Below are 49,107 nucleotides of genomic sequence, written 5' to 3'. Positions count from 1 at the left end.
GACAACAAGAAGTATGTGGAGCAGGTAACAACTTACCCAGTGACAACTACTCACAAGTCCTATTTTACGGACAGCCAGGGATATCTGATCATGCCGAAGAATCTGAAGATCGGACATTACCGAATTGAGGAAGTCAACGCACCGGAAGGGTACACAATCAACAAGAATTATGTAGAGATTGCAGTGGATGCAAACACAGCATACCAGATGGATTCTGAAAGCGGAGATGCCATTATTACGGTAGATTACGAGAACCATCCGGTAAAAGGAAAGCTGACGATCTATAAAAAAGGTGAGATGCTGACCGGATTCAAGAAGGATTTTGTTTATGAAGAAAGATACCTGAAGGGTGCAGAATTTAATGTCTATGCAGCTGAAAATATTTATACACCGGATTACCAGAAAGATGAAAACAGAAACAGACAGCTGATCTATGCAAAAGATGCACTGGTAACAACGGTAACGACTGGGGAAGACGGAAAAGCAGTTGCTGATAACCTGCCGCTTGGTTCTTACTATGTGGTAGAAGAGACTGCACCGGAAGGATTTGTCCTGAACCATGACAGATCAGAAGTCGCATTTGTCTATGCCAATCAGGATACACCGGTGATTGAACAAGAAGTGACTGTTGGCGATGACCGACAGAAAGTTGCGATTCAGGTAGAAAAACAGGATGCAGAAAATGGTGCAACCGTAGCAGGAGCTGTCTTTGGTATCTATAACAAAGCGGATATCAAGGCAGATGGAAAAGTAATCGTGAAAGTAGACACACTCTTACAGGAAATGACCTCTGATAATAATGGTCTTGCAGTATGTACGCTGGATCTGCCACTTGGACAGTATTATGTGAAAGAGTTAAAAGCACCGGCTGGATTTGTGTCCTCTGATGAAGTTCTGAATCTGAATGCTTCTTACCAGGGACAGGATGTGAAGACAGTAAAACTGAAAACAGTGAAAAAGAACCAGCCAACAACAGTAGAAATTACGAAATCTGATGTAACAACAGGTGTGGAACTGGATGGGGCAAAACTCACCGTTCTTGATAAAGAAGGAAATGTTGTGGATCAGTGGACTTCTGTAAAAGATCAGCCACATGTGATCAAACGACTGACAGTTGGTGAGGAATACACTCTTCGTGAGGAAATGGCACCTTATGGTTATCTGAAAGCAATGGATGTGAAGTTCACGCTGGAAGATACCGAAGAGATTCAGAAAGTAGAGATGAAAGATGAAGTACCGACAGGACTTCTGATCATCAACAAAAATGGAGAGTTTTTGGATAAAGTGACACTTCTGGACAATGTAAAAGGTACTGTGGAGCATCTCTTTGAATATGTAACTGGAAGTCTTACAGATGTAACTTTCGATGTATTTGCTGCGGAAGATATCAAAGCGGCAGATGGTGTCAGCGAAGATTATTTTAAAGCAGATGAAAAAGTGGGAACCATTACCACAGATTCTAATGGTATTGCACAGATGGGAGATCTCCCGGCTGGCAAGTACTATGTGAAGGAAGTAAAAACAGCCCATGGTTATGTGCTGGACAAAGAGCCGAGATATGTTGACCTTTCCTATCGTGATCAGGATACACCAGTTATCACTTATGATGAGAAATGGCAGAATGCCCGTCAGAAAGTAAAGGTTACGGTTCTGAAGAAAGAAAAAGATACAGAACGTGTTCTTGCAGGTGGTGTCTTCGGTCTTTATACCAGTGAAGATATCAAAAATGCAAAGGGTGAGGTACTCCTTGAGAAGGAAAGTCTGATCGAGCAGCGAGTAACGGATGAAAAAGGACAGATTACTTTTACGGCAGATCTTCCGATAGACGGAAAATACTATGTGAAAGAGATCTTTGCACCGGACGGATTTGTTACAACAGATGAAGTACAGGAGTTTACCTTTGAATATGCCGGAGAAGACCAGGCAGAAGTAAGCTACGACTTTACTTTTGAAAATCAGCCAACCACAGTGGAGTTGTCCAAAACAGACCTGACAACAGGTAAAGAACTTCCAGGTGCACACCTGAAAGTAACGGATTCAGATGGCAATACAGTAGATGAATGGACTTCTACGGAAGAATCCCATGTGATCAAAGAACTGGTTGTTGGTAAGAAATACACCATGACAGAGACAAAACCGGCAGATGGATATGTTACTGCAGAAAGTATTACCTTTACAGTAGAGAATATAGCAGAGGTTCAGAAGCATGATATGAAAGATGATGTGACAAAAGTAGAGATCAGTAAGACGGATATCACAGGAGAAACTGAGATTCCGGGTGCGAAACTGACGATTCTCGATAAGGATGATCAGGTAGTAGAGAGCTGGACTTCCACAGAGGAAGCACACTATATCGAAAAACTGCCAATCGGTAAATATACCTTACGTGAAGAGCAGGCACCGAAAGGATATCTTCTGACAGCCGATGTGACGTTTGAGGTGAAAGACACCGGAGAAATCCAGAAAGTGGCTATGAAAGATGATACTGCCAAGGGAAAAGTGATTCTCAATAAGACAGATAAATCGTCAGGAGAACCACTGAAAGGGGTAGAATTTGAACTCCGTGACAGTAAGGGAAAAGTTCTGGAAACCTTAAAGACAGATGCTGCAGGTCATGCGGAAAGTAAGCTGTATGAGATTGCCACATTTAAGAACGGCAAATATGATGCGGCGATCAAGTATTATCTGGTGGAAACAAAGACACTGGACGGATACACACTGGATCAGAGCAAGCATGAAGTGACGTTTGCCTATGCAGATGACAGTACACCGGTCGTGGAAGTCACTTTCAATCTGACAAACGAGAAACCGGAAGTTCCAGAAACACCGAACACACCGGATACACCACAGTCCCATGAAGAGACAAAGATATCAAATGCACCGAAAACAGGTGACAGCACGAATATCTGGCTGCCGATCCTACTTCTTGTAACTTCCACAGGAGGTATGGCAGGACTTTATATCAGCAGAAAAAGGAAAAGCAAATAAGGAAACCAAAATCAATGGTTATGATTGGGAGCTTCTATGTGAGGCTCCCTTTTTCATACAAAAAAATCACAGAAAGGAATAGAAAACTATGATGAAAGCAATGGAAAAAAGACAGGAAGCACGAAAAAACCAGGAGAAAACTTTAAAGAGAATGATGGCTTATCAGAAGAAAGCCGAGCAGATGATCAGCAGAAAAAGAATGAACCATCACATGATCAGAAAGGGGTAAAAGCGTATGATGAACAGAAAAGAATTTTATGAATATGTCAAAGACAATGTAAAGGAGTATCTGCCAGAGTCTTACAAGGACGCAGAAATTAAACTGCAGGAAGTAGAAAAAAACAACGGGTTGAAGTTGACAGGTATTACGATTCCAAACGGAGATCAGAGAATCGTACCGACAGTCTATCTGGATTCCCTCTACCAGGAATATATCCATGGAAAAGATGTAGACTCTTGTGTTGGCGATGTGGCTGATATGCGTATTGAGGCACAGGGAAAAGCAGAATTTTTTGATATGGGAGTTACGGATATTCTGGATTATGAAAAGATGAAGGACAAATTACAGATGAGAATTTGTGATAAGGAATGGAATACCGATCTTCTTGCAGATAAAGTAGTCACAGAACACGGAGATTTTGCAGCTTATTATGCAGTAAATCTGGAGGAAAATGGAGAAGGGATCAGCAGTATTCCGGTAACTGTTTCTCTGATGAACGAGTGGGGAGTATCTGCCGAACAGATTCAAGCGAATGCGATGGTGGCAGACCGAAAACGTGGTGTCACACTTATGGATATGAATGAGATTATCAAATCTATGATTTTTGGTGAAGAACCAGAAAACCTGCTGAATGAAAAAATGGATATGGAAGCCATGGAAAACCCAATGTTCTGTCTGACAAACAAAGCTAAGATGAATGGAGCTTCCCTGTTACTGCAGGAAGATATTCGTAAACAGATTGGGGAATGCCTGGGAAGTGATTACTTTGTCATCCCATCTTCCATTCATGAAGTGCTGATTCTTCCTGATAACGGCATTTTTCAGGTTCCGGAATTAAATGCGATGGTACAGGAAGTCAATGAGACACAGGTGGAAAGACAGGAACAGCTTTCGGATAAGGTTCAGTTCTGTGATAAAAAGACCGCAGTAATGGAAAATGCTGAGCGTAGGGAAGCTCGTTTGGAGAAAGAAAAAGCAGCCGAAAAAGTGGAAGTAAAAGGTGGAATCCATGGAAGACTGGAAAAAGCCAAGGCAGAAATCAAGGCAAAAGAGGGAGACAAAGTGCCAAAGAATAAGTCAAAAGAGCTTGCCACAGCATTATAAAGAGTAACAACGATGATTTTAAGGGGACTGTGCTAAGCAGTCCCTGATTTTATGAAAAGGAGTAGCGCATGGCAAATAAATTATATGCAATGGAACAGCTGACGGAAGAGGTGGCAAAAGATGTAGCTGCCAGTCCGCAGGAATGGATGCGGTTCCTAAACACTGCATCCAGACTGTACAAATACACTTTTCCAGAACAGCTTTTAATTTATGCACAGCGACCGGAAGCAACTGCCGTAGCATCCATGGAAATTTGGAATCAGAAGATGTACCGCTGGATCAAAAAGGGATCCAAAGGGATTGCCTTGATTGACAATACTTCCGGACCGAAAACGAAACTTCGGTATGTATTTGATGTGCAGGACACTTATAAAGTGCGGAATCTTGGAAAGGATCCTCAGTTATGGAATCTTCCGGTGGAAGGAGAACAGCTGGTGGCAGATTATCTGCAGGAGCAGTTATCACTGGAAGATACAGAAGGAGGACTTGCTGAAAGTCTGCATCAGGCAGCGAAGGAGAGTATGCAAGAATGGCTTCCAGATGCATTGGAAGAACTGAGACTGGACGTAACAGGGACATTTCTGGAAGAACTGGACGAACAGAATCAGGAAGTCGAATTTCGGGAACTGATGACCAATAGTGTCTGGTATGTATTACTAAACCGGTGTGGACTGGATGCACAGGAATATCTGGATGCAGAGGATTTTCGGCATATTACGGACTTTAATCAGCTGATAGTATTAGGACATCTGGGAAGTGCAGTCAATGAGATCAGCAGACCAGTCCTGATGCAGATTGGACGATATGTGCTGAATAATCTGGAAAATGACCTGAAAACGGTTGCAAAAGAAAAAGAAGTAGTCTATAATGAATTTAACACGTTAATGCGTGAAAGTAATACAGATAACACAGAAGATAGAGAAGAAAAAAAGGAGGAAACAGACTATGAGAGAGATCAGTTACAGCCAGAACGGAGAGTATCAGATTCCAGATATCAGCCTGGAAGAGACGAGAGGAACCATCGGCAAGTACGGAATGATGCGGAAAGAGTATCTGAGAAATCACAAGGTAGCCAGGTTCAACATTCTGACACTGCAGAACCGTCTGGACAGTCATCTGATGGAGATCGACAGCCAGGCAAGACAGAGAGTAGACGACCTGATGAACGAACTTCTGGAGAAAGATCCGGCACCGGACAAAATGGCAGACGGGATGGCATGGACCAGACACATGAACCAGATCAAGGCACAGGCAGAGGAGCTGGTGATTCAGGAGATTATTTACAGTTAAGTCTGTTCCCAACAGAAGAGGAACAGTTAGGAGAAATAAGGAAAGCGGCAGCTGCATTGGAACAGCCAGCCGCTTTTCTTATTTCCGATGAAGTGGTAAATGATATTCTCCGCACGGGAAGCGGACAGAAAAATACACTGTTTCATATTACAGCAAGACTGATTGAAGGTCTGGATAATGAAGAAATGCGGAGTTTTCTGAAAGATGAATATGGAACTGGTGGCAAAGGATTTACCATAGATGGTCAGAAAATCAGTATCTGGTATGACAATGATGGTATCCGTATCCGGCGAGGGGACTCTGCCAGAAGAAACTTTGACCGCATGGTTACGTGGGAAGAAGCAGCGAACAGAATTCGGGATATGTATGAGGATGGAAATTACGTGGATAATTTGATTTCCAATAATGCCATTGAACAGGAGCAGGAAGAAATGACCAATCTTCTTGCACTTCATTTTCGGGATACTTGCAGAAACTGGGAAAAGAAACAATCATATTCAGACTGGCAGGATGTAGTGAGTGGAGCATGGACAGATCAAGAGGAAGCAGATGCGATTGTCTATCGTTTTGAATGGCTGCAGAAATATATGGATGAGAATCCGGGAGATTATCACCGCTGGGAGATTCAGCATAATCCGGAATATTTCCAACGCTTTCAGGATCTTCAGAGGGAGCGTTCCTGGGTAGACCAGAAATTTACGGTCGAACGTCCGGCACTATCCTTTATCACACAGGATGAAATTGACGCAGTGTTAAGAAGAGGCGGCATTACTGCAGGAGGACGTAACCGAATCTATGAGTATTTCATGGAACATCATGATATGAAAGATGCAGCTGAGTTCCTGAAAAATGAGTATGGAACAGGTGGTTCCTCACCCGGAATACCAGGAGCAGATGCTTCCGACGCATCCCATGATGCAAAAGGATTAAAACTTGCAAAAGGGAAAATTGGCAGTCCAGAGGTAGAAGTTTTATTAAAGTGGAACAAGGTTGCAGAACGTGTTCGCCAGTTAATCCGCACAGATGATTATTTGTCACCGGAAGAAATGGAAAAGTACGAAGAACGACAGGAAGCACAAAGACTGGCAGACCTGGAAGAAGCACAGCAGATGTTAGGAGAACAGCTGGAACAGGATTCTTTTACAGCGGAAGATATAACGGATCTGCGACTAGTTGATTCAGAATATATGTCCGGTACCAGAACAAAAATCTATGATTTTGCTTGCAAAGTTAAGGGAGAAGAGAATCGACTTCAATACACATTAGAATATCATGATGATGGAGAAGGTTTCACGATTCATACGGAAAAAGATGATATTTGGGAGCGAATGTCAACACAAGAATTGGAACGTCTGGATGTAAAACTTGGACAAGAAGTACTTTATTATCATTATCACAACAAAACAGTAAATGCGGATACCTTAGATAAATTACGGGAAATCAAGGAAGAAATCATGGAGGAAGAGTCTTCCTATTTTACTGCTATTTCTAAACGTGTGTGGACAGATTATGATAAAAAAGAAAAAGAACTGTCGGGAGAAGCTGAGGTATTGGAAGAAAAAGAATCATTGGAAGAGATTAACGGAATAGCAGAACTGATTCCAGCAACGAACTTCCATATCACAGATGATGAACTTGGACAGGGAACACCGAAGGAGAAATTCCGAGCCAATATTATGGCTATTCAGCTGTTAAAAAAATGTGAGGATGAGAACCGCAATGCGACACCAGAGGAACAGGAAATCTTATCCAGGTACGTCGGCTGGGGAGGTCTTGCAGATGCATTTGATGAGACAAAATCTGCATGGGAGACAGAATATTTGGAATTAAAGACCGTCCTTACACCGGAAGAATATGCTGCAGCCAGAGCTTCCACATTAAATGCTCATTATACACAGCCGATTGTGATTGAAAGTATGTATCAGGTGTTGGAGAATCTGGGATTTACAAAGGGAAATATCCTGGAGCCATCTATGGGAGTCGGGAACTTCTTTGGAAAGCTTCCAGAGAATCTAAACCAGTCCAAACTCTATGGAGTGGAACTGGACAGCATCAGTGGCAGAATTGCTAAACTTCTCTATCCAGATGCCAATATCCAGATCAAAGGCTTTGAGAAGACGGATTATCCCAATGATTTCTTTGACGTGGCAATCGGAAATGTGCCATTCGGTGCATATAAGGTCAATGACCGTCAATATGACCGCTACAATTTTATGATTCATGATTACTTTCTTGCCAAGACTATAGATCAGTTACGTCCAGGTGGTGTAGCTGCGTTGATCACAACAAAGGGAACTATGGACAAGGAATCACCGGAAGTCCGGAAATATTTGGCAGAGCGTGCAGACCTGCTGGGGGCTATCCGACTGCCGAACACAGCTTTTAAGGCAAATGCAGGAACAGAAGTCAGTGCTGATATTTTGTTTTTCCAGAAGCGTGAGAGTTTCACAAAAGAGATGCCAGACTGGGTGAATTTGGAGAGTGATGCAAATGGGATTACCATTAACAAGTATTTTGTTCAGCATCCGGGATTGATTCTTGGTGAGATGAAAGAAGTGTCCGGTCCGTATGGTATGGAAACAACCTGTGCTCCAATGGAAGGAGCTGATCTGGAATTACAGTTACAAGAAGCTGTAAAACACATCAGAGGAAGCATGGTAGCGGCAGTAGATATAGAGGCAGAACTGGATGAGATGCCAGAGAGTATTCCGGCAGATCCGAATGTCCGAAATTACAGCTATACGGTGGTAGATGATCAGGTATATTACCGTGTCAATTCTTTGATGAATCAGGTGAAAATGCCTGCAGTCACTGCAGAACGTGTAAAAGGCATGGTTGCAATCCGTGATACCGTTCGTGAACTGATCGCCATGCAGATGGAAGAATTTGTCACAGACGAAGAAATCCAGAAACAGCAGAAAAAACTGAATCAGGTGTATGATACCTACACAGCAAAGTATGGAGTTATTGGAAGTAATGCTAACAAACGTGCATTTTCTGATGACTCTTCTTATTGTCTGCTGTGTTCCCTGGAAGACTTGAATGAAGATGGAACATTGAAGCGGAAAGCGGACATGTTCACCAAACGAACCATTAAAAAGGCGGTCGCTGTGACAAGTGTGGAGACAGCCACAGAAGCACTTGCTCTGTCCCTAAATGAAAAGGCTAAAATAGATCTTCCATATATGGCACAGTTGACCGGAAAGACCGAAGAGAAAATCACAGAAGAGCTGGTTGGAGTTATCTTCAAAAATCCACTGACAGACCAGTGGGAAAGCGGAGATGAATATCTGTCTGGAAACGTCAGAGATAAATTAAATACAGCGAGAACTTTTGCAGAGAATCATCCGGAATTCACACCGAATGTGCGTGCATTGGAGGCAGTTCAGCCAAGAGATCTGGAAGCGTCGGAGATTGAAGTGCGTATTGGAGCCACCTGGATTGAACCTTCGGATTATCAGGATTTTATGGTGGAACTGCTTCATACGCCGAGGTATCTTGCACAGAAGGAAATACAGGTAAAATTCTCTGAGGTAAATGGTGAGTGGAGGATTACAGGAAAGAACGCCGACAGTCCAAGAAATGCGTTTGCTTATGCAACGTATGGAACGGAGAGAGCAAATGCCTACCGGATTCTGGAAGATACCTTGAATCTAAAAGATGTTAGAATCTATGATAAAGTCGTAAATGACAATGGGGATGAAGTGCGAGTTTTGAATAAAAAAGAAACTATGTTGGCATCACAAAAGCAGGATGCCTTGAAGGCTGCATTCCAAGATTGGATTTTTAAGGATCAGCAGAGGAGAGAAAGGCTGGTAAGCGTGTACAATGAGCGTTTCAATAGTATCCGTCCCCGTGAATATGATGGTAGTCACTTGAGTTTTCCAGGAATGAATCCGGAAATAGAGCTTCGTCCGCATCAGAAAAATGCAGTCGCACATCAGTTATACGGTGATAATGTGCTTCTGGCACATGTAGTAGGAGCTGGGAAGACTTACGAAATGGTAGCGGCGGCAATGGAGAGCAAACGTCTGGGATTATCACAAAAGAATCTCTTTGTTGTGCCAAACCATTTGACAGAGCAGTGGGGAGCGGAGTTCCTGCAGTTATATCCAGGAGCAAATATTTTGGTAGCAACCAAGAAAGACTTTGAACCGGCAAACCGAAAGAAGTTCTGTGCCAGAATCGCTATGGGAAATTACGATGCTGTTATTATTGGTCATTCCCAGTTTGAGCGTATTCCAATCTCTGATGAGAAACAGGAAGCCATGCTTCAGAGGCAGATTGATGATCTGGAAATGGCAATCCAGAGTGCAAGGTATGAACAGGATGGTGGACGTTATACCGTCAAACAGATTGAAAAGACAAGAAAAACATTGCAGACAAGGCTGGAGAAACTGAATCAGAAAGAGAAAAAAGATCAGGTAGTTACGTTTGAAGAACTGGGAGTGGATCATTTATATGTAGATGAAGCACACAGTTATAAAAACGCATTTCTTTATACAAAAATGAGAAATGTAGCCGGGATTGCACAGAATGAAGCACAGAAGTCGGCGGATATGTTTAATAAATGTCAGTATCTGGATGAGATTACCGGAGGAAAAGGCATTACCTTTGCTACGGGCACACCGATTAGCAACAGCATGACGGAATTATATGTTATGCAGAGGTATCTGCAGAACAGCAAATTACAAAATATGGGACTTGGACTGTTTGATTCCTGGGCCTCCACCTTTGGCGAGGTAGTCACGAGCATTGAGCTTGCACCAGAAGGAACAGGCTACCGTGCAAAGTCAAGATTTGCAAGATTTTATAATATTCCGGAACTGATGAATATGTTTAAGGAGATTGCAGATATCAAGACTTCCGATCAGTTAAAGCTTCCTGTGCCAGAGGCGGAATATGAAACAGTGGTGCTGAAACCAACGGAACAGCAGAAAGAAATCGTAGAAAGTCTGGGGGAACGTGCAGAAGTTGTCAGAAACGGAGGGGTAGATGCTTCGGTTGATAATATGCTGAAAATTACCAATGATGGAAGAAAATTGGCATTGGATCAGCGTTTGGTGAACGAATTATTGCCAGATAATCCAGAAAGCAAAATATCAGTCTGTGCAGAGAAAAGTTATGAGATCTGGAAAGACACGGCAGCACAGAAATCTGCACAATTGATTTTCTGTGACTTGAGCACACCGAAAGGTGATGGCAGTTTCAATGTTTATGATGACTTGAAGCAGAAACTGATAGCGAAAGGTGTACCGGAAAAAGAGATTGCTTTTATTCATGATGCAAATACAGAAGCAAAGAAGACGGAGCTGTTTGGAAAAGTGAAATCCGGGCAGGTTCGTTTTTTGATTGGCTCAACAGCAAAGATGGGTGCCGGGACCAACGTGCAGGACCGTCTGATTGCGTTGCACCATCTGGATATTGGCTGGAAACCATCTGATTTGGAACAGAGGGAAGGGCGTATTATCCGTCAGGGAAATCATAATAAAAAGGTTCATATCTTCCGGTATGTAACTGAATCCACATTTGACAGCTACATGTGGCAGTTGGTTGAGAACAAGCAGAAATTCATTTCTCAGATTATGACCAGCAAAGCACCTGTGCGAAGCTGTGAAGATGTGGACGAAGCGGCACTTTCCTATGCAGAGGTCAAAGCTCTTGCAACCGGAAATCCAGCAGTAAAAGAGAAGATGGCATTGGATGTTGATGTGGCAAAATTAAAACTTTTAAAAGCCAACCACATGAATAACCAGTACCGCCTGGAAGATGATATTGCAAGGAATTTTCCACAACAGATTGCAAAACTGACAGAAATCATTGACAGCTACAAGGCAGACATCGCTCATTACTCAGAGCATAAAATCACAGATCCAGAGCAGTTTACTATGGAGATTGGCGGCAAAGAGTTCACAGAAAAGAAAGAGGCAGGAGCAGCACTTCTGGCGGTATGTAAAGATATTAAAGCTGTAGATGCTGCGATGGATATCGGAAACTATCAGGGATTCAATATGAGGATTCAGTTTGATGGATGGAGTAAAGAATTTATTCTATCTGTCAAACATGAGGCTGTCTCGAAAGTTCATCTTGGAGCAGATGCACTTGGAAATATTACTCGTATCAACAATCTGTTGGACAGTTATCCAGAGAAGCTTTCAGAAGCACAACAAAGACTGGAAACAGTATATGAACAGCTTGCAAATGCAAAAGAAGAGGTTGGAAAGCCATTTCCAAAAGAAGAGGAGTTGAACCAGAAACTGGAGCGACTGTCAGAATTAAATGCATTGCTCAATATGGATGAACGGGAAGATGCAGAAACAGAGGTGTCTGAATCAGATGAGAAAGAAGAAAGACCGACACGTGGTTCTATCCATGAAAAACTGCAGATTTATAAAGAAAAGAGTCAGCGGGAAAGTGAAACTGGCAAGGAAAACAGAAAACGGGACTTCGGTCTGGAATAAATAAACAGGAAAGATGGCATAATTTGGTAGAAGAAGGTTCTGCCTGTTATGCCATTTTTTAGAACACAGGAGGAATTTGAATGGCGAGAAGTATGATAACAGGAAAAGAAACGCAGAAAATGCAGGAATATACGCAGGAACGGATTGCTCAGGCAGAGCGTAGAGATATAGAATTTTCAACAGATGTAAAAGAACAGATTTTTGAATATGCGAATCTGATCGGCGAGGAAGAGAAAGTTAGGAATTTGGTAAGAAATCTGGCAGATGCAGTGAGTCAGGCAGATCAAGAAGGTGTAGAGGATTTGCTGGATGACGCAAGAATGGATATTCAAGAACTGCTGGATCCAACCATAGGTAAGCTGGAATTACGTGACTATGGATATACAGCAGAAGATATGGTGCCACTTAGAAAAGAAGCAGCCTTGGATTATCACAGAATGGGTTCTAAGATTTATTGCCTTGGAAGTGATGGCAGTAAAGGTGAATATGCGAGTAAAGAAATGATACAGGCACACGACGGTTTGTTTGGAATGGAATTGCAGATGTGGGAACGGATAAAGGATAACAACCTAGATTATGCAGAAGAAAATTTAGGAGCATTTCAGGAGCCTATGAGTGTCATTGAGCAGGAAGAAGCACTGAAATTATACGATGCAGGAGCAGATATCTATCTGATCACTAATTTTTCATCACCGATGTATGTCACAGAACGTATGGAAATTGAACGAGGACCAGAGCATTATCAGATGTCTATGACAGAACTGGAGCGTTTCCGTAACCTGGAATGGGAAATGCAGAAATATCCACAGATTCAGTCATTGAAAGAAGCAAACCTGTTGTTAGGAACAAGAAGGGTATTTGGTATTTATCAGATCCGGGATGATTCACCGGGCGAAAACTATGCTTTTATGAATATGAGTTTTATTGAAAGTCATGGTATGAAGATAAAAAAAGAAGATTACAAGCTGGTCTATGTTGGTGAATTATCAGGAAATATGTCACTGGATGATATTTTTGAAAGATTCAACATTGATAGACCGGAAGATTTCCGTGGGCATTCCCTGTCTGTCAGTGATATCGTAGTTCTGAATGACGGGGAAAAAGTAACTGCTCATTTTGTAGACAGTATCAGTTTTGAACAGCTAGATTCTTTCCTGAATCTGGAAGAACAGGTCCTTAGTGAACTGGCATATGAGGTAGGAGAACGTTACTTTGCTATTCAGAGAACAGAAGAAGGATATGATTATTCCTTTTACGATGAAGATTTCCGCTTGATGGATGGTGGCGTTTATGAGAATGATGAAATTTCTATTGAAGAAGCGGCGGAGGAACTTTTGGAAGACGAAGGCTGGACTGGAGAACGCATCCGTGGAGATTATGATCGGTTGATGGAGAAAGTAGAAGAAATGGATGAAGTTGTAATGGCAGAGATTCAGAAAAGCCAGGGCGAATATAAGCCATTGGCAAAGGTGGAGGAACTGGAAGAGGCCAATTATAACATGATTGATAATGTACTCAATAATATGCCGCCTAAGAAAGAAGCTTATCTGGAATATTATGCTGCAGAATGTGATGAAATTCATGATATGGGAGCTTATGAGAAAAGCACAGATGTGAAAGAAATCGCAGCAATCTATGAGAAGTACAGAGAAGATCCGGAAAACGCTTATAAAGGCAGTGGAATGGGGATTATTTATCGTGATCCGGAGGATAGCTTGTTTGATGAAACAGAACTGTTAATTGTAATGGGAACAACGATACACGGCGACTTCTTGGATAATGTGCGGTTTTTAAAAGATCAGCCGGTGGTGCGTGAAGGTTTGGAGAAGATTCATAAAGCATTGCCTGATTATAAATATATCCCGATTCAGGATGTGCGTGAGGCAATGTATCCGAAAAAAATGACAACAGAAGAACTGGCAGCAGCATTGGATGAGATTGCGGAAGACTTCGATCCGTATGACTATCGGGACCATGTAGAGCCAGGGCAGGATACCATACAGGAAGTCATGCTGGATCTGCAAAGTGGAAATGTTGGTTCTTATATTTCCTTTCTGAAGGATGTGATTGAAGAAGACTGTGAGCAGTCCGTGTGGGCAGGTGTTTTGCTGGAACGGCTGAAATCCTACGAACCAGATATATCCAAAGAAACAGAGCCGATGGTGTATGTGAATTACTGTGAAAAGCGAGAGCTGATGGAACCACGCTGTCAGAAGCTCTCAGATCTGGATTCCCGTACTGCACAGAAGGATAAGGAATGGTACGCAGACCGTAATCCGAGGACGGATGAGCCGATGGTAACAGCCCAGATGTTTTTTACTATATATTATGCGGAAAAAGGCGATAAAATGATGCAACATTTCAAAGGGAAAATAGATATTGGAACAGGAAATGGCGGTATTTTAAGTCAGCTGAAACTCCAAAATGAACTGAAACTTACGGATGAAAGCTGGATTGGTTATCTGAAAAACAAGGGAAATGAAGAGTTTCAGAAGTGTATGGAAGATCTGACCGATATGCAGAACCATGTGCTGCCATATTTGCAGAGCTTTTGCAGTCTGGAAGAAAAAAGTGTGCAGGAAAAGCAGGAACGGCAGGTTGCAGAAAAGCAGGACAGCAGAGTAGAAGCGTCAAGAGCAGCGAATGTGACAAAAGGGGATAATGACAAAGCTGTGAAAAAGGTAGTTTCGAGTATGCAAACAGAAAAGAATAAAGCAACTACGAAGGCAAAGAAGCCATCTATTCATGAACGACTGGAAATCAATAAGAGAAAAATCCAAGAAAAGCAGGGAAAAGATGAGCTGGAGAGAGGAGCTGATCGGGATGTAAGAACGGTATAAATTTATAGAAAGGCACTTGGCTCCGTTTTGGACATAGCAAAAGTGCTGACAGTGACGAACGAAGATGTGCTGCCTGCTTATTTGCAGAGAGTATCTGATTTTGAAGACTGCCTACTTGCAACTTGTACGAAGGAGAATCAGTGTGATGCGATTGTGACAAGGAATAAAAAGGATTTTCTTTCCTTTTGGATTACACTGCTTTCTCCGGAAGAACTGCTGAATATTTATTCGTAAAAATATGTTTTTACAATCGGCAGCAGAAGGAAAGTTGAATGATAACCCCGATCCAGCATACTGCAAAATATAAAAATTTTATAACAAAGTGGAAAACCCTGCGTAGGATCAGAAATGTTCTCACAGGGTTTCATGTATCTAATAAAATATAGAAATTTAGCGGATTTCTGCTAGAATAAGAAAAACTGTTAAAAAAATATCGTGCATAGATCAAAAAGACTATATATGGGCGACCTTTTAAAGCCGATTTATATAAAATAGAAGAAAAAAAGGTGGTCGATACCGTGGATATAAAAACAGCGGTCATATATCGGTTAAACGATCTGATTAAGCAGAAAGATATCACAGTGAATGAAGCGGCGGTGCGCTCAGGCGTCCCGCCTTCAACACTGAAAAATATTTTGTATGGACAAAGCAGGAATGCTGGCGTAGTTACAATTAAAAAGATATGCGATGGATTGGATATTACAATACAGGAATTTTTTGAAGATCCCATCTTTGCAGATTTGGAACCGGAGTTATAGGAACAGGTAAATAATCTTAGGATTCAGATTCTGCAAGATGGTTTTTTTATGGGAAAGGGTTAGAAGAAACTAACACTGGAGGATGAATATGTGTAAAATAGCAATTTGCGACGATGATAAAGAATACAGGGAGAAAATAAAGACGGTCATAGAAACGGAAGGGATTCTGTCTTCGAATGAGATACGGTTTTATGAATATGAATCAGGAAAAGAATTATTGGAAGATGCGGATATTTTGCATGATCTGATTTTTATGGATATGCGTATGCCTGGATTGGATGGAAATAAAACAGTACTGAAGCTGAGGGAATATAATGAAGCAGCGATATTGGTGTTCTGCTCCGGATACTTTGAGCCGACTTCAGACAGCATCAATATTGGGCAGCCGTTCCGGTATATTATGAAAGACTTGCATGACAGAAGTCTGAAAAGGGAAATCCCTGCGATTTTATCAAAAGTAAAATTGCACTGTGGAGATTCTTCCGTGACGGTTACATCAGCGGGAAGAGTAATTCGTATCTATACGGAAGACATTTTATATATCTGTCTGGCGAAAAGGGGTTGCTCTATATACGTTGCTAGGCAGGGGGAGATAGATGAGATACATTGTAAGGAATCTTTAGGCGATTTATATGAACGTCTGGCCGGAAGGGGATTTGAGTATGCACATAACAGTTATATTGTAAATCTGGCGAAAGTGGAAGGATTGGAAAAGAATGTGGCGCTGCTACAGATGGGAATCCAATTGAATGTTTCAAGGTCGAGAAAAGGTCAGTTTGCTGACGCTCTGATCATGTTTCTTGGGGAAAGGAACGGCATGGTATGATAGTAAGAGATTTTTTGATCTGCCTTCTTCAGATGTATCTGTTGGAAGATCTGGAAAAGAACATGCTTCCATACAGAAGAGAAAACTTTTGGGGAAAATTTCTCGTATATTTTGTCGTAGCGCTGATAATGCTCGGAATCAACCACTTGGAATCCTCAATATTTAATATGGTAATGATTCCGGTAACGTATATGATTGTGTCAATGGTTGTGTTCCGGGGAAATATATGGAAGAAGCTGGTTATAGTATGCTGCTATTATGTGCTGGCAATTATTCCTGAATTTCTCTTTGCAACGCTTACGAATGCGTATGGCGTGACTGGTGCATCTGAGGGTTTTGGGACGGAAATAGAAAAAACATTAGCGCTACTACTGATGAGTACCATGACATTTCTGTTTATTAAATGCATTAATCAGGTAACGAGAAAAAGGGATTATCTGACGATTGAGAATAAAACTTTTACTGTGCTGCTCATGCTGCCAACCGCTACGATCATTATATTAGGATGTGTGTTTTATTCAAATATTTCTTTTGAAGGAATGAACAGGGTTATGGTTCCGGTAGGAGCTTCGCTGCTGCTATTGACGAATATCTTCATTTTCTCAGTGTTTGACCGGTTTGTAGAGAAATCAGAAGAAGTGAAGAAGATGGACCGGCTTTACCAGAAAAGCAGGGCGGAGATTGCTAATTTACAGTATATGAATAAGGTCAATGAGGATAACAGGGCATTCTTACACGATATAAATAAATTCATTTGTACAGTAGCCGGTTTGATGGAAGAAGGAGAAAATCAAGAGGTTAAGGAGATTATGGAACATTTAGGTGTCCGGATTCAGAGCCTTCAAAAAGGTGTGTATTGCGAACACCCGATCTTGAACAGCATCCTGTGCGAAAGGAAATTCCTTGCGGAATCTAAAAATATTTCCTATAAGATTACTCTGGGTAATGATCTCAGGCTGGACTTTCTGGAAGAACTGGATATGATCTCAATCGTAGGTAATCTTTTGGATAACGCACTGGAAGCGGCAGAAAAGACAAAAGATGGCCGATATGTGGAATGCAGGATGTATATGGGAAATGAGGAACATTTCCTTGTTATGGAATTTTGCAACGGGTATGTTGTTCCACTGTTAAAGGACAAGGACCGGTACATAAGCACCAAAAGAGATGCAGACAGTCACGGGATCGGACTGCATACGGTGGGAAAACTGGTTAAAAAGTATGCGGGAATTATGAGAGTGGAGGCCGGAGAACGGGAGTTCTCTGTTAAGCTTATCTTTACAATAAAATAAAGATGTGCAAAAATCGCCCAAAAAGTTACCGTTTTTGCCACGGTAATTGAAAAGAGGGCGATTTTTGTGTAAACTTTCGGAAAAAAGGAGGCTTTGTAACTATGAAAAAAATAATCAGAAAAAACCTGGGAATCAAACTGCTTGGAGCTGTAAACTGTCTTGCACTCTGCTTGACGGCGTATACGGCAAATCTGGCGTGCAACTGGCTGTACTATCAGGAAGATGAGCCGGAAGAAGTTAAGAAAATGAGGAAATTCTAGTGTGGAAAAAAATGGCTGGTCGGCTTTTTGAACTACAAAGCAGGAATGGGATTCTTGAAGAGAAAGACCGCAGGCTGTATGAATATGCTTACGGCGTACTGCTGGGCAGGGTGGTAATATACCTTATCATCGTCATACTTGGCATCATAACGGGGAATTGGATGGAGATGATAGTCTTTTTATTGCCCTTTACTGTTTTAAGGCAGTATGCCGGAGGGATTCATTTGGAAAAGGCAGGGGGCTGCATGGCTGTTTCCGGTATCCTTGTCCTTCTATGCAGTCTGTATCTGGCGTCTGCTCCGGCTGTAATATGGCAAATGCGGATCATATGGTTTGTCGCGGTTGGCGTTATATTTATCATGGCGCCGGTAGATGCCAGCAGCAAGAAGTTGGATGCGAAAGAGAAAAAAGTTTATGGGATGCGCGCGAGGGTAATTTTAGTTATTGAATGCGCGATAGCAGGTGTTTTTTCTGTGATTGGATATTCCCTGATCGTAAACGGGATTATGGTAGCGCATATTGTTTTGGCGTCTGGTTTAATATTAGGATGGACCAAAATTTTTTTTGATAAAGAGTTAGAGTGAACTAATCCATGATAGGAATAAGAAATACCTGGGAAAAGCGTATTGCAAAAGGATGATAAACAGAACAAAAAGAACATGATACAAGAGGAATATAAAAGTGAATTTGAAATTGATAAAAAATACAGAAAATATCAACAAAGAGAAAATAACCTTGTTCTGCCTGCCGTTTGCAGGAGGCGGTGCTTCTGCTTATAACCAGTGGGCGAAAAAGATGCAGGGGAAAGTAACGGTATGCCCAGTTCAGCTTCCGGGAAGGGAAGAACAGATCATGGAGAAACCGTATATAGATATGTCGGTTATGTTAGATGACCTGGAAGAGGCTGTAAGAAAGGTTGTGTACGGACCGTATGCCTTATGGGGACACAGTATGGGTGGGAAGATCGCCTATGAGCTGGAAAAACGGTTGGAGGCAGCGGGATATACTGCAAAATGCCTGTTTATTTCCGGCAGCCGGGTTCCTAGTATTCCGGAGCCAAATCCAATCTATCATCTTCCGGATGAAGAGTTTAAGAGGGAACTGGGGAGATTTGAAGGGACGCCCAAGGAGGTACTGGAGAACCAGGAATTGCTGGATTTCTTTCTGCCTATGCTGCGGGCAGATTTTACCATGGATGAAACGTATTATGACAAGGCGGGAATAGTGCTGCATACGCCTATCGCTGCATTTGGCGGAGAAAAGGACGGAGAAGCGGATGAGAGTGCGATCTTGGAATGGGGAAAGTATACGGACAATGATTTTAACTACCGGATATTTCCGGGAGGACATTTTTATCTGCGGGATTGTGAAGACGAAGTAATAAGTGAGGTCATGAGACTGCTTTAGAGAATGAAAAATGGAGATTAAACGATACGGAGAAAAGGAATTTCTGTCAGCAGACAAACTTTATATCCGTGAAAATGAGATACATATATGGTGTATCCGCTGGCCTGAAATGACAGATTTCTGGAAGAACCATGAATATATCCTGAGTGGGCAGGAATTGGAGCAAGCCGGAAGATTCCGTTTTCCTGAAGACAGGATGCGTTATATAGCCGGGAAGGTTGTCGTGCGGATCCTCTTAAAAAGATACTTAGATATGGAAACGATTGATTTTTCTGTCAATGAACTGGGTAAGCCTTATCATAAAGAAATCGCAGGAAAGCAGACAGTCAATTTTAATATTTCGCATTCGGGGGAATTCATACTGGAGGGATTCGCTGTCGGAATGGATATCGGAGTGGATGTGCAGGAAATGGCAGGATGCCCGGATTACAGGGAGATAGCCGGGAATTTCTATACGGCAGAAGAAGCGGAAGATGTAATAAATGAGGGACCGGAACTGTTTTTCCAGTATTGGGCGGCGAAAGAAGCGTATGTAAAAGCGATCGGTATTGGATTGGGAAGAGGAATGGATTTCTTCTCTGTCAGAAACGGGGAAATTACAGAAAAAGGCAGGAAAGGCCAGGGATGGCATTTGTATCCGGTAAAGATTGAGGGATATGCTGCGTATGTGGCGGCGCATAAGAAAGGAGACAAATCAAATGAGTTATAAGAAGGATATGAGCAAATACGAGCATCTGGAAGGATGGGAACGATGCGGCTTTGGAGAGCAGCTTGATAAGTGGGCGGAAAAATATGGAGAAAGAACTGCGGTCACGGACAGCGAAGACGAGATCAGTTATATGGAATTAAAGCAAAAAGCAGATTGTCTTGCGGCAGCTTTTCTGCGTAAAGGGATTTTAAAGGGAGACAAAGTGCTTGTGCAGCTTCCGAATAGGATTTCTTTTGTGATCGTGTTTTTTGCGCTTTCCAAGATTGGGGCGGTGCCAATCATGATGCTGCCGGCCCACAGGGAGGCGGAACTGGAAGGAATTATTGAACTGGCAAAGCCGGCCGCTTATATTGTGGTGGAGAAATATCTGGGATTTTCATATGTGCCGATGGCAAATGCGATGAAAGAGAAATATTCATGTATCCGGCATATATTTGTAGATAGCGAATCCGGGGATATCAGTGGAATGATTGCGGAAACGTGTGGAGAAAATGGAGCATTTCCGGCTGTGGATGGGTATGAAACGGCGGTGCTTTTGCTGTCCGGCGGGACGACAGGGGTTCCGAAACTGATTCCGCGCACCCATACGGATTATATGTATAATGCCCGCATGTCCGCGAAGAGATGCCGCTTGGATAGCAGTGACGTTTATCTGGCGTCTCTTCCGGTAGCTCATAATTTCCCATTATGCTGCCCGGGGCTTTTAGGCACGCTGGACGTGGGAGGAAAAGTTGTGCTTGCGTCTGCGACCAGCCCGGATGATATCCTTGACGCAATTACAGAGGAAGGTGTCACGATAACGGCATTGGTTCCTGCTATGGTTACTGTGTGCATGGAAATGCTGGAATGGGATGAAAATTATGATATATCCAGCCTGCGGATTTTGCAGGTGGGCGGCGCAATGCTGGAAGATTCCCTTGCGGATAAGATCATTGAAGAATGGCCGTGTAAACTGATGCAGGTATTTGGTACGGCGGAGGGGCTACTGTCCTTTACTAGCCCGGAGGATGAAGGTTCCCTGATCGCAAGATGTCAGGGAACTCCGGTGTCTCCTGCGGATGAAGTGAAGATTGTGGATGAAGAAGATAAGGCCGTACCGGAAGGAGTTTTTGGGGAATTATTATCCAGAGGCCCGTATACGATTGATGGTTATTATATGGCGGAGGAAGCGAATAAAAAGAGCTTTACGCCGGACGGATTTTACCGGACGGGCGATAAAGCTATGTGGACGAAAGACGGAAGGTTACGTTTGGGCGGGAGGATCAAAGAGCAGATTAACCGCGCCGGAGAAAAGATCATGCCTTCAGAGATTGAAGCTTACCTTTGCAGGCATTCGAAAATCAAAGAGGCAGCCGTTGTCGGCGTTCCGGATGAAACCCTTGGAAACCGGATATGTGCATTCCTTGTGACCGATGATGAAGCCGGGATTGATTTACAGGAAATCCACAGGTTCCTGCGGGAAATAGGCATTGCGGCGTATAAAATGCCGGATCAGATAGAACGGGTAGAGACATGGCCGCTGACCAGCGTAGGAAAAATAGATAAGAAAGCATTAGAACGGATGGCGCAGGAAAAATAGAAGGAGACAGAATCATGGAATATATAGAGATAAAGGAACAGATCAAACAAAAGCTGCCGGTAGCCAGAGATTTGGGGGATTCCGAAAATCTGCTGGAGCTTGGGCTTTCATCCCTGACGATCATGCGTCTGGTAAACCAGTGGAGAAAACAGGGGGTTAAGGTTTCATTCGGTTCATTGATGGAAAATCCTACCCTTGAAGGCTGGTGGGCGCTGATCCAGCGCAGCATGAAGAAAAAAGCGGGCAAAAAACGGGCGCAAGAATCTAAGATAACGCCGGAAAAGGATATGAAACAGCCGTTTCCTTTAACAGACGTACAGTATGCATATTGGGTTGGCAGGGATGAAGAACAGGCTCTTGGAGGAATAGACTGTCATGCGTATTTAGAGTTTGATGGGGGAAATATAGATCCGGAGCGTCTGGAAAAAGCATGGAATGTGCTGCAGTATCATCATCCCATGCTGCGTGCCTGCTTTTTGGAAGATGGGACACAGAAAATCCTGGATAAGCCGTATTGTGAAAAAATAAAGGTTCATGATTTTTCACGGATGTCATCTGAGGAAGCAGAGGTAATGGCAGTATCTGTCAGAGAACGTTTATCCCATCGGAAGCTAAAGATCGAGGAAGGCGAAGTGGCAGGAATAGAGCTTACGCTTTTTCCTGAAAATAGGGCACGCATGCACGTGGATATGGCACTTTTGGTTGCCGATGTACAGAGTTTGCAGATCTTATTGAGGGATTTGGCGGCTGCCTATCGCGGAGAAAGCCTTCCGGCAGAATCAAAAGGGTGGAATTTTGCTTCTTATCTGGAACGGCAAAAAGAGGAAGATAAGGAAGAGAGAAACAATGCAGAAGGATACTGGAAAAAACGCTTGGAACATTTGCCGAAAGGGCCAGGCCTGCCACTGGCAAAACGGCCGCAGGAAGTGACAAAGACTGTATTCAACCGCAGGATTGTAAGGATTGGCAAGGAAGAGTGGGCTCATCTGCAAGTACGGGCAAAGGAATACCAGACAACTCCGGCAATGGTTCTTCTTACTGCATATGCGACGGTTTTGGAACGGTGGAGCAGGAATCATCGTTTCCTTATTAATATTCCATTGTTTAACCGGAAAACAGAGCAGCAGGGATTGGAAGACGTGATAGCAGATTTCACTACACTGTTATTGCTGGAGATTGACTGCGAAGGGAATCCGACGTTTGCAGAATTGCTAGACAGGATCCAGAAGCAGCTCCATGAGGATATGAAGTATACGGCATATTCTGGCGTGCAAGTCCAGAGAGACCTTGCACAGATGTATGGAGACGCATCGGCAGTGGCGCCGGTTGTTTTTGCCTGCAATCTGGGAACGCCGTTGGTAAATGATACGTTCCGGAAAGAACTGGGGCAGTTTTCCTATATGATTTCCCAAACGCCGCAGGTGTGGAATGACTTCCAGAGTTATGAAGATGAAAATGGCGTACAGCTTACATGGGACAGCGTGGATAAGTTATTCCCGGAGAATATGATCCCGGATATGCTGGAGTGTTTTGAGAATCTTCTGCATGAATTGGGAAAGAAGGACTGGAATCAGCGATTTGATGTGCTTCCTGAAAAAAGAAAAAGAGAAATTGAAGATACAGCGCGTACAGGAGTGCCGGAGCGTGTGGAATGCCTGCATTGGGCTGTTATGAACCATGCGGAAGTTTGCCCGGAAGATATTGCGCTTATTGATGCGGGAAGCGGAAGATCGGTTTCCTATGGGGAATTAAAAGCACGGGCGACAGCAGTGGCGGCAGGGATTTCAGAAAAGGATATTAAGGGAGTCCCAGTTGCACTTACCCTGCCGCGCGGGATAGAACAGATCGAGGCGGCATTAGGAATTTTGCTTTCCGGAAATTCATACCTTTCGGTCAGCTTAAGCCAGCCTAAAGATCGGAGAGCGTTAATCCATGAGAAGACGGGAGTCCGCTATGTGGTCACGAATCGGGAATTATCCGAAAAACTGGACTGGCCGGAAGGTACGGAAATCCTTGTGATGGAAGGTATGGAAGAGGGACAGGAAAATGTGAGACTGCCAGAGGTGTCGCCGAAGGACAGCGCCTATATCATCATGACGTCAGGCTCTACAGGTGTTCCGAAGGGTGTAGAGATTGCGCATGAAAGCGCATGGAATACGGTTCAGGATATTAATGAAAAGTACCATGTGACAAGTGCAGATCGGGCGCTGGCTGTATCAGCTATGGATTTTGACCTGTCGGTATATGATGTTTTTGGAATTTTAGGCGCAGGAGGAACATTGGTATTGCTTCCAGAGCAGGAGAGAAGGAATGCGGATTACTGGCTGGAACAAGTGTTGAAATATCAGATTACCGTTTGGAATTCAGTGCCGGTGCTTCTGGATATGCTTTTGATACGGGCGGAATCCATGAAACAGAAACTGCCGATCAGGGCGGTTATGCTTTCCGGAGATTGGATTGGGATGGATCTCCCGCAGAGGGTTGCGGCATGGACAGAGGATTGCCAGTTTGTCGCTATGGGAGGAGCTACAGAGGCAAGTATCTGGTCCAATTATCAGAATGTTACCCTGCCGATGCCGAAAAACTGGAAATCTATTCCTTATGGAAAGCCACTCAGATATCAGGCATATCGTGTTGTGGATGAGTATGGAAGGGATTGCCCTTACTGGGCAGAAGGCGAACTCTGGATTGGCGGTTTTGGTGTAGCAAAAGGATATAGGGGAGATTCTGCGCTTACGGGGCAGAAATTTATCACAGATCAGTATGGAAGATGGTATCGGACCGGAGATCTCGGAAGAATCTGGGATGATGAGACAATTGAATTTTTGGGAAGAAAAGACCATCAGGTAAAGATCCGCGGACACAGGATTGAATTGGGAGAAATTGAACATGCGATTCAGGAGTTTCCGGGTGTGGCTCATGCAGTTGTTGATACAGTTAGTGATGGTCATGGCAATAAAACGCTGGCTGCTTATATCGGAGCGCCGATACAGGAAGATTCTAAAGTTACAACGTATTTGTACGGCACAGATATCTTTGGCGGAGGCTGGAAAGAACTGAAGGATGATGTCAGCAATTGGCAGATGCAGCAGGAACGGAAGACAGCATACAAAAATTTCCTTGCCTATGCAGACCAGAGATGTGTACAGCTTATGCTGGAGACACTCATAGAGTTAGGCATTTTTGTATCAGAGAAGGAAGTTCTTTCGCAAAAGGAAATTTTTGAAAAAGGGAGCATTACGGAAACACAGAAGAATACTGTGGCAAGATGGTTGGAAATTTTAAAGAAGGAAGGAATCCTGAGAGAAGAGGACGGCAGACTATCGCGTACCGGGAAGGAAGTGGCTGTACCGGAAAAAGCTGGAGATGCGGAAACGTATTTTAAGAAACTGAAGCCGTATCTGAAGCATATGGTTACTGGGAATGAAGTTCCGCTGGACGTATTCTACCAGAAAGAGCCGGCTTTGGCTCCGAATATGCTGCTTCGGAGGATTCCGGGCTGCGAGGAAACAGTGGAAAGACTGGTGCAGGGATTAAGGCTTCTGGCAGAAGAACGCAGAAAAGAGCCACTCCAGATTATAGAAATTGGTACAAGGGACACTGCAATTACAAGACAGTTTTTGAATGCACTGGAAGATGTAAGCGTGGCTTATACATATGCGGATTCTTCAAAATATTTTCTGCAGGAAGCAGAGAAAGAACTTGCGGGATATGAGAGAGTCGAGTTTGAGATGCTGAATCTGGAAGAAGGCATGGATAAGCAGCAGATGTCCTTGCATAGTTATGACGTTGTGATATCGGTAAATGCTTTACATAGAAATATTGATGCTGCGGATGCGGTAAAGAAAGTAGCGGAATTACTGAAGCCAAACGGAATATTGCTGATGACTGACCTTGTGGTAAGGACATACCTTCAGGAACTTACAGCGGCTTTTTTGGAAAAGGGTTTTGCGGATATTCGGGACAAGAGAAAAGAAGCAGGGCTGGTTACCCCGGACTGCCTGCTGTGGAGAGAATGTTTATCAGAGGCAGGATTGGGCGAAGACTGTGCTGTGACAGAGAGATATGGAAGATGTATATGCTGCAGCAGACAGCAGGCGTCTGTCCTGTCCTATCATAATGGAGCACTAAGGGAATATCTGTCAGAAAAACTGCCGGAGTATATGGTTCCACAGAACTATCATTTCATGGAGCAGCTCCCAACATTGTCCAATGGGAAGATTAACAGGAAGCAATTGCGGGAAGATTTTAAAGAAGAAACTGCGGTTATCCGATTTTCAAAGGCAACGACAGAAACAGAAGAAAAGCTTTTAGATATCTGGAAACAATTATTTGGATATGAAAATATCGGAATTGAAGATAATTATTTTAGCCTTGGGGGAGACTCGCTGATTGCCACAAGGTTGATCTCGGAAGTACAGACAACCTTCGGCTGCAAAATAACGATCAGTACGATTTTTGAAAATCTGACCGTAAAATCTCTGGCAAAAGCTATTGAACAGTCCGAACAGAAAGAAGATACACTGCAGATCAAACCGAATCTGGAGGAAGCATATCATCCGTTCCCATTAACCGATGTGCAGTATGCTTACTGGCTTGGCAGAAGCGGATTGTATGAATTGGGAAATGTTGCAACGCACTGTTATTTTGAACTGGATGCAGACGGCCTTGATACTGAGTGCGCAGAGGCGGCATGGAATCTGTTGATACAGAGGCATGGGATGATGCGTGTTATTATCCAGCCGGATGGTATGCAGCGCATACTGGAGAATACTCCACAGTATCATATTGACGTGACGGATATCCGACAATTGGAAGTGACAGAAAAAGAAAAGGCATTGGATGAAAAACGGGCAGAGATGTCTCATCAGGTAATTCAGACAGATGAATGGCCTCTGTTTGATGTGCGAATCACTAAAATAGAGAACCAGAAGCATAGAATCCATATCAGTTTTGATAATATTATCTTTGATGGCTGGAGTATGTTCCATCTCTTAAATGAGTGGGCAGAAGTATATCGAAATGGAAAAGCGGAAATGCCGATTACTTTGTCTTTCCGGGATTACGTGCTGGGACTGGAGCAGATAAAGTCTACCTCTGCTTATGAGAAAGATAAAAAATATTGGGAAGACCGGGTGGAGACTTTTGCGGACGCACCGGATCTGCTGCTTGCAAAGAACGAAAGCCAGATTACAGAGCAGCGTTTCTGTCGCCGGAGCGCAAAACTGTCACAGAAAGAATGGCTGTCTGTAAAAGACGCGGCGGGAAGACTGGAGGTAACGCCTTCTGTTCTTTTGATGAGTGCTTATGCGGAGACTCTCCGCTTGTGGAGCAGTAATAAGGATTTTACACTTAATCTGACGCAGTTTGACCGGAAACAATTGCATCCGGAAGTGAACAATCTGGTTGGAGATTTTACAACACTGACATTGCTGGAGATAAAGAATGCAGGGAATAATTTTGCGGAAAGGACAAAGGCAATTCAGAAGCAGCTTACAGAAGATCTGGAGCATACAGCTTATGGCGCGGTTGAACTGGAGCGCGAATTAAAGAAAAAGACTGGAAATATGCGGGGCGCTATTATGCCGGTAGTGTTTACCAGTGGTCTTGGCGTGGAGCAGTGGAATGAAGGCAAGTGGCTTGGAAAACTGAATTATAACATTTCACAGACACCGCAGGTGTGGCTGGATCATCAGGTGGTTGAAATGGATGGCAGCTTATGCCTGTTCTGGGATTCTGTAGATGAATTGTTTTATCCGGGAATGCTGGATGAGATGTTCCGGGCATATACCGGCCTGCTTCATACGCTGGCAGTTCATCCGGAGATCATGCAGGAAAAAACGGCAAGTTTGGTAACAGCGGAAATTTCAGATAAACGGCGTCAGGCGAATGAAACGGCGATTGAATTTGAAGAGAAAACATTGGATGGATTATTTTTGGAGGCGACAGACAGATTCCCGGATAAGGAGGCGCTGGTAACGTGCAGCAGGCGGATGACATATAGGGAGATAAAAGAAGAGGCGTTTTACATTTCCGGGCAGTTGAAGAGCATGGGAATAAAAAAAGAAGAGACGGTAGCTGTATTTATGGAAAAAGGGTGGGAGCAGGTAGTTGCTGTTTATGGAATCATGTTTGCCGGAGCCGCATATCTTCCGATAGATATCCATAATCCGAGAGAACGAGTTGAAAAGATTCTCCGTGACAGTGGAACAAGAATCATTCTTGTGCAGAATCAGGCGGATGAGCAGGATACCGAATGGATGCACGAGTGGGATTGTATTCCTGTGTCGGGATTAAAAGGTAATTCTGAATACAAAGCACAGGAGAATAAGGTGGGAGATCTTGCGTATGTGATCTATACGTCGGGAACAACCGGGACGCCGAAAGGAGTAATGATTACCCACCATAATGCAGTTAATACAATACTGGATATCAATGCACGCTATCAGATTACTGAGCAGGATACTGCGTTTGGAATTTCTAATCTTCATTTTGACCTGTCTGTTTATGATGTTTTTGGCATTTTAGGCGCAGGCGGAAAATTGGTCCTTCCAGATCCGGAATATGGAAAAGATCCGGCACATTGGATTCAGTGGATGAATCAGGAGAACATTACCGTATGGAACAGCGTGCCAGCTTTTGTAGAAATGCTGGCTGAATATGAGGAATATCAAAGACAGGTAACTTCACAATCACTGAGGTTGGTAATGATGAGTGGCGACTGGGTTCCGGTGTCACTTCCGGGGAGAATCCGTAATCTGTTCCAGAATGTTGAGATTGTTGCTCTTGGAGGTGCAACAGAAGGCAGTATCTGGTCCAATCATTTCGAGATCCCAGAGGTCGTGCCGGAAGATTGGAAGAGTATTCTGTATGGGAAACCGCTTGCAAACCAGAAGTATTATGTTCTGGATCAGAATATGGAAGATTGCCCTGACTGGATACCGGGAACGCTTTATATTGCCGGAGATGGCGTCGCGCAGGGATATTTAAACGATAAAGAAAAAACAGAGGAAAAATTTGTTGTCTTAGATAGAACTGGGGAACGGTTGTATTGTACAGGGGATATGGGACGGTACTGGAATGACGGTAATATTGAATTTCTTGGAAGACTGGATAATCAGGTGAAAATCAATGGGTATAGGGTAGAGTTGGGCGAAATTGAAGCTGCGATTAATAGATTTGTTGGCATAAGACAAAGTAAGGTTGTGTGTGTTGATAAGAAAAATTTAATAGCTTTCTATTGCGAAAACGAGCAGGTGGACAGAGATAGATTAAAAAAATATCTAAAAAAAGTATTACCGTTATACATGGTTCCAATAAAGTTTGAAAAAATAAACATCTTACCACAAAGCAAGAACGGAAAGATAGATGTAGGAAATTTATATAAGCGCGCACTTGCTATATCAAAAGACAAGCATATAAAAAGCAAAAAGGAGCCTATAACAGCTGAAGAAAGGAAATTGGCAATAATTTGGCAGAGGGTTTTGGAAGGCGAAAATGTGTCTGTGTACGATAATTTCTTTAGCTGTGGTGGAAATTCATTAAAAGCAATTCAATTGGTTAATGAGATTAATAAAGACTTTCAAAAGCAAATTGCTATAAACGAATTGTTTGAAAATTCGACAATAGAAAAATTGGCAAAACTATTAACAACATCGACTGATGAGCTAGAAAGCGATGAGCAAGAAGAAGGTTTTTTATAATAATAGAGAATCTTACTTTTGGGAATAAAAGAAAAAATGTTACTCCTAAAAGTAAGAGACTTTCTTCGAATATTGGACATATTAGAATGGGAGGCAGATTTATGAGCTTAAATACAATTGGAATTTTGGGTTGTGGAGGGCATATAGGGAAATACGCGACTGAAAAGTTGCTAAGATTGGGTTTTCAAGTTTTGGGTGCACAAAGAAATAGTGTTACATATTTTGATGATTATAAGAATTATTCATTTACAAATATTGATGTAATGGATAAGGGACAGCTAGATGGTTTTGTTGAGAAATGCGATATAGTTATCAATTGCATAAGTCCTTCCCATTTATATGGGAAAATCGTTAAAGACGCCGTATGCAAGAAAGATAAGATATATATCGATCCTTCTGATATGAGTTTTGAGCAAGAGGAAAGAAATGTAACTGGAAAATGTGTAACATCTTGTGGATATATTCCTGGTATTTCCGAATTTTTACCATATATCGTTGCACATAAACAGTTCGATAAAATAAGAAGAACTGTTATATATCAGGGTGGTTTTGATGGTTGTTCACCAGGAGCATTTGTTGATATGATTCTGGGCGCTGCGAATAAGAACCTTTTTGGAGATTCTTATATTTTACATGGGAATATATGCCCTTTGTCAATAAATATTAAAAAGACATATGAAACTCCCTTCTCAAAAAATAAAGTTATTTTTAAGCCACTTATAAATAGAGATACAATTAGATTACAGAAAAAAATTGGTTCGGATCAGCAATATTTCTTTTGTGCATATGACAATATGGAAACACTTCGCTTTTTTATGAAACTGCTTATTGAAGGATCAAGGTATGAATCTAATGTTGCTGCTGAAAATATTAAGCGAAAATTATACGAGAGAATAGAGCAGGATGAAACTTTTGGGAAGGAGGAAGTAGGTGCATATTTATTTTTTGAATTAATTGGAGAAAAATCAGGATATGAAAAATGTATATCGGGGAAATTATTTTTAAAAAATGTGAATAGGTTGTGTGGTAATTTTTTGGGTGAAGTTGTGAAAGAAATTGCTATGAGTCCGGGAAAGGTATTATCAGGGTTAAACTATGGATTTGAAATTTTGAATCCAGAATATTTAGAGAAAATTTCAACTGAATTGGAAAATGGAGAATATATGAAAATTAATGAGATACCAATAAAAAATAAGATAGCTATTGAAGAGTTTATAAGATGAATTTAAGAGGAGAAAAAATGGAAAGAATAATGCAAGAAATATGGAAAGAAGTTTTGAAACTTCAGAAAATGCCGTCAATTGGAGATTCATTTTTTGATTTAGGGGGCAATTCTTTTTTGGCAGTTCAAGTTATAGCTATTTTAGAAGAAAAATATGGAAAGACAATAGATATTATTGCATTTTATGAGTGCGAAACTATAGAGAATTTAGTTGCCAGAATCGAGAATAAGGAATCGTTGGACTAAAGACATCCCAATAAATAAAATAGAATTGGAGAAAAAATGAAAACAGAGAAATTGATATTAAATTATCAAAGAAGAGGAATTAAATTATCGGTCAGTGATAATAAATTACATTTTTCTGCACCTCAAAATATACTTACTGATGAGGATAAAGACATTTTAAAGAAAAATAAGAAAGAAATTATAAAATTTCTATTAGATCACACAGAAAGTGAAATCATTGTTGACGAAGAAGATAAATATGAAAAGTTTCCTTTAACTGACATTCAATTATCATATTTAGTCGGACAGGATAATGTTTATAAATTTGGTGGGACAAACTGCAAAATTTATACGGAAATAGAATATGAGCAAATAGAGTTGAACAAAGCACAATATGCGTGGGAGCAGGTTATTAAATATAATGATATGCTGCACGCTGTTATTAATCAAGAGGGAACACAAGAAATATTATCATCATATACAGTGCCACAAATAGTATTTTCGGATTTGTCAGATATGGAAAATGCAGAAGTTATTATTGCCCAAAAAAGGGAAAGTTTAACCAAAAAGCAATATCGCGTAGGCACTTGGCCTTTATTTGATGTTGAGATAACAAAATTGAAAAACAAATATATTTTACATATTTCATTAGATATGCTTGTTGCTGATTTTGTAAGCATAAATGTTATTTTGAATGAATTTGAAGAAGTATATTATAACGGTAAACTTTCATTTAAACAACAGTTATCATTTAGAGATATTGTACTATACAAGGAAAGCCTGAAAAAAACAGTAAATGGGAAGAAAAAATACGAGGAGGATAAAAAGTATTGGGAAAAAAGGATTCCTAGATTGTCAGAAGTACCAGAATTCCCAGTGGTAGAACAGCAGGAAAAAGAAGTCCTTTTTACACAATATAAATTTTTCCTTGAATCAGATGAATATGAAAAGTTATGTGATTTGGCAAAGAACTTTCAGCTTACCACTTCAAGCTTAATATTAACAGCGTATGCAGAGGCATTGAGAAAAATTTCAAAAAACCAAAGTTTTTGCATCGACGTTACGATGGTTGATCGCCCTCCATTTCATCCGAGTATTGACAGAGTTATAGGGGATTTTACAACTGCTAATATTTTGGAAGTTGAAGATCTTGATTATACAAATTATTTTGAAAAAGCCAAAAAAATTCAATATAGATTATGGGAAGATTTAAGCCATAATTCTTTTTCTAGCAAAGAAGTTTTAAGGGAAATGGGAAAACGAATAAAAAAGGAGATTACAGTTCCGGCAGTATATACAAGTACACTTGGGGCAGTTAAGTATAGTAATCAACGAAAAGGAAAAATCCTTTATACGATTAGTCAGACACCTCAAGTCCTTATAGATTGTCAGGTTTTAGAATTGGAAAAAGGAGTTCGTTTAAATTGGGATGTGCGTTTAGGCGTGTTCCCGAAAGGATTAATAGAAGAAGCTTTTGAAAGTTTCCGTGAATTAATATATAGGATTATTGATAATAATACTTTGGATATTTCGTTAGAATCAATCTTACCAAAAGCTGTTAGAAAAATCAGATGTGTTACTAATAATACGAGGAAAGAATTTGAAACTAAATATTTGCATGAAGGTTTTTTTGAAACTTTAGAATGTTGTCAAGAGAACAAAGCCCTTTATTCAAATGGGAAATATTATTCATATAAAGAACTTTCGTATTATGTTGATACAATAATTGAAGTTCTTGAATCTGAGGATGTATTTAAAGGGGATATTGTCGCGGTAGCAGTATCTAAGGGAGTTTGGCAGATTGCAGCAGTTCTTGGCATATTGTCAAAAGGAGCGGTTTACCTTCCTTTGGACATTCATCAACCATCAGAAAGGGTCGATAAAATTATAAAAAGTGCTCACGTGAAATGTTGTATACTTGAAGAAGATAATTTTATAAGCCATGATTTAACAAAAAAGTTGAATATACGAGATATTAAGAGGAAAGAGAGGTCTGGCAATGATTATAAACAGATAAACATAGATATAGAAGCACCAGCATACGTGATTTTTACATCAGGAAGTACAGGAAATCCTAAAGGAGTAATTATTTCTCATAGTGCTGCAACTAATACTATATTGGACATTAACAATAAGTTTAAAATTAACTCCGATGACAGGATTTTGAATATTTCTAATCTGAGTTTTGATTTGTCTGTGTATGATATTTTTGGAACTTTTTTTGCTGGTGCAGAACTGGTTCAGGTGAATGAGGAGCAGGCGAAAGATCCTGCACATTGGTATGATCTTCTGAAACATGAAAATATAAGTGTGTTTAATGGGGTTCCAGGACAGATGAAAATGCTAACTATGTTTTTGAAAGGGAAGGAAAAACCTATATTAGATGCAGTAAGGCTTATATTACTTTCTGGAGACTGGATACCTGTAGATTTACCGAAGGAGATTAGCAAGTACTTTCCAAATGCTGAAATTGTAAGTTTAGGAGGAGCAACTGAGGCTGCAATATGGTCTATATATTATCCGATTAATATAAAGCAAAATTATATTCGAAGCATTCCTTACGGAAAGCCATTGGCTAATCAAAGGTTTTATATATTAAATGAAAAGGGAGAAGAGACGTTAGACTGGATTTCTGGGGATATTTATATTGCCGGAAAAGGGTTGGCAATTGGATACTTGGGAGATCCGGAATTGACAGAGAAAAAATTTATATATTCGAGGCAGTTGAAAGAACGCTTATATAAAACAGGAGACATCGGGAGATACATGCCAGATGGAACTATTGAATTTCAAGGACGATCTGATTTCCAAGTAAAAATACGTGGACATCGGGTTGAACTGGGCGAAATTGAAATGGCAATAGTAGAGATATTGCATCCTAAAGATTTGAAAGTAATAACTGTAAATAATAATGATGTAATTTCTGTATGTATGTTTGCTGTTTTGGAAAATGAAAGTGATGCGCTCTCTAAAGAAGAATTAGGAAAATATTTATCCGAAAAAATTCCACAGTATATGATCCCGGTATATTGTGAATATCTTAGTGAAATTCCATTAACGGTAAACGGGAAAATTGATATCAAGGTTCTTACGTCAAGAGCAATTGAAGGAATGAAGAAGAGCAGAAGTAGAGGGAAATCTGAACAAAAATTATCAGAAACAGAGGAGAATATATACAAAGTTTGGTGTGAGCTATTCAATACAACGGATATTTCAGTTGATGAAGATTTCTTTGAATGTGGTGGAGACTCTATTCTTGTTGTAAAACTTCTCACAGAACTTGAAACTAGATATCAGTATAAAATGTCGTTAATGGATGTTTATTCATCACCCACAATATATAAGATGGCAGAATGCATAACAAACCAGCAATAATATAGGAGGAACGTATGTACGATAATAAATGGATAGCGCATGGTAGAATGTCAGAAGAGAATAAAATTAATTTATTATGTTTTTCTTATCCAGGAGGGAGTGCAAGTAATTTTGCTACTTGGAAGAAATTAATAGATTCAAGAATAAATTTGCTCCCTATATTATATCCAGAAAGGGAACTTAGAAAAAATGATCCAATGGAAGAGAATTTCGAGTTGTTTGTAGATGATTTTATAAACGAAAATAAGGAACTCTTTTCTGTTCCATATGCTTTTTTTGGGTATTGTGGAGGGGCGGTTTTGGCTTATGAAATTTCTGCAAAAGTGAAAAAGGTATATGATAGAGAACCTATAGCAGGCTTTATAGCTTCGAGCGAGTCCCCAGAATATTTAAAAGGTTCTATTTTGGAGTTTCCTGCAGAAGGAACAAGAGAAGATGTAATTGAATATTTATTGAGATTGGAAATGTTTGATGAGGCTATTGTTAAAAATAAAGTGTTTTTAGATTATTATATTCCTATGTTAAGAGCAGATTGTAATATGCTTGCTACTTATCAATATAGATCGCACGAAAGAATGTCTTGTGATTTTGATATATGGTATGGAAAGGAAGACAAAAATATTCATCGTGAAAAAATAGAAAAATGGAGAGAATGTACCAATGGAAATGTAAAAATAGAAGAAATGGCTGGAGGACACTTTTTTGTAGATATAGAAAAACAGTGTATATGTGAAATGATAAATCAGAAATTATTGGAGGTTCAATAATATGGACGAGAAAAGAAAAGAACAGTTTTATCAGAATATTGTGTATGATGCTTGGAAAGATACACTTCAAGATAATACATTTGATATTGATGATAATTTCTTTGATCTAGGAGGAAGTTCTTTACAGGCGATTGCCATTATAAGTAAATTGAGCGAGCGTTTTGAAGTGGATATACCACAATTTTTTGCCAATCCAACAATCAGAAACATTGCAGCTAATTTAAAAGAAGATGCAAACATAATGTTAAGAAAATTTGAACAGACTTTTGCGTTCAAACAGTTAAAAGAAATTAATGAAACAGAGAAGCGAGAATATCAAAAGAAATATGCAAAAGTAAATAATGTAAAGAAAGAAGACGATAAATATAAAGATGTATTATTGCTAGGAGCAACGGGTTTTTTGGGCATATATCTTTTGCACCAATTGTTACTAGAAAGCGTGGCAACCATTACTCTTTTAATCCGTGCAGATTCTATGCGTCAAGCTCAAAATAGAATAAAGAAGCATTATGAATACTATTTTGGAAATGGAAGTTATGATCAATATTCACATCGGATAAAAATAATTATAGGTGATTTGACATTAGATATGTTTGGGTTAACAGAAAATGAATATAAAGAATTAGCAAATCATATAGAAGCTATCATTAATTCGGCTGCCCTAGTTAAACATATGGGTAAAAATTCGGAGTTTGAATTAATCAATGTTAAAATTGTTGAAAATATAGTAGATTTTGCAAAAAATGGTATAAATAAAGATATCCACCATATGTCTACAATAGGAATTGTATACGGAGCTAATATGGAAAAAAGTAAAACAATTTTTACAGAATATGATGAAAGCACTTTAGATGGGTTGGAAAATCAGTATTTACGCTCTAAAGTAAAAGCGGAAAAGGTATTAAAGAATGCTAAAAATCAAGGGGTTCAAAGCAGTATATATCGTATGAGTGGTATTCTGTTTGATTCAAAAACGGGAAAATATCAAATAAATGTAAATGAAAGTTCTGCCTATATTTATTACCGTAATTTGTATAGATTACGAATAGTACCGTCTGAAATTCAAAGAAAAATGGATATTTCATGTGTGGATAAAATTAGTGAAGCTGTTGTAAAGTTGATTTTGTCGGACGATAGATCTAATGATGTATATCATGTTATAAATCCTAACGGTCTTACAATTAAGGAAATTCTAAATTGTTTCAAGGACTGTGAAAATAACAAAGATATTATTATGAAAGAGTTATCGGTGGAAGAAATTTATAATTATTATAAGAAAACAGATACAAAAGAACAGGAATTATTTAAACAACTGGTTTTTGAGTGTGAAATAGTGAATGATATTGGAAAGTGTGACCTAAATATAGGGGGTGACAGAACAATATTTATATTGGAACAATTGGGGTTTAAATGGGAGAAAGTGGGTAGAGAAGAGATAATCCGTGCATATCATGCGATTAGAGAGTCAAAAAAGAGTGGTAAAAAACAATATTAAAAAACGATATACGATTTTGAACTGAATAAAGAGAATAAAATTATAACGATTGTTATCTATGGAGCCACCAGTCTAGTCGACAAGTGGCTCTAAGAATTGAATAATCAGTTAAAAAGTATAATATTTTCAAGATTTATCTAAGTTTTTTAAACGCCGGTATTCCAAAGGCGATAAACCAAATCGTTTCTTAAATACTGCTGCAAATTTCCCCTGATTGGAATATCCGACCTGTTCAGAAATCTCAGCGATCGGACGCTTCGTATTTGACAAAAGTTCGGCAGCTGTATCCATGCGGATTTCACGCAGCCAGGTTGAAATGTTCTGACCATATACTCCTCGGAAATAGTTTTTCAGGCTCGTTTCACTAACGGAAAACCGTTCGGCTATCTGGCTTATGGGGATATGTTTGTGCAAATCTTCACTGATAATCTGTGCAGCCCTCTTTGCAATTTCAACCTGAGTTTCTGTATAGAAGCCGCAGGTTTTGGACGGGTGGATCTCCATGCAGAGAAGCTCGTGCAGCAGTTCAAGCGTATAGATCCGCAGGTAAAAAGGAGAAGGGTTTTCTGAAAGAGACCAGAGTTTTTGAAAAACCGCTGTTAGGTCATGGTCCGCTTCATTGATATAGGTCTTTCTTTTTCTGCAATAGAGTTCTTCTAATTGGGCGGGGTCAATATCAAAAGTCTCCATGATCTGTCCGCTGGATTGCGAAAGCAGCGCAAGGTCAAAATATATCTTTATCCCCTGATACTTGCCTGTGGGGAAAATGTATTCTTTTTGTGCGGTCTGTTCGCTGACACAAAAATCATTTTCTTTCAGATAGATATAGCTGCCGTCATCTAAGAGCAGCTCACTCCTTCCAGAAATGCAATAATTGATCAGCAACGGCCTTAAATCAGAGTTTTCGTCAGACTCCGGCCATGCGGGAGCATTCACAAAAATAAACGCAACCGTCAGGCCGGGGAAAAGAGTATAGAATGTCATGCGCCCTTTTCCAGTGGCTTGGTCTAATAGTAATTCTCTGCTGTTTGGGGTATTTTTTAAAGCCACTCCTGAAATCGAGTGGCTGTTCTCTAAAATGCTGTCTATCATATCCCGCAATGGTATCCTCCCCTTTCGTCCTGTTATGGTTCCAAATTTGTTGAAATTATTATAAGCGTATTTTTGTGTCTGGTCAATCCAATACCCGGACAGACAGAAAAACTCGTTGCTATTTGGGCTTAAAACACCGAAACGGGCATAGAAGCAATTCCAGATGTGTGCTACTATTATAAATGGTTAGCTAAGTCTAATCAATAGAAAGCAATCGAGGAGGTTTCGCAATGAACAACAAATTGCAGGGCAAGGACTTAATCAACATCGGTATTTTTACGGCAATCTATTTTATTGTCATTTTTGCAGCGGCATCCATCGGGTTTATCCCGATCTTCATCCCACTCATCAGTGTGATCGTCCCGCTGGTCGGAGGCATCCCCATGATGCTGTTTTTCTCTAAAATCAAGAAGTTTGGGATGCTGACTATCTGCGGCGTGCTGTTGGGAATTATTATGCTGCTGACAGGCATGGGTTATTGGTGCATCCCCACTGGCTTGATCTTTGGGTTGATTGCCGATTTCATGCTGAAGGCTTGTGATTACAAAAATGCAAAGCGCGAAGTGCTGACGCATGGCGTTTTTTCCATGTGGGTCATCGGCGCATTTATTCCCATCGTAGTAACCCGCGACGCTTACTATCAGAGCCTTCTTCCCGGCTATGGCAAGGAATATGCCGATACGCTCATGGCTTATATGCCGGACTGGATTCTGCCGATCCTGCTGGCGGCGTCCTTTGTCAGCGGGATTGTGGGCGGCCTGATCGGGCAGAAGATTTTCAGGAAGCACTTTGAACGGGCGGGAATCGTATAATGAGCCGCGAACTTCTTGCAAGCCAGAAAAGCAACAGCGGGATCATACTTGACCCACGGACAAAGCTGGCGGTACTGATTACCATAGCCGTTTTTATCCTGGGCGGTTCGTATGAGGGTATCATGCAGTATTACATAATCGTACTTGCTGCGATTCCGCTGCTGCTTCTGCTGGCGGCAAAAAAATGGAAAGATTCAGTCCTCTACATCCTGATTTTTGGCGGTAGCCTGTGCCTGAAAATGTTTGGACTGTCACGGCTGACCGGCGTTCTCAATTATATTGCGGTTGCCGTTGTCGGCATACTGCTGCGGTTTACGCCCGGCATAGTAATGGGATATTTTGTTGTCACCACGACAACAGTGAGCGAATTTGTGGCGGCTATGGAACGGATCCATCTTCCAAAGCAGATCACAATCCCCATGTCCGTGATGTTTCGGTTTTTCCCGACAGTCGCGGAGGAATGGAGCGCGATTGGGGACGCCATGCGGATGCGCGGCGTCCGTTTTGGCGGTGGCAAAGCAGGCACGATCCTGGAATACCGCATGGTTCCCATGATGATATGCTCGGTAAAGATCGGGGAAGAACTTTCTGCCGCTGCCCTTACCAGAGGTTTGGGCGGTCCTGTAAAACGGACAAATATCTGCAAGTTAGGGTTTCATGTGCAGGATGTGATTCTGCTGCTGATTTGTATCGGTGCATTTGCCGCACAGATTTATGTGCTGGTTGCAAGGGGGTGAATATCATGATCGAATGTCAGAATGTGTCGTTTTCCTATCCGGCCAGTGGGATTCCTGGCAATGATACGCAGACTGGAGGGGCATTACAGAATATTTCCTGTACGATTGAGGATGGTTCTTTTGTCCTGCTTTGCGGACCCTCCGGCTGTGGAAAAACTACGATGACACGTTTGCTGAATGGCCTGATTCCCCATTACCATGAAGGGAATTTTACCGGTTCTGTCCGGTTGGACGGAAAGGATACCCGCGAATTATCACTGTTTGATATTTCATTGAAGGTAGGCTCTGTATTCCAAAATCCCCGTTCCCAGTTCTTCAATGTGGATACGACCAGCGAGCTGGCCTTTGGGCCGGAAAATCACGGGATGCCGGAGGAAATTGTACGGGAACGGGTAAACCGTGTGGCAGGGCAGTTAAAACTGGAGCCGTTGCTTGACAGGAGCATTTTCTCCCTATCCGGTGGGGAAAAGCAAAAAATCGCCTGCGGCTCGGCTGCGGCGGTTGATCCCCGGATTTATGTTTTGGACGAACCATCATCCAATCTGGATACCTACGCCATATCCGATTTCCGGCAGCTCCTTTCCATCCTGAAAGCACAGGGAAAAACGATTATTATATCGGAACACAGGCTCTATTATCTGTCCGGTTTATTTGACCGCGTTCTATACTTGAAAGACGGGGAAATCCAGGGCGATTATTCGGCGAAGGAATTTACGGGCCTGTCTGCAAAACAGCGGGATGAAATGGGACTTCGTCCTTTATCACTGGACGGGTTGAAAGAGATAACGGGACCGGTTTCGCACAGATCGGATTCATCTTGGATGCTATCCAATATTTCATTTTCTTATAAACATGAGCCGGAAATCCTGCATATTCCAGAAGCGGTCTTTCCGGTTGGCAAGGCAACTGCGGTGATCGGGCATAATGGGGCTGGGAAGTCAACCCTTTCCCGGTGTCTGTGCGGATTGGAAAAGCGGTGCCGGGGCTTGGTACAGGATCAGGAAAGGGCGTATTCCCAAAAAGAAAGGCTCCGGCTGTGTTATATGGTCATGCAGGACGTAAATCATCAGCTTTTTACAGAAAGCGTCCTGGATGAAATCCTGTTGAGCATGAGAGATGAGGACAAAGAAAAAGCAGAACAGATTCTGGATGGAATGGATTTATTGCCATACAAGGACTGCCATCCAATGAGCTTATCCGGCGGGCAGAAGCAGCGCGTTGCGGTTGCCTCTGCGATTACATCGGAGAGGCCCCTTGTATTATTTGATGAGCCGACCAGCGGCCTTGACCTCCTGCACATGAGGCAGGTTGCAAAGGTTGTCAATCAGGTAACGGATACAGGGAGGACTGCTGTTGTGGTAACGCATGATCCGGAATTTATCCTGCGGTGCTGCGAATTTGTCCTTCATTTGGAAAACGGACAGGTTCAGGAGAGCTATTCCATAGAGGACAGCGATGGCAGGAACCGTCTGCTGAAATTCTTCCTGAACGATATGGAGAAGGAGGTGTCCATGAAATGAAAGAAGAAAAGAAAGCGTCGCCAATAAGTGTTTTATTGGGCTGGGGCAAACCGTATCACGGGAAATTCATCGGCAGCGTCGTCCTTGCGGTTTTGGGCGTTGCCTGTCAGATGGTGCCTTATTTCTGTGTGGCGCATATCGTCACAATGATGTTGGACGGGGAGCAGGATTTTTCCCGTTATGTGACAGCTTGCATGGTCGCACTTTGCGGATACCTGGGGAAAGTGCTGTTTTCCAGTCTGTCAACGACTATTTCCCATACAGCGGCCTATTACACGCTGCGGGATATCCGGGAGAGGCTGACAGGGAAACTGGCCCGCGTTCCGATGGGGACGATCCTGGATACTCCGTCCGGTCAGTATAAAACAACGATTGTTGACCGGGTGGAAGGGATGGAATCCACGTTTGCACATCTCATCCCGGAGATGACCGCAAACATCCTGGTTCCGGTGGTAATTGTCGTGTATCTTTTCATTATGGACTGGCGCATGGCGCTGTTGTCCCTTGTTACGCTGGTAGTCGGTCTTGCCGTAATGTCTGTCGGTATGATGAGTTACCCAAAGAAATGGGAGGGCGCGGTCAAAGCCGGGAAAGATATGGCGAATGCCATTGTGGAATATATCGGCGGGATTGAAGTCGTCAAGGCGTTCAGCCAGTCAGCCGGTTCCTACAAGAAATATTCGGACGCCGTGAATTACAATGCGAATTACTATGTGGAATGGATGCGGGAAAACCAGAAAACCATGAGTGCCTACAATGCGATCCTTCCCTCAGTGCTGATCTGTGTGCTGCCCTGTGGGTTTGCCTTCTGGCTGTCCGACAGCCTGGAATTATCTGCGTTCCTCTCCATTGTGATTTTCTCCCTGGGGCTTGTGGGACCGATCATGTCCGTCTTTACCTTTACGGATGACCTGGCTGTACTGGGAACCAATGTGGAGGAAATCAGCCAGCTATTGAACGCGGAAGAACTGAACCATAAAGATACGCCGGTAAATCTGGCAGATACCAGTATCGGACTCGACCATGTTTCCTTTTCCTATGATGGGGAAACTGAGGTGCTGCATGATGTGAGCCTTTCCATTCAGCCGGGAACCATGACCGCCCTTGTAGGACCGTCCGGTTCCGGAAAATCTACCGTGGCGAAGCTGATCGCTGGGTATTGGGATGTTACGTCCGGTAGTATTACCCTGGGCGGCCATGAACTGAAGGAGATACCGCTGTCTGAAATTGTCGCCCAGATTTCCTATGTATCGCAGGATAATTACCTGTTTAACCGCAGCATCCGGGAAAATATCCGCATGGGCAGGCCGGACGCCACAGATGCGGAGGTGGAGCAGGCAGCAAAACAAAGTGGCTGTAACACCTTTATCCGCAAGTTGGATCAAGGGTATGATACCGTTGTCGGCAGCGCCGGTTCCCATCTTTCCGGCGGTGAGCGACAGAGAATCGCCATTGCCCGCGCCATGCTGAAGGACGCCCCTGTGGTCATTTTGGACGAGGCGACAGCATATATCGATCCAGAGAATGAGGCAGTTGTGCAGAAAGCAATCTCTGCCCTGACAGTGGGTAAAACGCTGATCGTGATTGCCCATCGCCTGTCTACCATTATCGGTGCGGACAATATTGTGGTGGTCAAGGATGGAACTATCCATGCCCGGGGAACGCATGATAAGTTACTGGAAACCTGTCCCCTTTACCGGGATATGTGGCAGGCGCATATCGGCGCAAAGGATCATATGTAAGGGGGTGTTGTCAAATGTATGGAACATTGAAAAAAATTTTTGCGTTTGCTGGCAGCAAAGAGGGACTGCTGAAAAAATCCCTGCTGTTTGCGTTCCTCTCCGGCCTGTTTGCGGCTTTACAGTTTGCCGCCCTCTTTATCGTGGTGGAGGCGTTGGTATCCGATAACCGGGACAGCCGGTTTATCTGGATTTCTTTGGGCATCATGGCTGTTTCCCTGGTTGGAAGGATCATCACGACCTATTTCTCCACGATGGAGCAGACGGAAACCGGCTACTGTATGGTGGCGGAAAAGCGTATCCACATCGGAGACCGGCTGCGTTACATCCCGATGGGATATTTTAACAAGAACAGTATCGGGAACATTACCGCTATCGTTACCACCACGTTAGGGGATGTGGAAAATTCGGCGGCGCGTGTGCTGGTATCTGTGTTGGGCGGATTTTTCAATTCGGTGGCGCTTGTCATCGTTTTGGTGGTTTTTGACTGGCGGATCGGTCTGATTGCCGCAGTCGGCGTCCTGCTTTATCTTGCAGCGGCGGAACTGGCGCTCCGCAAATCTGAGCGCTTAAGCGGAGTGCGGCAGCATACACAGGAAAGCCTTGTGGAATCCGTCCTGGAGTATATCCAGGGGATGGGGATCGTGAAAGCCTTCGGTATGGAGAAGGACAGCACACAGTCCATTGACAGCGCAATCAAGGCAAGCTGCCGGGACAATTTGAAACTGACAAAAGCCAGTGTCCCCTATGATGCCCTGAAACAGGTTGTTGTCCGGGTGTTCAGTGTTTTGCTGCTCCTGGCCTCCATTTACTTCTGGCTGAACGGTTCCCTGTCATTGGCCTATGGCGTGATTTTGGTGATCGCTTCCTTTATGGTGTTCAATGATCTGGAAAACGCCGGAAACATGGCCTCCCTGCTGCAAATGCTGGCGGCTTCTATGGATACGGCAAACTCTATTGACGATACGCCGGTCATGGATGAAAAGGGCGCAGATGTGGTTCCGGCATCCTCGGAAATTATATTTGATAATGTGGACTTTTCCTATGCAGACCGAAAAATTCTGGATCATGTCAGCTTTACGATCCCTGCCGGAACGACCACTGCCATTGTCGGCCCGTCCGGTTCTGGCAAGACGACTATGTGCAACCTGATTGCCCGATTTTGGGATGTAGACGCCGGGAGAATTACGGTTGGCGGCAAAGATGTCCGGGATTTTAAACTGGACAGCCTGATGAAGAATATCGGCATGGTATTTCAGAACGTGTATCTGTTTGCCGATTCGATTGAGAACAACATCAAATTCGGCTGCCCGGATGCCACGCACGAACAGGTGGTAGAGGCGGCGAAAAAGGCTTGCTGCCATGAATTTATTTCCGCCCTGACCGACGGGTATGATACGGTGATCGGGGAAGGCGGAGGAACCCTGTCCGGTGGTGAGAAGCAGCGTATTTCCATTGCCCGCGCCATATTGAAAGACGCCCCGATTATCATTCTGGATGAAGCCACAAGCAGCGTTGACCCGGAAAATGAAGAAGAATTGCAGCGGGCGATTGCGGAATTGACGCACGACAAGACTATTATTATGATCGCCCACCGCCTGAAAACCGTCCGGGGTGCGGATCAGATATTGGTATTGGATGATTCCCATATCGTTCAGCGCGGCACTCATGCAGAACTGATCCAGCAGAAGGGTCTGTATGCGGACTTCGTATCCGAAAGGCAGGAAGCTATCGGCTGGAAACTGGCACAGTAAAGGAGGCGGCAATGAAGATTTATGCGTCGGGCGAGGATTATTTGGAAGCAGTCCTTGTATTGCAAAAGGAAAAAGGCATGGTTCGCTCCGTTGACCTTGCCCGACACATGGGATTCAGTAAACCGAGTATCAGCCATGCAGTAGGTGTGTTAAAGAATGGCGGTTTTCTGACCGTGGATGAAGATGGATATCTCCATCTGACCGAAGACGGGCGGGAGGTTGCTGAGAAAATTTATGAACGGCATCAGTTCTTTACGGAGCAGCTTGTAGCTGTCGGGGTTGATCGGGAAACCGCAGAAAGGGATGCCTGTCGGATAGAACATGCAATCAGCGAAGAGACTTTTCAGAAATTGAAAGCTTCGGTTGAAAAACAGAGCAATGATACAGCATAACTTGAATGAATTATTTAGCACAGAAATTTGCATCTAATCAACAGATATTATCTATATATTGTGATTGAAATGTTGACGCAAACAAAATACAGTGCTATGATAATTGCGTAAATAGTTTTATTTGGGAAATATCCTGAATAAGAAATTTCATTCTGGAGAGGTCCGGGATTTGAAAGTAGATTGTGCGAAAAGTACAGGAGAAGTCTGTTCGGACTTCTGTAATATTGATTCGGGCATCAGCCTGAAAAGACAGAAAAGACATCAAAAAGCAAAGAATTGTTTTTTGGTGTCTTTTTTTATGTTCAGGCTGGCAAAAGGAGGGAAGACAAGAACAACCTTTGATCGAATATATTTATATAATGGATTGGAATGTGGAAAAGTGGAGAACCCAAATACCTTTTACCCGATTTGTATTGTACGGTAAGGAACCTGGAAGAGAGATTTTTCAAAGAAGCGGCCGAAAGAATTACAAGGGATTGTAGGAAATAAAAGATTGGAGGAAACAGAAACGTATGGCAAATACCAGATTATTTGACAGCTGGCAGATTGGGATGGATCTGCCGGCACCTTTTGACAGGGCGATAGATGGAGGCGTGCGGTATTCAACGAAGGAAGAGGACTGTTCCTGCTACAACAAGGCGATAAGGGGGAAAAAGCAACACTCTTTCCCGTCGTGCTCCGTGCGGTGCTGAACCTGATGCGGGGAGGACTGGTCGATGGAAACATCGCTGCGGGAGCGCAGCTTGCCGCAGACCGGCAGGCTGCGTTCTACTGTATGGAGTACACGAAAGCATATCAGGGAAAAGCAGCTTTTGCGAAACAAAAGAAGCAGCAGAGGCGAGCAAGACAGAAAAAAGAAACAAGAGATAATCTGGCTAAAGAAGAAATCTTGCAAGATGACAGATTTTTCTTTATTGCCGGTTATACCTCCGGAGGTGCACCGTATGGTGTCACCTGGGAGGAAATGGGTCTGAAACCTTGGGAAGAAAATGAGTGAGTTGCAGTGCAATCTTATTGACCTCTTGTGACAGAAACGGATTCCCGTTTTGCCGGAAGTAAGTCTGAATTGATTTCCGGAGCATCGAGCAGCACAGAGAAATTTTGCTGAATGATTTCCAAGGTTTTCTGCTTTTTCTGCAATTCCTGTTTTTCCCGGACAGTAGCAGCCTGTTCAGATTCAAGATTTTCAATCAGCTTTTGGACTTTATTAGGGCTTGGGATTTTGGTAACGCCGAGATCCTGAAGCTCTTTTTTTAGTGAATCGTGGAGCTGGTATTCTGCCTGATGTTTGGTGCGGTATGCTTTTGGATTTTTAGCAGATTTACAATCTTCAATTACTTTACGGCAAAGCCGATAAGAATCACAGTGTTTCTGAATGACTTTCTGCGTGCTCAGTTCACTGTTGATTTGTGCTATTCTTTGGTCGGCAACTTTCACAGAAGCTTCAATGTCAGATACATGCTGCCTGAAATCGTCATAATTCAGCAAGTTATTTTCGGAAAGATAGTTGAAGGTGCGGGCCGCCTCTTTCAAATTATTGAGCTTTGCCCATCGTTCAAATCCTTCTCGATTGCCGGTTGTAACATACGTGGAGATATTGATATACAGGCGGGCTTCTCTGGACAGATGCTTTGGAGCTTTTACTTTGCTACGATTTTTTGCCAGGCGGATGCGAACATTTTCTTCGGAATAATAGCTTCCGAGAGATTTCATATAAGTGAAGTTTTTCTGCTCTGGTGCACGGAAGGACAGGTGCTTTCCTTGGCGGATTTCATATCCGGCTAACTGCATCTTTTGCAGAAATTCCTCATAGTTGATGGAAACCCAGATTGCCTTATCAACCGCAACACGTAGCTTGGCTTTCCAACTGGTGCCACGATGATATTCCATGTTCTCTTTATAGTTTTTACCTTTTTCTCCGGTTGGCATACTGGTGGCAAGTCCATTTTCATGACAGATACGATTGCTGATTCTACAAAGTTTGTGGTAGCTCCGTTTATTGGAAACATACTTGTGATGATCAACAAAGCTTGCAGCGTTGAAGAGGATGTGATTGTGAATATGATTTTTGTCAACATGAGTACTGATCACGTATTCATATTTTCCTTTCAGTACTTCGTCTGCAAATTGTTGCCCTAAGCGATGAGCGGTTTCGGCATCAACTTCTCCAGGCTTGAAGGACTGGATCAGATGAAATGCCAGGTTATCACCTTTGTCCATTCCATTCTTTTTTGCCATTTCTCTTGTCATAGAAAATTCAAGATCTGCAGTTTCCGGGGAACAGCCAAAACTGGAAACTAACAGTTTTTCAGCTGTTTTATCTGGATTCGTGATGTAGTCCAGAGCTTTCTTGTCTGTTACTTTAACGGGGAAGATCTTAAGATACGCCATAATTCTTTCACCATCTCTTTCAATTCTTGCATTTCTTCCGGATATAGATCTCCGGTGATATTTACCTTTTTTGCAATCTGGTTTATATTTACACCAATCTTGTGCATTTCCTCATACTGTTTCTTCAGTGGAGTGGTATCGGTGTTGACGATATAACCGTCGATTGCCATTTTTCGCAGATAAGCTCCCATGTTTTTGGTTTTTGATTCTATCATCTTCCTGCGGATTAGCTTCCTTTCTTCTTCGGTGACATAAAAATGAATTTCTTTGTTTCTCTTTCTTTCAGCCATTGGTGGGTTCTCCTTTCTGAGAGGGCAGTAGTATCGTTGCTTTCAGCGTTTTTTCAATTTAGGGCAGGGTACCCTAAATTGGGATTTTCCGGAAGTGTATCCTCACTTCCTGTCCTTGCTGTTTTACCCCTCTATTAGTTAAAGTCAGGAGAACCGGAAAAATGCAAAAGAATTTGGCAGGTAGTATGGGATACGAAAATGTGGTATGATTATGGGCAGGATATCAGAAAAATCAGGAGTTGAATAGATTGTGAAGAAAGAAGAAATTTTTGAATATGTGCAGAAACAGTATGGCACAATGCCGGAATATTTATGGAGTAAACTATCGGACAGTGCAGTACTTCGACATAAAAATGGAAAATGGTATGCAGTGATCATGACGGTTGAAAAATCGAAACTGGGATTAGAGGGAAATGATCTGGTTGACATTATGGATGTAAAGTGCAATCCAGAAATGACCAGCATGATTATTCAGACTTATGGATTTTTACCAGGATACCATATGGATAAACAGCACTGGATCACGATTTTACTGGATGGTTCAGTCAGTGAAGCGAAGATATTGGACTTTTTGGATATGAGCTATGACCTGATTGACGGAGCAGACGGAAAGGAAGAAAAATGAGAACAGCGATAGTATACGCATCTGTGCATCATGGAAATACAGAAAAATTAGTAAAGAGGATCGCAGAAGAATGTCAGGTGGATTTGATTGATGCTGTGAAACAGCCAGATGCAGACCTGAGCAGTTATGATATGATTGGGTTTGCATCAGGAATCTATTTTTCAAAGTTTCATCAGTCGATATTGGAATTTGCAGAGAAGAATCTACCGGACGACAAAAAGATATTTCTGATCTGTACTTATGGCGGGAGTGCGAATTATAAAACCATAGAGCAGATTTTGGATAAAAGACATGCCAGTGTGGTTGGAAAATTTGGTTGTAAAGGGTATGACACATTCGGACCATTTAAACTGGTTGGAGGTATTGCTAAAGACCATCCGAATGAAGAAGATATGAAAAACGCAGCGGATTTCGTAAAAGGATTACACTGATTTTTGAGCAAAAGGAAAACCGGGGATTTTACTCCTCGGTTTTCTGGCAGCTGTGTTTCAGTCTTCAACCTGAAAAATATCTTCTACAGGCACTTTCAGGTAATGTGCCAGCCGGATTGCAATCTCAAGAGAAGGATTACGTTCTCCACGTTCGATGCGGCCTATAGTCTGGCTGCAGGAACCTATGGCTTCAGCCAAATCTGCTTGAATGAGATTCCGTTCTTCACGAATATCTTTTAGTGTATTATTGATTGCCATTCAATCACTTCCTTTGCTTATTGTTATCAGCAGGATCATGAACCTGCTGTTGAAGTCTAATGAAATCCCGGAATTTCTGCACCTTTGCATTTCCCGATTACTTTTCCAAAAATCTTAAAAGAGTCAGATTCCAAAACCTGGATAGGACGATATTTTTGATTTAAAGAAATCAGATAAACACCATCTGGCTCATCGTGTAATTCCTTGATGTAAGTATTGCCGTTGAGATAGAAGATTCCAATTTCACCATTAGCAAGAGAATCTTTTTTCTGAATCCATGCAACATCGTCTGTATGATAAAGTGGCTCCATACTGTCACCGGAAATCCGTACACCAAAGTCAGTCTGCTCAGGAGCAAGGTGTCCTACATCATAGGTTTCTTTTACAGAATCCTCCAGGTAATTTCCAGTACCAGCAGAAACTGGTTCCCAGGTAATTTCTACAGGATGATGGAATGGGATAATTTTTGCAGACAGTGGAGAAAACTTTTTAGAAGCTTTCAAAATATCAGCAAATTCAATCAATTTATTTCTGCCTTCTTCATT

35 protein-coding genes are annotated in these 49,107 nt (G+C 42.2%); 30 read left to right on the top strand and 5 right to left on the bottom strand.

Annotated elements, in window-relative coordinates:
• From OCV61_RS12165 to OCV61_RS12070, 20 genes are all read left to right on the top strand, one after another.
• Nucleotides 1-2,988, top strand: a 2,988-nt coding sequence (locus tag OCV61_RS12165) for a SpaA isopeptide-forming pilin-related protein (RefSeq protein ID WP_262582914.1), incomplete at its 5' end; no start/stop codon positions are given.
• 88 nt (nt 2,989-3,076) lie between these two features.
• On the top strand, nt 3,077-3,217 hold the full coding sequence (locus tag OCV61_RS12160; RefSeq protein ID WP_166460071.1) for a hypothetical protein: 141 nt from the start codon (nt 3,077-3,079) through the stop codon (nt 3,215-3,217).
• Nucleotides 3,218-3,223: 6 nt separating this feature from the next.
• On the top strand, nt 3,224-4,312 hold the full coding sequence (locus OCV61_RS12155; RefSeq protein ID WP_055057311.1) for a DUF5688 family protein: 1,089 nt from the start codon (nt 3,224-3,226) through the stop codon (nt 4,310-4,312).
• 68 nt (nt 4,313-4,380) lie between these two features.
• Nucleotides 4,381-12,063: a DEAD/DEAH box helicase family protein gene (locus OCV61_RS18995; RefSeq protein WP_055057312.1), complete on the top strand. Its 7,683-nt coding sequence runs from the start codon at nt 4,381-4,383 to the stop codon at nt 12,061-12,063.
• 80 nt (nt 12,064-12,143) lie between these two features.
• Complete coding sequence (locus OCV61_RS12145; RefSeq protein ID WP_055057313.1) at nt 12,144-14,903, top strand: YodL domain-containing protein; 2,760 nt, start codon at nt 12,144-12,146, stop codon at nt 14,901-14,903.
• 27 nt (nt 14,904-14,930) lie between these two features.
• On the top strand, nt 14,931-15,137 hold the full coding sequence (locus OCV61_RS12140; protein ID WP_024728263.1) for a PIN domain-containing protein: 207 nt from the start codon (nt 14,931-14,933) through the stop codon (nt 15,135-15,137).
• A 284-nt stretch (nt 15,138-15,421) separates the two neighbouring features.
• Nucleotides 15,422-15,661 (top strand): helix-turn-helix domain-containing protein, encoded by a 240-nt coding sequence (locus OCV61_RS12135; RefSeq protein ID WP_008688092.1) that lies wholly within the window; start codon nt 15,422-15,424, stop codon nt 15,659-15,661.
• Between the two features lie 88 nt (nt 15,662-15,749).
• Nucleotides 15,750-16,487, top strand: coding sequence for a LytR/AlgR family response regulator transcription factor (locus OCV61_RS12130; protein ID WP_055057314.1), 738 nt, complete (start codon nt 15,750-15,752; stop codon nt 16,485-16,487).
• Nucleotides 16,484-17,779, top strand: a complete 1,296-nt coding sequence (locus OCV61_RS12125) for a sensor histidine kinase (protein ID WP_055057315.1) — start codon at nt 16,484-16,486, stop codon at nt 17,777-17,779. The genes OCV61_RS12130 and OCV61_RS12125 overlap by 4 nt, the downstream gene beginning before the upstream one ends.
• 101 nt (nt 17,780-17,880) lie before the next feature.
• A complete protein-coding gene (locus OCV61_RS12120; protein ID WP_005344225.1) occupies nt 17,881-18,039 on the top strand; it encodes a cyclic lactone autoinducer peptide in 159 nt (52 codons plus the stop codon).
• On the top strand, nt 18,039-18,623 hold the full coding sequence (locus tag OCV61_RS12115) for an accessory gene regulator ArgB-like protein (protein WP_005344227.1): 585 nt from the start codon (nt 18,039-18,041) through the stop codon (nt 18,621-18,623). Before OCV61_RS12120 ends, OCV61_RS12115 begins: the two co-directional genes overlap by 1 nt.
• 97 nt (nt 18,624-18,720) lie before the next feature.
• Nucleotides 18,721-19,446 (top strand): thioesterase II family protein, encoded by a 726-nt coding sequence (locus OCV61_RS12110; protein WP_055057316.1) that lies wholly within the window; start codon nt 18,721-18,723, stop codon nt 19,444-19,446.
• Between the two features lie 10 nt (nt 19,447-19,456).
• Nucleotides 19,457-20,155: a 4'-phosphopantetheinyl transferase family protein gene (locus OCV61_RS12105; protein WP_055057317.1), complete on the top strand. Its 699-nt coding sequence runs from the start codon at nt 19,457-19,459 to the stop codon at nt 20,153-20,155.
• Nucleotides 20,145-21,734 carry a (2,3-dihydroxybenzoyl)adenylate synthase gene (locus OCV61_RS12100; RefSeq protein ID WP_055057318.1) on the top strand — a complete coding sequence of 530 codons (1,590 nt, stop codon included), beginning with the start codon at nt 20,145-20,147 and terminating at the stop codon, nt 21,732-21,734. Before OCV61_RS12105 ends, OCV61_RS12100 begins: the two co-directional genes overlap by 11 nt.
• Before the next feature lie 14 nt (nt 21,735-21,748).
• Nucleotides 21,749-29,437, top strand: coding sequence for a non-ribosomal peptide synthetase (locus OCV61_RS12095; RefSeq protein WP_055057319.1), 7,689 nt, complete (start codon nt 21,749-21,751; stop codon nt 29,435-29,437).
• 101 nt (nt 29,438-29,538) lie between these two features.
• Nucleotides 29,539-30,660, top strand: coding sequence for a saccharopine dehydrogenase NADP-binding domain-containing protein (locus OCV61_RS12090; RefSeq protein ID WP_055057320.1), 1,122 nt, complete (start codon nt 29,539-29,541; stop codon nt 30,658-30,660).
• Nucleotides 30,657-30,905: a phosphopantetheine-binding protein gene (locus OCV61_RS12085; RefSeq protein ID WP_055057321.1), complete on the top strand. Its 249-nt coding sequence runs from the start codon at nt 30,657-30,659 to the stop codon at nt 30,903-30,905. The genes OCV61_RS12090 and OCV61_RS12085 overlap by 4 nt, the downstream gene beginning before the upstream one ends.
• Nucleotides 30,906-30,941: 36 nt before the next feature.
• Nucleotides 30,942-34,259, top strand: a complete 3,318-nt coding sequence (locus OCV61_RS12080; RefSeq protein ID WP_055057322.1) for a non-ribosomal peptide synthetase — start codon at nt 30,942-30,944, stop codon at nt 34,257-34,259.
• 14 nt (nt 34,260-34,273) lie between these two features.
• A complete protein-coding gene (locus OCV61_RS12075) occupies nt 34,274-35,026 on the top strand; it encodes a thioesterase II family protein (RefSeq protein ID WP_055057323.1) in 753 nt (250 codons plus the stop codon).
• Between the two features lies 1 nt (nt 35,027).
• Nucleotides 35,028-36,521, top strand: a complete 1,494-nt coding sequence (locus OCV61_RS12070) for an SDR family oxidoreductase (protein WP_055057324.1) — start codon at nt 35,028-35,030, stop codon at nt 36,519-36,521.
• A gap of 126 nt (nt 36,522-36,647) precedes the next feature.
• Here the strand turns inward: OCV61_RS12070 and OCV61_RS12065 are convergent, their stop codons facing one another.
• On the bottom strand, nt 36,648-37,613 hold the full coding sequence (locus tag OCV61_RS12065) for a helix-turn-helix transcriptional regulator (protein WP_055057350.1): 966 nt from the start codon (nt 37,611-37,613) through the stop codon (nt 36,648-36,650).
• Nucleotides 37,614-37,843: 230 nt separating this feature from the next.
• Here OCV61_RS12065 and OCV61_RS12060 point away from each other — a divergent pair, with 230 nt between their 5' ends.
• The 8 genes from OCV61_RS12060 (at nt 37,844) to OCV61_RS12025 (ending at nt 45,564) form a co-directional block, all read left to right on the top strand.
• Complete coding sequence (locus OCV61_RS12060) at nt 37,844-38,425, top strand: MptD family putative ECF transporter S component (RefSeq protein WP_055057325.1); 582 nt, start codon at nt 37,844-37,846, stop codon at nt 38,423-38,425.
• Nucleotides 38,425-39,162, top strand: a complete 738-nt coding sequence (locus OCV61_RS12055) for an energy-coupling factor transporter transmembrane component T (protein WP_055057326.1) — start codon at nt 38,425-38,427, stop codon at nt 39,160-39,162. Before OCV61_RS12060 ends, OCV61_RS12055 begins: the two co-directional genes overlap by 1 nt.
• 5 nt (nt 39,163-39,167) lie before the next feature.
• Entirely contained in the window at nt 39,168-40,682 is a 1,515-nt protein-coding gene (locus tag OCV61_RS12050) for an ABC transporter ATP-binding protein (protein WP_055057327.1), read from the top strand.
• On the top strand, nt 40,679-42,424 hold the full coding sequence (locus OCV61_RS12045; protein ID WP_024720762.1) for an ABC transporter ATP-binding protein: 1,746 nt from the start codon (nt 40,679-40,681) through the stop codon (nt 42,422-42,424). Before OCV61_RS12050 ends, OCV61_RS12045 begins: the two co-directional genes overlap by 4 nt.
• Nucleotides 42,425-42,438: 14 nt before the next feature.
• Nucleotides 42,439-44,175: an ABC transporter ATP-binding protein gene (locus tag OCV61_RS12040; protein ID WP_024720761.1), complete on the top strand. Its 1,737-nt coding sequence runs from the start codon at nt 42,439-42,441 to the stop codon at nt 44,173-44,175.
• A gap of 11 nt (nt 44,176-44,186) precedes the next feature.
• The gene (locus OCV61_RS12035) at nt 44,187-44,567 is read left to right on the top strand and encodes a metal-dependent transcriptional regulator (protein ID WP_024720760.1); all 381 of its coding nucleotides are present in this window, start codon (nt 44,187-44,189) and stop codon (nt 44,565-44,567) included.
• A 512-nt stretch (nt 44,568-45,079) separates the two neighbouring features.
• Nucleotides 45,080-45,259 (top strand): hypothetical protein, encoded by a 180-nt coding sequence (locus OCV61_RS12030; protein ID WP_024728260.1) that lies wholly within the window; start codon nt 45,080-45,082, stop codon nt 45,257-45,259.
• Between the two features lie 5 nt (nt 45,260-45,264).
• Nucleotides 45,265-45,564 carry a hypothetical protein gene (locus OCV61_RS12025; RefSeq protein WP_024728259.1) on the top strand — a complete coding sequence of 100 codons (300 nt, stop codon included), beginning with the start codon at nt 45,265-45,267 and terminating at the stop codon, nt 45,562-45,564.
• 14 nt (nt 45,565-45,578) lie between these two features.
• On the opposite strand, the gene OCV61_RS12020 is transcribed toward OCV61_RS12025, so the two are convergent.
• Nucleotides 45,579-46,958, bottom strand: coding sequence for a relaxase/mobilization nuclease domain-containing protein (locus OCV61_RS12020; protein ID WP_055057329.1), 1,380 nt, complete (start codon nt 46,956-46,958; stop codon nt 45,579-45,581).
• Nucleotides 46,925-47,248 carry a plasmid mobilization protein gene (locus tag OCV61_RS12015; protein ID WP_024720757.1) on the bottom strand — a complete coding sequence of 108 codons (324 nt, stop codon included), beginning with the start codon at nt 47,246-47,248 and terminating at the stop codon, nt 46,925-46,927. The genes OCV61_RS12020 and OCV61_RS12015 overlap by 34 nt, the downstream gene beginning before the upstream one ends.
• A 250-nt stretch (nt 47,249-47,498) precedes the next feature.
• Here OCV61_RS12015 and OCV61_RS12010 point away from each other — a divergent pair, with 250 nt between their 5' ends.
• Together OCV61_RS12010 and OCV61_RS12005 are read left to right on the top strand one after the other, a co-directional pair.
• Nucleotides 47,499-47,873, top strand: a complete 375-nt coding sequence (locus OCV61_RS12010) for an MmcQ/YjbR family DNA-binding protein (RefSeq protein WP_024720756.1) — start codon at nt 47,499-47,501, stop codon at nt 47,871-47,873.
• Nucleotides 47,870-48,304, top strand: coding sequence for a flavodoxin family protein (locus OCV61_RS12005; RefSeq protein ID WP_024720755.1), 435 nt, complete (start codon nt 47,870-47,872; stop codon nt 48,302-48,304). The genes OCV61_RS12010 and OCV61_RS12005 overlap by 4 nt, the downstream gene beginning before the upstream one ends.
• A gap of 57 nt (nt 48,305-48,361) precedes the next feature.
• On the opposite strand, the gene OCV61_RS12000 is transcribed toward OCV61_RS12005, so the two are convergent.
• Both OCV61_RS12000 and OCV61_RS11995 read right to left on the bottom strand, forming a co-directional pair.
• Nucleotides 48,362-48,562 (bottom strand): helix-turn-helix transcriptional regulator, encoded by a 201-nt coding sequence (locus OCV61_RS12000; RefSeq protein ID WP_005344265.1) that lies wholly within the window; start codon nt 48,560-48,562, stop codon nt 48,362-48,364.
• 56 nt (nt 48,563-48,618) lie between these two features.
• Nucleotides 48,619-49,107 (bottom strand): S24 family peptidase (locus OCV61_RS11995; RefSeq protein ID WP_262582912.1); only part of this gene is annotated, 489 nt, incomplete at its 5' end.

Origin of the sequence: Blautia ammoniilytica, assembly GCF_025566965.1 — a bacterium.
Lineage (GTDB): Bacteria > Bacillota > Clostridia > Lachnospirales > Lachnospiraceae > Blautia_A > Blautia_A ammoniilytica.
Note: the sequence above shows the minus strand (reverse complement) of the source record. Positions and strands in the feature narration are given on the sequence as shown.

Excerpts from the sequence above, each read along its gene's own strand:
- OCV61_RS12050 (WP_055057327.1), top strand. The coding sequence starts at position 39,168 with ATGATCGAATGTCAGAATGTGTCGTTTTCCTATCCGGCCAGTGGGATT.
- OCV61_RS12090 (WP_055057320.1), top strand. The coding sequence starts at position 29,539 with ATGAGCTTAAATACAATTGGAATTTTGGGTTGTGGAGGGCATATAGGG.
- OCV61_RS12045 (WP_024720762.1), top strand. The coding sequence starts at position 40,679 with ATGAAAGAAGAAAAGAAAGCGTCGCCAATAAGTGTTTTATTGGGCTGG.
- OCV61_RS12075 (WP_055057323.1), top strand. The coding sequence starts at position 34,274 with ATGTACGATAATAAATGGATAGCGCATGGTAGAATGTCAGAAGAGAAT.
- OCV61_RS12100 (WP_055057318.1), top strand. The coding sequence starts at position 20,145 with ATGAGTTATAAGAAGGATATGAGCAAATACGAGCATCTGGAAGGATGG.
- OCV61_RS12035 (WP_024720760.1), top strand. The coding sequence starts at position 44,187 with ATGAAGATTTATGCGTCGGGCGAGGATTATTTGGAAGCAGTCCTTGTA.
- OCV61_RS12055 (WP_055057326.1), top strand. The coding sequence starts at position 38,425 with ATGAGCCGCGAACTTCTTGCAAGCCAGAAAAGCAACAGCGGGATCATA.
- OCV61_RS12080 (WP_055057322.1), top strand. The coding sequence starts at position 30,942 with ATGAAAACAGAGAAATTGATATTAAATTATCAAAGAAGAGGAATTAAA.
- OCV61_RS12160 (WP_166460071.1), top strand. The coding sequence starts at position 3,077 with ATGATGAAAGCAATGGAAAAAAGACAGGAAGCACGAAAAAACCAGGAG.
- OCV61_RS12005 (WP_024720755.1), top strand. The coding sequence starts at position 47,870 with ATGAGAACAGCGATAGTATACGCATCTGTGCATCATGGAAATACAGAA.
- OCV61_RS12000 (WP_005344265.1), bottom strand. The coding sequence starts at position 48,562 with ATGGCAATCAATAATACACTAAAAGATATTCGTGAAGAACGGAATCTC.
- OCV61_RS12145 (WP_055057313.1), top strand. The coding sequence starts at position 12,144 with ATGGCGAGAAGTATGATAACAGGAAAAGAAACGCAGAAAATGCAGGAA.
- OCV61_RS12125 (WP_055057315.1), top strand. The coding sequence starts at position 16,484 with ATGATAGTAAGAGATTTTTTGATCTGCCTTCTTCAGATGTATCTGTTG.
- OCV61_RS12155 (WP_055057311.1), top strand. The coding sequence starts at position 3,224 with ATGATGAACAGAAAAGAATTTTATGAATATGTCAAAGACAATGTAAAG.
- OCV61_RS12015 (WP_024720757.1), bottom strand. The coding sequence starts at position 47,248 with ATGGCTGAAAGAAAGAGAAACAAAGAAATTCATTTTTATGTCACCGAA.
- OCV61_RS12065 (WP_055057350.1), bottom strand. The coding sequence starts at position 37,613 with ATGATAGACAGCATTTTAGAGAACAGCCACTCGATTTCAGGAGTGGCT.
- OCV61_RS12095 (WP_055057319.1), top strand. The coding sequence starts at position 21,749 with ATGGAATATATAGAGATAAAGGAACAGATCAAACAAAAGCTGCCGGTA.
- OCV61_RS12060 (WP_055057325.1), top strand. The coding sequence starts at position 37,844 with ATGAACAACAAATTGCAGGGCAAGGACTTAATCAACATCGGTATTTTT.
- OCV61_RS12085 (WP_055057321.1), top strand. The coding sequence starts at position 30,657 with ATGAATTTAAGAGGAGAAAAAATGGAAAGAATAATGCAAGAAATATGG.
- OCV61_RS12120 (WP_005344225.1), top strand. The coding sequence starts at position 17,881 with ATGAAAAAAATAATCAGAAAAAACCTGGGAATCAAACTGCTTGGAGCT.
- OCV61_RS12030 (WP_024728260.1), top strand. The coding sequence starts at position 45,080 with ATGGCAAATACCAGATTATTTGACAGCTGGCAGATTGGGATGGATCTG.
- OCV61_RS12130 (WP_055057314.1), top strand. The coding sequence starts at position 15,750 with ATGTGTAAAATAGCAATTTGCGACGATGATAAAGAATACAGGGAGAAA.
- OCV61_RS12040 (WP_024720761.1), top strand. The coding sequence starts at position 42,439 with ATGTATGGAACATTGAAAAAAATTTTTGCGTTTGCTGGCAGCAAAGAG.
- OCV61_RS12025 (WP_024728259.1), top strand. The coding sequence starts at position 45,265 with ATGCGGGGAGGACTGGTCGATGGAAACATCGCTGCGGGAGCGCAGCTT.
- OCV61_RS12020 (WP_055057329.1), bottom strand. The coding sequence starts at position 46,958 with ATGGCGTATCTTAAGATCTTCCCCGTTAAAGTAACAGACAAGAAAGCT.
- OCV61_RS12105 (WP_055057317.1), top strand. The coding sequence starts at position 19,457 with ATGGAGATTAAACGATACGGAGAAAAGGAATTTCTGTCAGCAGACAAA.
- OCV61_RS18995 (WP_055057312.1), top strand. The coding sequence starts at position 4,381 with ATGGCAAATAAATTATATGCAATGGAACAGCTGACGGAAGAGGTGGCA.
- OCV61_RS12070 (WP_055057324.1), top strand. The coding sequence starts at position 35,028 with ATGGACGAGAAAAGAAAAGAACAGTTTTATCAGAATATTGTGTATGAT.